This window comes from Kitasatospora sp. NPDC093806, from assembly GCF_040683335.1.
GTDB lineage: Bacteria > Actinomycetota > Actinomycetes > Streptomycetales > Streptomycetaceae > Kitasatospora.
Genome location: NZ_JBFBDO010000059.1, coordinates 1 through 52359, shown reverse-complemented (window position 1 = coordinate 52359; position 52359 = coordinate 1). Strand labels below are relative to the sequence as shown.

The window sequence follows — 52359 nt, the reverse complement described above, 5'->3', positions numbered from 1 at the left end:
GCAAACGGCGGGGGGGGGCGCCCGGAGGATCCTCCGGGCCCACCCCGCCGCATTCATCGGGAAGTTCTGTCGAATTCCGCTTTCGACGCCCGAAGCCATTCGATGACCTCTTCGACCCGGGTGTTCTTCATTCCGTATCCGGCAACGGACATGAGGTCGACCTCTCCGCCGGAGGAGAGCCGCAGCCTCGGAAAGTACGCGGTCGCGGCCGGGCTGGAGGTCGTCGCGGTTTCGACTCCGACCACGTCAGCCCAGCCCGTGCGGACGGTTTTCATGATTCCCCGGTAGACCACGCCCTCGGACGTGCAATACACACCGGCCACCGGGCATCTGATCACCAACCAGAGCCCGGGAAGCCCGAAGATCAGGATGGGAATCAACTCGTCCACCCGGGAGGCCTGTGCGGCGATCGCCACCCCGGTGAAGAGCGCGATGAGTCCGATGAGGAACTGCGGAACCAACCACGGACTGATCGCTCGCTTCCTCGTTTGCGAAGACATGTCCGACCCCCAGGATTGTTCGACATACGTTCGGAACCGAATTCGGAGCCGCGAAGGCCGACGGAGGCCTGATTGCTGAAAGGCCCCCGCCGGCACGACATCACCTGATCAGAAAGTCCACAATCCTGGTCAGACTACCAGTTCAGGTCCTTCCGGCCATGGCCCAGGAAGTGCACGATGGCCGGCATCGAGACCGCCATGGTGTAGACCGGGTTGTTCCAAGAACTCATGGACCAGGGCGCCCGGCCCATGAGCAGGCTCGGGACGGTGCCCTGCTCCCGCCAACCGGACAGGCGCCCGTACCGCGAATACCGCAGGGCCGTGCCGAGGCCGAACGTCGACGCGCTGAAGATGGCATCGGCGGTGTTCTGCTTCCAGGAGTTGCGGAATCCCTGGTCCTGGATCCGCTGCTGCGCCCTGACGGCGTAGGCACCTGCTTCGAGAGCCGCACAGGCACCCCAGCCGACACCCGGAACCAGGCATCCGACAGTCGCCCCCACCGTGGCCAGTGTGCCGCGGTTGCGCACCACGAAGTTGCCGACGGCCTTCCAAGGCACCTTGCTCGCAACGCGCTTGAGGCTCCGGAGGATAGCGATCCGGCCGTCGAGGTCGTACCGGTTCAGCGGGTCGGCGTACGTGTAGTCGTACGGGTTGGCGTTACCGCCGGGGACGGGGTCCACGGAGAGGAAGCGGCCGGTGGCCGGGTTGTAGAGGCGGATGCCCATCAGGACGATGCCGTCCTGGGCTTCGGCGGAGCGCTGCTTGCCGCCGAGCCAGCCGTAGCGGGCCGCGGGGGTGCCGGCGGCCGGGTTGCCGTACTCGTCGGTGTCGAGGAGGACGGGCTTGGTGAGGGCCGGGTCGGTGACGAGCACGACCGAGCCGAACAGGTTGGTGAGCTGGAGCTTGATCTCTCCCTTGTCGGTGACGGTCGCGGCGAGGTCTCCGTCGATACCGGACGCGTTGCGGGTCCAGGCGCCGGTGCCGGTGTCCTCGACCGTCCAGCCCGGGTTGTCGCTGCTGCCGCCGTAGTGGTTCAGGCGGTTGGCGGTGGTGGCCCAGGTACCGTTGGCCTGCTTGGTGGCGGTGGTGCTGCCGTTGAGGCGGCCGGCGGGGTCGAGGGTCCAGGTCTGCCGGGTGGTCGCGGTCTCCTGGGAGGCGACCAGGTCGTTGACCCGGTAGCCGAGGACCGTGCCGGAGGGCGTCCTGGTGGTGCGGCCGAACGCGTCGTACTGGTAGCCCGCGTCGGTGATCCGGTCGGCGCTGTCGTAGGCGGACGCGGTCGTCGTGGCGCCGGCGGTGGAGCAACTGCCGTCGCCCGCAGGGCCGGAGACCGCCTTCGCGGTGCGGTTGTAGTGGGTGTCGTAGGTGTAGGTCCGAGTGGTGCAGCCGGTGGCGACCGAGCTCTGTTCGGCCTTCACCAGGCGGCCCAGCCGGTCGTAGCCGTAGGCCTTGACGCCGTTGGTGCTGGTGCTCCTGACCACCTGGCCCTGGGTCGAGACCTCCTCGGACTGCGACCAGACGACCTTGCCGTCCGAAACGCGGGTGTAGGTGCGGGAGGTGGCTTTGCCGGAGGCGTTCAGGGTGTCCTTGCGGACGATCCCGCCGGGGTAGGTCTGCTCGGTGAGCTGGCCGTCCGGGCTGTACTTGGCGGTGAACTCGCCGGCCTTGCTGTCGTTCACCGAGGTGACCAGGCCGCGGGGCTCCTTGGCGCGGTCATAGGTGAACGTGATGACGCCGGTGGTGTCGCTGACCTTGACCGGCTTGCCGAACTTGTCGTACTCGGTGGAGGTGGTCGCGCCGTCGGCATCGGTGTAGGAGACGGTCCGGCCGAGGACGTCCTTGACGGTGGCGACCGACTTGCCGGCCGCCGTGGTCTTGACCGCCTCGCCCGTCGCCGGGTCGTACTCGACGGTGGTCTTCGGCACGGCCTGGCCCTCGTCACCGGTGACCTCGGTGGAGACGGTCCGGTCGGCGGCGTCGTAGACGGTCACCGTCCGGCGGGTCTTGCCGGCGTTGGTCTCGGTGGCCTCCTCGGGCTTGCCGGTGCGCGAGTACCGGATGGCCTGCTTGACCGGCAGGGTGGTCGGCATCCGCGCCGCGTCCGCACCGGTGATGTCCGCCCCCGGGGCGGTGACACACGGCTGTCCGGCCCACTCGGGACGGTTGGCGCACGCGGTGTTGGCGGCGTTGGCACCGGCCGTGTAGTAGACGGTCTTGACCGTGGAGGCGTCGGCCGCGTCGGTGCTGCCGGGGACCCGGAGCTCCTCGGTGCGGCCCTGGGCGTCGAAGCGGGTGTTGGTGGTGAGCTTGGCGCCGAGCGCGTCGGTGGTCACCGAGGTGGGCTTCTTCAGCGTCCAGCCGGCGGTGCCGCCGAGCGGGGTGCCGTAGCCGTTCTTGGTGACGCGCAGTTCGACGTCGTCGGCGTAGCCGTCGATGCGGGCGCCGTCGGTCGCGGTGGTGACCAGGTGGTAGGCCTGGCCGTCGGGCTTGTTCTCGTCGTAGGTGTTGGCGTTGTGGTCCCGAACGACGACCGAAGTCCCGGCAGCGAGCGTCGGGTTGACGGTGGTCTTGGTCAGGGTGACCGTGTCCAGACCGGTGTGGTAGCGCTCGCCGGAGCTGGCGCTGTTGGTGCCGGTGATGGTGACCTTGAGCTCGTGGTCACCGCGCGCCAGCCGGACCGTCTGGCTGGTCGCGTACGGGGCGACGACCGGGTCGGCGGAGTAGGTGTCGATCGGCTGGCCGAGGTTCTGGTTGTCGATCGCGAACTGCACGATGCCGTGGTCGCTGTTCTTGGTCAGCTGACCGGAGAGCTGGTAGTCGCCCTCCTCCGGCACGCTGACGCGCATGACGTCGTAGCCGCCGGCGGCGGTCGCACGCACGCCCAGGTGGGCGCCGCCCGACCAGGTCAGGCCGCAGCAGTTGCGGTCGATCTGGACCGGCGCGGTGGCGCCGAGCTGCGGCAGCTTCTCGGCCTCCCAGGTCACCGTGACCGGGGTGCTCTGGCCGTTGACCTGCTCGGTGAGCAAGGCGCGGTACACCGGGCCGAGCGTCTCCGCCACGTCCTGGCCGTCCGCCGTGTAGGTGGTGCGCGAGTCCAGGAGCCGGGCCCGGGACTTGGTGATCTCGGCCTTGCGGGCCTTCTGCTCGTCGGTCAGGTTCGCGGCGAGCAGCTCGGCCGGGATCTGCGGCAGGCCCAGCTCGGCCGTGAACCGCTCCCACTCGGGGTGGGTGCCCAGCGCGATCGCACGGTTGGTCGCCTCCAGGGAACGGACGGCGTGGCCGTAGCGGTCGTACTCCTTGGTGTCGATGTCACCGCCCGGAGTGACGGACGGCGTCGCGGTGTCGACCTCCTGGCCGTTGGCGTTCAGGTAGTGCACGGTGGCCGGCTTGTAGCCGTCCTTGCCGGGCTTCACTGCCGTGGCGGTGTTGGCACCCGGGTCGTCCTCCGGGTCGAAGACGGCGGTGGCGTCGGTGGGGGCGTCCAGCTGCGCCCACGTGGCCACGTCCGCACCGGCCAGGTCGTACGGACCACCGGCGCCGCGGGTGAGCGGCACGTCGTAGACCACGTTGGTCGCGGTCTCGCCGCTGACCTGGTCCTTGGAACCGGCCGCGAGTGCGGCACGGCGGACCTTCAGCAGTCGGCCCGGGTCCTGGTCGGCGGCGGCCTTGCCGAAGTCGAGGCTCCACGGCAGCTGACCGGCCGGCGTGATCCGGGTGACCCGGCCGTCCGCGTCGTAGCCGTAGGTGGTCTTCAGCGGCTGGGTGAGGCGCGGGTTCCAGGCTTCGGCCAGGCGGCCCTTGTCGTCGTACGCGTAGTGCGCGACCTCGACGGCCTCCTCCTTGGAAGTCGCCGGGTTCCACGACCACAGCTTGACGGCCTTCACCCGGTCGATGAAGTCACCGGGCGCGGCCGCAGTGGCCGTGGTCACCTTGCCGTACTCGTACTCCAGGGCCGTGCAGCCGCGCGGCAGCGGGTCGACCGAGCAGCGGTTGGCGTCGTCCACGCCCGCCGCGACCGGCGGGATGACCCGCTTGACCAGCGAGCGGCCGTCGGTGGTGTCGTACTGGTAGCGGGTCGCCGAGGCGGCGCCCGGACCGGTCTCGCTGACCACCTGGTAGCTGTTCGAGCCGGCCTGCTGGGCGAAGACGGTCTTGGTGCCGTCCTGCTCGGTCAGCTCGTAGGTGGTGGCGTTGGTCTGGACGTTCCAGACCTGGTTCGGGCCGGCCCAGCAGCGCCAGATGGTGGCGCCGTTGTAGGCGTCCAGGCACTTGGCGGACTGCTGGTTCAGCAGCTGGCCGTCGGTGCGGACGTCCCACTTCTGGTTGGGGCCGGCGTTGCAGTCCCAGAGGACCACCGGGGTGTTGTCGTCGACCGCGCCCCACGGGTTGTCGAGGCACTTGCCCAGGATCTGGACGCGCTGCTGGTCGTCACGGGTCCACTGCTGGTTGGCGGCACCGGTGCACGGGGCCGTCTGCAGGTTGGTGCCGTTGCCGGCCGCGCCGTTCGGGACCTCCAGGCACAGGCCGGTGGCCGAGAGCTGGATCGCGCCCGCCGTGGCCGGGACCGCCTTCAGCGTCATCGTCTCCGCGCCCGGCTCCGGGAAGAAGGTGCCGTCGGTGCCCTTCGCGAAGGTCAGCGAGCCGTCGTTGTTGCCCTTGATCTCGACCAGGTCGGACTGCGGGAACGACAGCGAGCGGAAATCGGAGCCACTGCCCGCGTTCGGGCCGCCGGACCACTGCGGGCCGAACGGCGCGACGATCTCCTTCATCGACAGGTCGTCGAAGAAGACCTGCTTGTCCGCCGCGGTGAAGCCGTTGTAGAGGCGGAAGAACGCCTCGGTGGCGTCCGCGGGGACGGCCAGGTCCACGCTCAGCTGCTGCCAGCCGTCGGTGAAGCCCGCCTTGGCGGAGGTGGTCTTGGTGTAGCCGGCCGGAGTCTTGACGAAGCCGACCAGCCGCAGGCCGCGGTCGCCGAAGTCCGGGTTGAGGCCGGTCGAGCCGGGGACGTAGATCCAGCCGGTCAGGCGGTACGTCTTGCCCGGCTTCATGCCGAGCGCCATGGTGTTGTCCGGACCGACGCCCGCGTAGGAGTCGATCTGGCCGCTCTGGCTGGTCGGCGTGATCAGCAGCGAGTCGGTCGAGCTGTCGTGGCCGCGCACGGTGGAACGGGAGAGCGACGCCAGGCCGGCCGAGAAGCCGTTGGTGTCGGTGCCCACCTGACGCTGGTTGGTGGTCAGCCGCTCGCCCTGCGGCTGCCAGCCGCGGTCCGTCCCTCGCGAGGACGAGGTACGGGCGACCGACATGCCGAACTCGGTGGTGTCGGTGGTGCTGGTGGTGAAGTCACCGGTCAGCAGGTTGACCGAGCCCGGGCCCGCCTCGGCGCCCGCGGCACCGTCGGCGTTCCGGTCGACGGTGAGGGTGTTCCAGACGGTGGTGTAGCCGTTGCCGGAGCCGTCCTCGGGGAACAGCTTGGCCCGGACCTGGACGACGCCGCCGACGTTGCCGAGCGTGTCGAGCACGTTCCAGTTGGCGTGCGGGCCGAGGTCCGCCAGTCGCGGCCGGTCCTCGGTGACCGGGGTGTTGTCCGCCTTGGTCAGGTTGACCCGGGGCACCGCGTACTCGGTGGCACCGGGACCACGGCGGTACTCGTAGACGACCCGCTTGAACTGGGCCTGCGCGTCCACCGACAGCTTGACCCGCTTTGCTGCCTGGGTGCCGTTGACTGGCGAGCTCATGCCCGCCTGGCCGACCTGGAAGACGTACTCGGCCGGCGGGGACAGGTTGCCCGCGCGGTCCTTGGACTGCACGCTGAGCACGCGCCGGCCCTCGGTGGTCGGGGTGATCGACGTGGTCAGCGCGGCGGTGGCGTTGACAGTGACCGGCGTGCCGCCGTCCAGCGTGTAGACGTACGCCGTCAGGTCGTCGGTGCCGGCGGGCACCGAGAAGGTGAACGAGCCGGCCTGGTTGGCCGCGCCGTGCCACAGCCCGTCCGACGGGTAGTCGGCCGAGGTGACGAACGGCGCGCCCGGACTCGTGGTGTCGACCACGAACTGCGTGGTCACCCAGTTCGAGCGGAGCTTGCCGTCGTCCAGCACCGTGGAGATCGCGTACTGCACGCCCTCGTCGAGCTTGTTGAGGCCGAAGTCGGACGCGCGGACGGAGGCCCACGAGCCGTTCGGCGTGTCCTTCGGGATGGAGCCGAGGAACGTGTTGCCACGCCACAGGTCGAAGTAGACCTTCACCGTGTCACCGTCGACGTCCGCCGCCTGCGCCAGGAAGCGCGGGTTGGCGTCCGAGGTGTACTTCGGGTTGCCCGGCTGGGACGGCTGCACCTCGACCGAGGCCGGAGTGGTCGGCGCGGTGTTGTAGGTGATCGACAGGAACGGCGGGTGGTCGCCCTCGGAGGACTCGAACCGCTTCCAGGTGTAGGAGTCGTTCTCGTCCGCCGCCTTCAGGCCCAGCGCGTACGTGCCCACGCCCATGCCGGACCAGTCCCGCACCAGGGTGGTGACGTCGGCCTGCACCCAGTAGGAGTTGCCAGGGCCCAGGCAGTCATGGTTGTCGCCGTCGTTCGGCACGTCACGGGTCTCGTCGGAGACCGCGTAGCGGTCGATCAGACCCGGCTGGTTGCCCCAGCGGTTGCCCGTGTCCGAGTACTGGGCGGACCAGACCTCCCACTGCTTCGGCAGGCAGTAGGAGGAGTGGAAGTTCGCCAGGTACAGCTTGGCGTCCAGGACCTGCTTGCCGTTGAAGTCGCCACCGGGGAAGTGGATGAACGAACGGGCCTTGACGGCGCCGCCGTTGTACGTCCCCAGCTTCAACTCCGGGGAGGAGGAGTTGTCGTTGTACTCATTGGTCTGCACGTACGTGTCGAAGTTCGCCTCGACGTTGACCACCGGGTCGACCGTCACGGGGAACTGCGTCTTCGCGTCGGCCAGGAAGGCCGCGTCCGGGGTGAACACCAGCTCGGTGCCCGCGCCCTGGCCACGCACCTGCATGGTCACCGGCGCCCGGTGCAGGTGCTCGCCCGAGGCCGGGTCGACCGCCGCGTCCCACATCACCGGGGTGGGGATCTTCACGGCCGTCTTGCCGGTGCCCTTGTCGACCAGCAGCAGAGAACCGTCCTGCTGCGGGACGACGTTGAGGCCGGTGGTGTCCAGCGGAACGGTCAGAGTACCCGCCTGCGCGACGGCGGAGCGGTCCTTCACGATCAGGAACTGCTCGAAGCCGGTCCGGGTGGCCTCGACGACGAGGTCCACGCCCGGGCGGGCGTCGACGTAGGTCGCCTTCTTGCCCTCCAGCTTCGGCTTCGGCAGCTTGCCCAGCCAGCCGAAGGAGACCTGCTGGTCGCCGGAGCCGAACTTCGCCAGCCCGCGTGAGGGAAGCGGGGCGGCGGCGGCCTCGGGCGAATCCGCCTTGGCCGACGGGGACTTGGTGCCCGGCAGGCTGTCGCCCACCGTCACGCCCGCGTCGCCGCCTTCGAGGACCAGCCCGCCCGGGTGGGCCTTCGGCGCCACCTTGCCGTCCGGCGTCTGGACCAGGGTGGTGTCGACCGGGACCCAGTCCTTGCCGTCCTTACCGGACTTCATCCGGATCTGGCCGGTCGACCGCTCGACAGTGAGCGTCCCCTCGGGGTTCGCCCACAGGGTGGTGAACTCGGTACGGGCGCCGGTGACTTCGACCCGCTTGCCGTTCAACTTGGCCGCCAGCAAGGCCGAAGCCTCGTCCGGCGCCTCGGTGCTCGGAGTGGCGGGAGGCGCGGGCGGGCTGGTCGGCTTGGGCGTCGGCTGGGCCGCGGAGGCCGAGGACGCGGTCAGCGCGTCGGCGGCGATGCCGGCCGGGACGAGCAGACTGAGCGTCAGAGCCGCTGATATCGGGCGTTTCCAACGCATGGATACAGAAAGAGTCCCGTCCGCGGCGGCCGCGGACGGGACTTTGGAGCGTCGTGACATCAATGCCTCTTCGAGAGAGTGCCAGGACGGTGCAAGCCGGATGGCTCGCCTGAGAACCTCTCATCTCTCGCAGGCGCCACAGCAGCTCCAGGAGTATCGATTCGATAACAAAGCATCGCGCACGACCTAAATTTCCGTGACTTCTGATGCCTTGTCACATCGCTTGCCCTTTGGGTGATTCAGCGCCCTTGCGCCGCGTCGCCCGAATGGCCCACGGTCACCACGATCTTGCCGATCTGTGCACCCGCCTCCAGGTAGCGGTGCGCGTCGGCGATCTCCTCGAACGGGAAGACCCGGTCCACCATCGGCTGGAACGCCCCGGTGCGCAGGCCCGAGGCGACGAATGCCTCGGCGCGGCGCAGGCCTTCGGGGTCGGTGGTGGTCTCGAAGAGGGTGTAGCTGCGCATCGCCTTGCCGCGCATCACCGTCATCGGCGGGAACGGGGTATCCTGACCACTGAGGGCGCCGTAGACGAAGAGGGTGCCGCCCGGGGCGAGCGCCCGGGCCAGGTCGACCACGCCGGGGCCGGCGACGGCGTCGAAGACGAGGGTCGCGCCCCGGCCGCCGGTCAGTTCGAGGACGCGCTCGGCGACGTCCTGCTCCTCGGTCACGATCACCTCCGCCGCGCCCGCCTTGAGCAGGGCGTCGCGCTTGGCCGTCGTGCGGGTGGTGGCGATCGGGACGGCACCGATCCGGTTGGCGATCTGGATCGCCGCCAGGCCCACGCTGCTGGACGCGGCCGTGATCAGCACGGTGTCGCCGGCCCCCATGCCGCCGATCTCGACCAGGGCGCCGTACGCGGTCACGTACGGCATCCAGACGGCCGCGCCGCCGACCGGGCCCAGCCCCTCGGGCCGGTGCAGGACGGCGGCCGCGGGGACGATCGCCCGCTCCGCGTAGACGGCGTGGTCGTTCATCGAGAAGGCGGGGACCACGCTGATCGGGTCGCCGACCGCGAAGCCGGTCACGTCCGGTCCGACCGCCTCGACGACGCCGGCCGCCTCGGTGCCGAGCCGGCCGGGGAACTCCCGGACCTCCTCGATGTACTGCCCGCCGCGGTAGAGCACCTCGGCCCGGTTGAGGCCGATCGCGTCAACGCGGATCAGCAGCTCACCGGGGCCCGGCTCGCCGAGCGGCAGGTCCTCCAACCGCAGCACCTCGGGTCCGCCCACCTCGTGGAACGTCACGGTCCTGACCATGGCTCAACTCCCTGTCCCCGTCGGCCTCAGCCGACCTTCTGTCTGCCGTGCTCCACACTCGACCCAAAGTACGGCCGCTGTCAAACTTCGATGCCAGTCGTACTTTGACGGGTGTCGTACGATGAGCCGGAAGGAGGTCGATCACCGATGGCAGCAAGCACGCGACGCGGCACCCCCGCCGCCACCGCCCGGGACCGCGTCCCCCCGCACCCCGAGCTGCGGATGATCACGCTCCAGCAGGTGCTGGAGGCGCTGGTCGACCCGGTCCGGCGGCAGATCGTCCGCGAGCTGGACGCGGCCGGGCAGGACCTCGCCTGCGGGGTGATCGAGCTGCCGGTCAGCAAGTCGACGGCCACCCACCACTTCCACGTGCTGCGCGAGGCCGGCCTGATCCGCCAGCACTACGTGGGCACGTCGCGGCTGAACGCGCTGCGGCGGGAGGAGTTCGAGGAGTCCTTCCCGGGGCTGCTCGACGCGCTGATCGCGGCACCCGAGCAGCGCTGAGGACGCCGCCGGGACCGGGGAGCGGAGCGAACCCGGCCGATAGGGTGCGGACATGACACGTCATCTGACCTTCGAAGGCCCGCACAACTTCCGCGACCTGGGCGGCTATCCGGCCGCCGACGGACGCTCGGTCCGCTGGGGACGGCTCTACCGCTCGGCCTCGCTAGGCACGCTCACCTCACCCGCCGACCTCGAACGGTTCCGGGCGCTGGACATCGGCACCGTGATCGACCTGCGCTACCCGTGGGAGATCGCCCGCAAGGGGCGGATACCGGAGCTGGACGGCGTGGCGTACCACAACCTCTCGATCGAGCACCGGCCGTACGACCAGGCCGAGATCGACCCGGAGGTCGACCCGTGGCGCCACCTCGCGGACCGGTTCGCCGAGGTGGCCGAGGACGGGGTCGCGGAGATCCGCCAGGTCCTGGAGCTGATCGCGCGCGCCGACCGGCCGGTGGTGTTCCACTGCGCCTCCGGCAAGGACCGCACCGGGCTGATCGCCGCCCTGGCGCTCACCCTGCTCGGCGTCGGCGAGGACGACGTGGCCGCCGACTTCGCGCTCACCGAACTGGTCACCGCCCGGCTGGTGGCGGACTGGCGGGCCGGCAACCCGGGGCGCGCGCTGCGCTGGCCGGCCTTCGGACGCGCGCCGGAGAAGGTGATCCGGCTCGTGCTCGCGGACCTGACCGCCGCCCACGGCTCGGTGCACGCCTATGCCACCGGCAAGGTCGGGTTCGACGAGGCCCTGGTCGGCGAACTGCGGGCGCGGCTGCTCACCGCGTAGCTCACCGCGCAGCCGGGCGGCGGTGAGAACCGGCCAGCGCCGCACCGGGCCGACAATCAGATGGAAAAGGAATCGATCGGCAAGCCAATCAAAAATCGACAGAATGGGTCGATAGGCGCTGAATCTCCTTCGGTATGAGGAATTTTCGGCGAATACCGATCACGCCCTTGCCAGTCCTCCATCCTTCGGCCTCACCCCTTCGATTGGCCGAAAAAAATGGTGCTGAGCACCTGTTCGTGCACGCTAAGGTCATTTCCGCGGCGGCTCGTCCGATCGGGTGACCCTGACCGTTCCGGTCGAACCTCCGCTCGTTTCTTTTCGCCCGCATGGCGCCGCCGGGCACGACGGCGTCACCGAGGAGATCGGACGGAATATGCGCGCAAAGAACCGCACACTGATCCGCGGCGTTCTGGTGGCCGCCGCGCTGCTCGGCTTCGCCGGCGCCACCCCCGCCCTCGCCGAGGGCTCCTGGACGTCCCACATCAGCAACTGGGGCCCCGGCTCGGAGTCCCGCCGCTGGGCGGACGGCGACCGCGACGACGCCGTCACCAGCGTCACCTTCAAGGGCTGCAACACCGACACCAACGAGTTCAAGAACGCCGACCTGGAGCTCTACAAGGACGTCTTCGGGCCGGACAAGACGTACGGCTACCGGCTCAACCGCTGCGACACCTCCACCTGGGGCGACCAGAGCTCCGGCGACTACTACTTCACGCTGGAGGGCGTGCGCGGCGGCGGAAAGCTCTGGGTGGACACCGTGACCACCCGGTACTGAACCCGCCGCCCGTGCCTTCCGGGCCCGGTGCCGGCGGACGCCCCCATCCGCCGGCACCTCCGCACCGTCTCCCGAGCGAAATGCGTCGACCCCGCCATGGCCCTTGAATTCCACCGCATCGACTTCCAGTACAGCCGAAAAACGAGCCTGTTCACCGGGCTCGAATTGAGGATCGACAACCCGGCCACCGTCCTGCTCGGCCCCAACGGCGCCGGGAAGTCCACCCTCATGGCCCTCGCCGCCTCCCAACTGACCCCGCGCCGGGGATTCATCACCTGGCGCGGCGTCAACCCGGGCGGCGGCTCCGGGGAACGGGCCGCCTTCCGGCGCGCGGTGGCCTGGCTTCCGCAGCAGGTCACCCCGGTCCCCGGGCTCAGCGTCCGCGAGCAGGTCGCGTACTGCGGCTGGCTGAAAGGCATGTCCCGCACCGCCGCGTGGCAGGCCTCGGCCGGCGCGCTCGCCCGGGTCGGCCTCGGCGGGCTCGCCGACCGGGCCGGTCACCAGCTCTCCGGCGGCCAGCTGCGCCGGATGGGCATCGCGGGCTGCCTCGCCCACCACAGCGAGCTGATCCTGATGGACGAGCCGACCGCCGGGCTCGACCCCACCCAGCGCGCGGTGTTCCGTTCCCTGGTCGAGGAGTTGACGAGCGAGGTCAACGTCCTCGTCTCCACCCACCAGACCGAGGACCTCGCCGAGACCTACCGGCAGGTGGTGGTGCTGGACGGCGGCCGGGTCCGCTTCCAGGGCGCCACCGAGGAGTTCCACGCCCTGGCGGTTGGTGGGAACGCCGGGAGCGGCCGGGGCGCCGGGAGCGGCGGGCCCGGCGGGCCCGACCGTCCGCCCGTGGCCGATGGCGGTACCGGCGGTACCGGCGGTGGCAACGGCAGTGGCAGCAGCGGCGGCAGCGGTGTGCCGACCGCCGAGGCCGCGTACGCGCGCCTGATCGAGCGGGAGACGTGACATGTTGCTGCGCACCGTCCTCCGGGTCTCGGCCGGCACCCGCGCGCTGCCGTTCCTGCTCGGCTTCGTCCTGCTCGCGCTCGGCGACGAGCTGACGGCCTGGGTCACCCCCGCCTACGGGCTCGCCGCCGCCGGACACGCCAGCCTCGCCCTGCCGTTCGCCGGTGCGGCCTGTGCCGCCGCCGGCGCCTGGGAGGGCGGCCGACTGCACCGCGGGCGGGTGTTCAACCGCTCGCCGGTCCGGTCCCCGCTGGCCATCACCACGCCGGTGCTGGTGCCGGTCGCGGTGATGGGCGGGCTCGGCATGGCCGCCGCGCTCGCCGCCGCCGCGCTGGCCGGCGGCACGGCCGCCGGGGTGCCGCAGCCCGGGGTCCTCGCCGTCTGGGCCGGACTGCTGCTCGCGAACACCCTGGTCGGCTCGGTCGTCGGCCGCGTCCTCGCGCCGGTGGTCGCGGTGCCGCTCGCCCTGGTCAGCAGCTTCGTCCTGAACGCCTACCCGGCCGCGTTCGACACCTTCTGGCTGCGGCACCTGGTCGGCGGCGGCCTCTCCGACTGCTGCGCGGTGGACCAGGTCCTGGACGGGCGGGCGGTGGCGGCCTCGCTGGCGTTCTCCGGCGCGGTCTGCCTGGCGGCCGCCCTGGTGATCCGACGGCGCGGCACCCCACTCGTCCTCGCCGCCGCGCTCGCGCTGACGGCCGGCGGGATCGTCCTGGGCGGCTGGCTCGCCCGCGACCTCGGGCCCGAGCCGGTCCGCGTCCGGTCCGCCGACGCACTGGTCTGCGACCGCGGACGGCCGCAGGTCTGCCTCTGGCCGGAGCTGGGCGGCGCGCGTTCGGGACTGGTCCGCGCCGAGGTCCGCCGGGTCGCCGACGCCCTGACGGCACACGGCGTCCCGGTGCCGGCGACGTTCACCATGGCCGCCCGGCCCGGTCCCGGCGAGGCCAAGCTCGGCGTCCCGACCGACGCCCGGGCCTGGGAGGTCCCACCGGCGGTGGTCGGCGGCCTGCTCCCCCGCACCCCGGACTGCGCCCGCCGGGGCGACCCGTACCCGGCCGCGGCGGCCGCCGGAACCGCGACCGCCTGGCTCACCGCCCGAGCGAGCCCGGACGGCACCACCCTCCCGGCCACCGGCACCGGCGGCCGCTTCACCGAGGCCGACACCACCCGCGCACAGCAGTTGCTCCGACTGCCGGCTGAGCGCCAACTCGACTGGTACCGGGGCACGGTGGCGGCCCTCGCACGATGCGACACCCCACCGCCGCCCTTCCCGGCTCCTGCGGCAGGGGCGGAGGTCGCGGGGGCGGTGACCCCGGGGACAACAGTTTCGGCGGCGGCGGCAGGTCCAGGGACGGTGGCTCCGGGCGCAGCGGCGCCTGGGGCAGCGGCTCCGGGGACGGTGGCTCCGGGCGCAGCGGCGCCTGGGGCAGCGGCTCCGGGGACGGCAGCTCTAGGGACAGCGGCTCTGCGGACGACCGCAGCGGCGACAGCCCGGCCCGGAGCGGCGGCTTCGCATCCGGATATGCCCGGCGCCCCACCATCGCCACCGGGCTCGCCGGGGACGGCGGCGACGGCCCGGGCCGCGTTGTCGCCTCCCAGGCTGCTCGCCACCTCCGACTCGGCGGCGATCGGGGGTGGGCGGTGATCTGGTGGTGCAAGGCTCGCGGGGTGCCGGTGCTCGTGGGGGTGCTGGTCGGGACGTTCGTCGTCGGGCTGCTGTTCGGGGACGGCGAGCTGCCGGTTCCCGCCCTGCGCGGTCAGGCGGGCCACTTCCTGATCGCGCACGTGATCACCCTGCTCCCGGCGGTGGTCCTGCTGCACGGGCTGGGCCGGGGCGACCTGCGGACGGAGACGGTCGCCGGGCGGTGGCTGCGCGGGCTGGACGTCGGTCTCGCGCTCACGCTCGCGACCGCCGGGGCGACCTGCGGCAGCCTCGCGTACGCGGTCGGGCAAGGGGTCCTCGGCCTGTTGCTGGCCCGCAACATCGCCGGCTACCTCGGGCTCGCGCTGCTGTTCCACCCGCTGGTCGGCCACCGCCCGGCCGCCGCCGCACTCGCGGTCGTCCCGTTGCTCTGCTCGGCGGCCGGCTGGCATCCGGACGGCCGTCCCGAGCCGTGGGCGTGGCCGCTCCACCCGGCCGAATCCCCGACCGGGCTCGCCGCCGTCGCCCTCACCCTGCTCGCCGGCACCGCCTGTGCGCTGCTCCGCCGACATCCGGTGACCGAGCTGCGGATCCTGGCCGGCTGAGCGGAGCCGACCAGGCGCGGCGGACTCGTTCGGGCGCACGCGCTGGCCGTCCGCACACGCACGACCTCACACTGTGACCGGGTGCCCTGCCCCGCCATCCCCCCATCCCGGAGGTTATCGATCATGCGACGTCTCGCCACCGTCCTCGGCGCCCTGGCCACGGCCGGCGCCCTCGCCCTGACCGTCCCCGCCTCGGCCGTCGCCGCTTCGGGCGTCCTCACCGTCGGCGGCCACCGCTACCAGAACCCGAGCGGCTGCTACAACGGAGACTTCTTCCCGCTCGGTGTGAGCAACCACACCGACGCGATCGTCTTCGTCCACACCGAGCAGAACTGCACGGGAACGGTGATCGCCGTCCTCGCACCGGGCAGCGAGGGCCTGTACGAGTTCGGCGCGAGCGTCCGCGTCCGCTGATCCGCCCCGGGTACGCCGCGCCGCGTCAGCCGCACCGACTCAGCGGCGGCGCGGCTTGCCCGGTCGGCCGCCGCCGGAGCGCCCGCCGCCCTGCGGCTTCCGAGCGGCACCCCGGCGGTCGGCGCTGCCGGACGCCGTCACCGTCGCCGTCTCCGGCCAGTGACCCGGGCGTTTCAGGGCGGCCGGGAGGCGGGTGGAGGCGTCGCCGCGCGCCGCGTTGAGCTGGGCCTGGGTGAGGAAGAGCGCTTCGGTCAGGTCGGCGCCGGCCAGGTTCGCGTCCCGGAGGTCCGCGCCGACCAGGTCCGCGAGGCGCAGGTCCGCCCCGGCCAGGTCGGCGGCGACCAGCAGCGCGCCGCGCAGGTTGGCGCCGCGCAGGTCGGCCCCGCGCAGGCGGGCGCCGAACAGGTCCGCGCCCCGGTGCTCGCGGCGGCGCGGGACGGCCGCCCGGACCAGTTCGCTCGCCTTGAGCAGCAGCTCCGCCACCGCCTGCCGGTGCGCGGGCACGTCGACCGCCAGGATCTCCTCCGGCGTGCCGCCGACCAGCCGCTCGGTCTCCTCCAGCGCCCGGCGCAGCTCGTCGTGGACCGGGCGGGCCGGGGCGAAGGTCAGCGCCTCGTTGAGGTACCAGAGCAGCTCGTGCAGCTGCCGCACCACCGGGAACACCTCGAACATCAACCCTGCGCTCTCCGGTTCCTCGCGCCAGCTGCGCCCGCCGAAGGTGACCTGCGACACCTGCTGACCGGCCCCGAAGCAGTCGTACACCGTGCAGCCGGGGAAGCCGGTGTCCCGCAGCCGGGCGTGGATGCCGCAGGTGAAGTCGGTCTGAAGGTTGCGGCAGGGGCTACCGGCGGCCTTGTTGACGGCGAAGTCGGTGCCGGCCGCGAACGGCAGGGCGACACAGCACAGCCCGAAGCAGCTCGTGCAGTCGGAGACGAGGTCGATACTCGGGACGGTCACGGTGCTGCTGTTCCTCCGGGTGTGGCGCAGTGGTGCTCCTAGAGCGTACCGACCGGCTCGAACGGCCGTCGGTTAGTGTGGTCGGCCGAGCGGAAACGGCTCGGGCAACCCAGCACAAGCAACACAGCACGAGCAACACAGCACGAGCAGCACAGCACGAGCAGCACAGCACCAGCGGAGGAACCAAGGCATGTCCCGGCACGACGTGGCGCCGTACCCGGACACCGAGGAGCCCGCGACGGCAGCGGCCCACCCGCCGCTCCGCTTCTCCCCGCGCGCCCGCACCCTCGCCTTCACCCTGCTCTGCTTCGCGGTGTGCCTCGCGATCGGCGCCCAGCAGTGGACCACCGCCCAGCTGGGCGGCTTCGACCTCGGCATCTTCGACCAGGGCGTGCGCGGCTACGCGAACCTCGGTCTGCCGGTGTCGTCGCTGAAGAGCTTCCACCACGAGTTCCCGCCCGGCTTCTCGCTCCTCGGCGACCACTTCTCCCCCGTGATCGCGCTGATGGCGCCGCTGTACTGGCTCTGGGACGACCCGCGGTCGCTGCTCATCGGCCAGGCGCTCTGCTTCGCGGCCGGGGTGCCGCTGATCCGCCGGATCGCCGACCGCTGCTTCGCGGACGCCGACCCGCGCACCGCCCGCCGTGCCGCCGACCTGGCCGCGCTCGCCTACGGGCTCGGCTGGCCGCTGCTGGTGGCCTCGCGCGGCGGGTTCCACGAGGTGGCGTTCGCGGTGCCGCTCACCCTGCTGATGCTGGAGCGGGGGATGGCCCGCCGGTACGCCCTGAGCGCCGTCGCCGGCCTGCTGCTCTGCTGCACCAAGGAGGACATGGGGCTGGCCGTCGGCGCGTACGGCCTGGTGCTGCTGCTGCGGGCGCGCCGGGAAACCGACCTCGCCCGGCGCCGGCAGACCGCCCGCTGGGGGCTCGGCCTGCTGCTCGGCGGGCCGCTCGCCTCGGCGGTCGCGATCGCCGAGCTGGTGCCGGCGATGGGCGGGGTGCCCGGGTACTACTGGAACTACCAGGCGCTCGGCACCGACGGCGGCTCGGCCGTCCGCAACGTGCTCGCCGACCCGACCCTGCTCGTCTCGGCCTTCTTCGACGCCCCGTTGAAGCCGCTCCTGCTGCTCTGGGTGTTCGGCACCCTCTTCCTTCTGCCGCTCCGCTCCGCGACGATCCTCTGCGCCGTCCCGCTGCTCGCCGAGCGGGTGCTGTCCAGCAACCCGAACCACTGGTCGATCGCCCGGCACTACGACGCGTTCCTCTGGCCGATCCTGCTGGTCGCCGCGCTGGAGGTGCTGGGCCGCCGGCACGAGCACGCACGCACGCTGCGGCTGGGCGTGGCGGCGGCGGCCGTCACCGTCGCGGCCGCGCTGCCGCTCGGCGTGGCGAACCTGTTCGTGCCCGCCTACTGGCAGCCGAAGGCGAGCGAGGTCGCGCTGCTGCGCGGTGCGGCGCTGGTCCCGGACGGCGCCTCGGTCGAGGCCGACAACCAGGCGGCGCCCCGGCTGACCGCCCGGGCGGACGTGGTGCTGGTGGACGAGAAGCCGCGCGGGCGCGAGTACGTGCTGATCCGCGCGGACAAGCGGTCCTTCCCGTTCCGGACCGACCGGGAGCAGGCGGCCCGGATCGACCTGCTGCTGGCGCACGGGTACCGGACGGTCTGGTCGGAGGACGGCGTCTTCCTGCTGCACCGGGAGTCCGCCGAGCCGGTGCCGGGCGAGCACGTGCCCGGGCCGGACGCCACCCCGTACCAGGACGAGGTGCCGTCGGACGTCGGGCACAACCTCTTCCGGGGCTGATTCCGGGGCTGAGCCCCCCTACGCCTCGCGTGCCTCGGGTTCCCGGGAACGCGCCTCGTACGGCAGGAGCTCGGCGCGCTTGGGCGGGCGGCCGTCGCCCGACGAGCGGCCGGTGAGCCGGCGGCCGAGCCACGGGCCGAGGTGGTTGCGGGCCCAGCGGGCGTCGGCGGCGAGCTTCGCGCCCCGGCTCGGCGGGTCGGCGGGCGGCAGCGGGGCGCGCCAGTCGAAGGCGGCGGGGCGGCCGAGCGACTCCAGGACGGCCTCGGCGACCCGGCGGTGGCCCTCGGGCGAGAGGTGGAGCCGGTCCTCTGCCCAGAGCCGGCGGTCGTCGAAGCAGGGGGCGGAGAAGAGGTCGACGACGGCGATGCCCGGGTCCTGGGCGAGCTCGTGGACGAAGGCCTTCATCCGCAGGATGGCCGGGAGCAGCCGGGCCGAGCCGGCCATCCGCCGGGTGGGGTCGGTGCTGGTGAACATGACCACGGTGGCGCCGGTGGCGCGCAGCCGGGTGGCGGCGTCGCCGAGCAGTTCCTCGACCCGGGCGATGTCGCAGCGCGGCCGCAGCACGTCGTTGAGCCCGCCGGCCAGGGTGACCAGGTCGGCGCCCAGGGCGGTGGCGGTGGCGAGCTGTTCGTCGTGGATCTGGCCGATGAGCTTGCCGCGGACGGCGAGGTTGGCGTACCGGAAGTCCCCGGTCGGACGGTCGGCGGCGAGCCGGTCGGCGAGGCGGTCGGCCCAGCCCCGGTAGTGGCCGTCGGGCAGCAGGTCGTCGCACATGCCCTCGGTGAAGGAGTCCCCGACGGCGACGTAGCTCGCGTAACCGCTGATGGTGGTGGGCGCGTTCTGCGTGTTCTCCATGGCCCGACGATCGTACGCGCGGCCGTCCGCCGACCGCCGGGCGGAGTCCGAACCGACGCCCGAACCGGCGCCCGGCCCTCGTCCGAAACCGTCGTCCGAGCCGGCGCCCGGCCCGCGTCGGACCGGAATCAACGCCCCCGACAACCGGTTGTCGATGCACCGTTTATCGGTGCCGGGCACAGTGGTGAACGTCGGGAGGGACGGCCGCGAGCAGTGCAGGCCGTCGATGCGGACCGGCGACCGGCATCGGGGGAGCCGGGCGCCGGACCGCTCCCGCCACCGGGCCGCGGGTACGGCGCCTCCCACACGGGCGCCCCCGCGGCCGGGCTGTTCCCCGGGCCGGGCCAACGCGTGCCCGGCCGGGACCGAGCACGGCCCGGGCGGCGCGTCAGACCGCGACCGTCTCCCCCGAGGCCGCGACCGCCTCCCCCAGGACCTCGACCGGCTCCCCCAACACCGGCTTCCCCTCGATCGGCTCCCCCGTGACCCAGTGCGTCCGCACGGCGTCGGTCGGCCGCTGCTCCCCCAGCGCGTCGAGCCCCCAGGAGCCGAGCGCCGCGACGACCGGGCGCAGCGCGACCCCCCGCTCGGTCAGCTCGTAGACGGTGGCGTTGGCGGGCCGTTCGAGGCGCCGCCGTTCGATCACGCCCTCGCCCTCCAGCTGCTTGAGGCGCGCGGCGAGGATGTCGGTGGAGACGCCGGGCAGGTCGGCGTGCAGGTCGGTGTAGCGGCGCGGGCCGGCCAGGAGTTCACGGACGATCAGGAGGCTCCAGCGTTCCCCCACCGCGTCCAGGGCGCGGGCGACGGCGCAGTACTGGTCGTAGCTTCGGCGTGACATGTGGATCAGCATAGCCAAGAGGTTGGACTTTCCAAGTGCATGCTTGGTAGAACAAAGCGAGCAGGATCGGCGCGGGGTGACGGTCGGGAGGCCGCAGATGGAGTTTCGGCAGTCCAGCAAGCTGAGTGACGTGTGCTACGAGATCCGCGGCCCGGTGGTCGACCAGGCCAACGCGCTGGAGGAGGCCGGGCACAGCGTGCTCCGGCTGAACACCGGCAACCCGGCCACGTTCGGCTTCGAGGCGCCGGAGGAGATCATCCAGGACATCATCCGCAACCTCCCCCGTGCTCACGGCTACAGCGACTCGCGCGGCATCCTGCCCGCCCGCCGCGCCGTCGTGCAGTACTACCAGCAGCGCGGCGTCAGCGGAGTGACCGTCAACGACGTCTACCTCGGCAACGGCGTCTCCGAGCTGATCCAGATGGCCGTCACCGCGCTCGTCGACGACGGCGACGAGGTGCTCGTCCCGATGCCCGACTACCCGCTCTGGACGGCGGTGGTCCGGCTGGCCGGCGGCAAGGCCGTGCACTACGTGTGCGACGAGGAGGCGGACTGGTTCCCCGACCTGGACGACATCGCCTCGAAGATCACCGCCCGCACCAAGGCGATCGTGGTCATCAACCCGAACAACCCCACCGGCGCGGTGTACCCGAAGGAGCTGCTGGAGGGCATCCTCGACCTCGCCCGCCGGCACCAGCTGATGGTCCTCGCCGACGAGATCTACGACAAGATCCTCTACGACGGCACCGAGCACCACTGCCTGGCCGCGCTCGCCGACGACGTCCTCACCCTCACCTTCAACGGCCTCTCCAAGTCCTACCGGGTGGCCGGCTTCCGCAGCGGCTGGCTGGTCGTCTCCGGGCCGAAGCAGCACGCGACCGACTACCTGGAGGGCCTCACCATGCTCTCCGGCATGCGGCTGTGCCCCAACGTCCCCGCCCAGTACGCCGTCCAGGCCGCGCTCGGCGGCCACCAGTCCATCAACGACCTGGTCCTGCCCAGCGGGCGGCTGGCCGAGCAGCGCGACGTCGCGTACCGGGCGCTCAACGAGATCCCGGGCGTCAGCTGCGTCAAGCCCAAGGGCGCGCTGTACGCCTTCGCCCGCCTCGACCCGGCCGTCCACCGGATCGTCGACGACGAGCGCTTCGTCCTGGACCTGCTGCTGCGCGAGAAGATCCACGTCGTCCAGGGCACCGGCTTCAACTGGCCCCGCCCGGACCACTTCCGCTTCGTCACCCTCCCCCGCGCCGACGACCTGGAGACGGCCATCAACCGCATCGGCCGCTTCCTCGCCACCTACCGCCAGGTCTGAGCCGGGGCAGTACGACGGGCCCCCGCGGATGCGATTCCGCAGGGGCCCGCTGCCGTCTTCACGGCGCCGCGGATTCGGACATTTCGGCTTGTCGGCGCTCGGCCCCGCCCGTTAATGTGGATGATGTGGATCGATTTGCCACACCATCAACGGAGGCGGAACGATGAGCATGACCAACGTCGACGTCGACGACGCGATCCTCGCGGAGGCAATGCGCTTGATGGGAACCAGCACGAAGAAGGACACGATCAACGGAGCCCTCGCCGACTACGTCAACCGGCTGAAGCGGTTGGAGGCCCTGGAGAGGCTGTCCGCACGTGCGGCCCGCGGCGAGTTCGACCCGACGGAGCGGCTCCACCGGGCCCGAAAGGCCGGCGGCGAAGACTGACGCACGGGCGAGGAACGACGTATGAGCGACATGGGCTTCCTGATCGACACCTCGGGCTTCGTCCACCTGATGCGCGACCCAGCCGCGCTGAACCGGTGGCGGGCCCCACTGGAGTCCGGGCTCATCCGCATCGCCAAGGTGACCAAGGCCGAAATCCTCTACTCGGCCACCGGTCCGGCTCACCGCGATGAGCTGGAGGAGGAGCTGAACGACCTCTTCGGCCCGGCGCTCGGCCTCCCCAAGGGAGCGGAGGACTGGGCGCTCAACGCGCAGTACAAACTCACGCAGAAGGGCCAGCACCGCTCGGCCGGGACGGTGGATCTGCTGCTCTGCGCCATCGCCGCGCACCACGGCTACCCGGTGCTGCACGTGGACAACGACTTCGTCGCCGTCTCCCGGGTGATCGTCGAACTGAGGGAGCGTGACGTCCGCACCTCGTGATCCGGGGACGCGCTCGTGATCCGGGGACGCGCTCGTGATCCGGGGACGCGCTCGTGATCCGGGGACGCGCTCGTGATCCGGGGTCGCGCTCGTGGAGTGCCGGCGCAACCGGAGCGGAGTCGCGGTCAGCGCCGGGGGCCGTACATGATCACGGCGACACCGGCCAGGCACACCAGCGCCCCGATCACGTCGTAGCGGGTCGGCCGGAAGCCGTCCGCCGCCATTCCCCACAGCAGCGAGCCCGCCACGAACACCCCGCCGTACGCGGCCAGCACCCGGCCGAAGTGGCTGTCGGACTGAAGGGTCGCCACGAAGCCGTAGGCACCGAGCGCGACGACGCCCGCACCGATCCACGCCCACCCGCGGTGCTCGCGCACGCCCTGCCAGACCATCCAGGCGCCACCGATCTCCAGGAGGGCAGCAAGAGCGAAGAGGACGGCGGATCGCAGGACGGTCATGACCGTCGAGCCTACGGCGTGATCCGACCGCCCGCCGAACGTGCCCCGGCCGGACCGGGGCACGCTCGACCGGTCGTGGTCACCAGCCCCAGCCGCCGCCCTCGCCGTCGTCGTCGCGGCCGGAGTCCCAGCCCTCGCCGACCTTGCGCTGGATCGAGTAGTTGTCGATCTGCTTGCCGTCCTCGGTCAGCGCGGTGACCTTCATGACGGACTTCTGCCCCAGGTGCGCCGGGGTGACGTCGACCTTGATGAACGAGTAGCCGGTGTAGCGCACCCGCGACCACTGGATGGTCTCGGGGGTCTTCACCCGGCCCTTGCTCCAGTAGTAGGTCGTGACCTCGTCCTGGTGGTTCTCGTGGCCCTCGTAGGTGTCGGGCGCGTCGAACTTGTACAGGCTGCGGCCGGCGGCGCCCGCGGTCACGTAGACCACGCCGTCCTTCTCGGGCTCGATGGTGGCGCCACTGGGCACCTGCTTCGAGACCTTGTTGCCGAGGATCGCGTCGGTGCGCTCGTACACGTGGTTGTGGCCGTTGATGACCAGGTCCACGCGGTACTTCTCGAACAGCGGCACCCACGCCTCGCGGACGCCGCCCTCGGAGGCGTGCGCCACCGTGGTGGAGAAGGCGCAGTGGTGGAAGAAGACCACGATGAAGTCGACGGTCTCGTCGTCGCGCAGGTCCTTGAGGGTGCGGTCCAGCCAGCGGGTCTGCTTGCCCGCCGAGACGCCCAGGTTGGCCGGGATCTCGTAGGAGATGTCGTTGGCGTCCAGCGAGATGACGCCGACGTTCTTGTAGCGGAAGGAGTAGACGCCGGGGACGGCGCGCGGGTCCGGGCCGTTGTCCGGGAGGTGGAAGCGGGCGTTCTCGCCGCCGTAGCCGTTCGGCGAGTACCAGGCCTCCATGTCGTGGTTGCCGTAGGAGACCATCCACGGCACCTTCGAGGCGACCGTCTCGGTCTGCACCAGGAAGGCGTCCCAGGTGGCGGCGTTGTACACCGACTTGTCGGAGTCCTGGCCGGAGCCGGCCGGGTCGGCGTAGCAGATGTCGCCGGCGTGCAGGTGGAACGCCGGGTTCTGGGCCAGGATGACGTGGTCGTTGCCCTTGGCGTGGTCGCTGACGCCCTGGTCGCCGAAGGCGGTGAAGGTGAACGGCTCGTACACCTTGCCCCAGCGGTGGTCGCGCGAGGGCGCGGTGCGGAAGCTGGAGAGGGTGGAGATCGCCTGCTGGGAGGCGGGGTCGAAGCCCTGGTGGCCGACGCCGTAGTAGTACGTGGTGTCGGGGTGCAGGTCCTCCAGCGCGACGTGCAGGTAGTACTGGTCGACCGGCTGGCCGGTCGGGGTGAGCGCCGGGGTGTGCAGGGCGCGCACCTCCGCCTCGACCTTGTGGCTCAGGTCCCACGGGTGCTTGCCGTAGCGCAGGAACGGCCGCTTCACGGGGGCCGGCACCTGCCAGGAGACCCGGAACTGGGTGTCCGGCTCGGGGCCGAAGGCGAGGTGACGCCCGATCGGGGCGACCAGCGAGCCGTCGATGCCCTCGGCGGTGCCGCCGGCCAGCAGCAGCGGCGAGCCGGGGGCGGCCGGCGCGGCCGCGGCGGTGCCGCTGCCCAGGGCACCGCCCACCGCCAGGGCGCCGACCGAGACGGCGCCGGCGCGCAGCATCCGGCGGCGGGAGAACCGAGCCCGCAGGTACTCGTGCTGCTCGGCCATGCTCATGCGTTCGGCGAGCTTCACCGGCACGCCCATGTTCGGAGTTTCCATGGCCGGGACTCTGCCAGCGGCGCGTTGACCGGACACGGACGGACGGTGAACGAGCCCGGGCGTACCGGTCAGTCGAACGCCAATGTTCGACCATGGCTCGGCAAAGCCGCAGGCCGGAGCCGGACGGGCGAGGCGACGGAGGCGGAGGACGGACGGGACGGACCCCGGCGGGCGGGTGGGACGGCGGGGGCTGGCAGGATCGTCCACCATGGCCAGGATCCTGATCTACCGTCGCAACCTCCGCTTCCCGCACGCCTCGGTCCTGGACGGCACCCGCGCGCTCGGCGAGCTCGGCGAACGGCACGGCTTCACCGTCGACGCCACCGAGGACCCGGCGGTCTTCCGGCCCGCGGTGCTGCGCCGGTACGCGGCGGTGGTCTTCCTCTCCACCGGCGGCCCGGTGCTCGACGAGGCCGGGCAGGACGCGCTGCGTGACCACCTGAGCGCCGGTCACGGCTGGCTGGGCGTGCACGCGGCGTCCAGCACCGCGTACGAGTGGCCGTGGTTCGAGGGGCTGGTCGGCGCCCGGTTCGACCGGCATCCGCCGATCCAGACCGCGCCGGTGCGGGTCGCCGACCCGGACCACCCGGCCACCGCGCACCTGCCGGCCCGCTGGGAGTGGACCGACGAGTGGTACGACTTCCGCTCCGATCCGCGCGAGCGGGACGTCCGGGTGCTGCTCACCGTCGACGAGGCCGACTACGAGGGGGCCGCGATGGGGCTGGCCGACCGTCATCCGCTCGCCTGGTGCGGGGAGCACGACGGCGCCCCCACCTTCTACACGGCGCTCGGGCACGCGCCCGAGGCGTACGCGGACCCGGCCTTCCGCGCCCACCTGCTGGGCGGGGTGCGGCACGTCCTGGGGTGACGCAGCGGTGACCGCCCGGGGCTCCGGGCTCCGGGCGGTCCCGCGTCCAGTACGTCAGCAGGTCAGCAGGTCAGCAGGTCAGCGCATCAGCGCGTCACGGGCAGTCGTCCTCCTGCTTGTTGGTGAGCGCGACGGTGACGCAGTCGTCGGCGTTCACCCGGTAGGGCCCGCTGACCGGGTCCGGCGGGAGCTGGTAGCCGCTGGGCGCGGCGGTCTCCCGCAGGTAGTACTGCCCGGTCGGCAGGTGGGTGAAGTCGCAGCCGCCGTCGGCCGCGGTGGTGCAGTCGGTGCCGGTGCGGGTGTCCGGGTTGGCCCCGGTGGTCTGCAGGCCGGGCACGCCGTTGGTCTCACGCCACAGCTGGAACACCGCGCCGCCGAGCGGGTGGCCCGACCAGGCGTCCTTCTTGGTCAGGTGGATCGAGCCGGTGGCCGGCGGCCGCGGCGACGGGCAGTCGCGGGCGGTGATCTGGACGCCGGCCGTGGCGTTGGCCGGGGTCAGCAGCAGCGGCCCGAACACCGGCTCGGCGGGCAGGTCGTACCCGGGGGGTGCGGTGGTCTCCCGCCAGTAGTAGGTCCCGGTCTCCACCGTCCGGCGGCAGAAGCCGTCCGCGCCGGTGACGCAGGGCGTACCCACCTGGGTGTCCGGGTTGGCGCCGGTGGTCTGCAGACCGGGCACGCCGTTGGTCTCCGACCAGAGCTCGAAGCCGGCGCCGGCCAGCGGCGCGCTCGTCTCGGCGTCGGTCTTCAGCACCCGCACCTCACCGGTCACCGGGGGCTGCGGCGCGTCGGGGGCGGTGATCTGGGCACCGGCCGCGGCGTTCTCGGGGGTCAGCAGCAGCGGGCCGAACACCGGCTGGGCCGGCAGCAGGTAGCCCGGGGGTGGCGCGGTCTCCCGCCAGTAGTAGGCGCCCACGGGCACCGTCCGACGGCAGAGACCGTCCGCACCGGTGACGCAGGCCGCACCCACCTGGGTGTCGGGGAGGGGACCGGTGGTCTGCAGGCCGGGGATGGCGTTGGTCTCCGACCAGAGCTCGAAGGTGGCGCCAGCGAGCGGCACGGCCGTCACCGCGTCGGTCTTCAGCACCCGCACCTCACCCGTCAGCGGGGGCTGCGGAATGTCGGGGGCCGTCACCTGGACGCCCGCCGGGGCGTTCTCGGGGATCAGCAGCAGCGGACCGAACACCGGCTGGACCGGCAGCACATAGCCCGGGGGTGGCGCGGTCTCCCGCCAGTAGTAGGTACCCACGGGCACCGTCCGGCGGCAGAGACCATCCGCACCGGTGACGCAGGCCGCACCCACCTGGGTGTCCGGGTTGGCGCCGGTGGTCTGCAGGCCCGGGACGCCGTTGGTCTCCGACCAGAGCTCGAAGGTGGCGCCCGCGAGCGGCACGGCCGTCACCGCGTCCGTCTTCAGCACCCGCACCTCACCCGTCACCGGGTTGCTGCCGCAGGTGGGCAGGTCGCCGTTGAAGGGGTAGGCGTGGAACTCCTGGCCGCCGCCCCCGGTGGCGAGGCTGGTGTGGGTGAGCGAGCCGGTGGTGAAGAAGCGGCCGTTGACGCCGGCCAGGGTGACCGTGGTCTGCGAGGTCGGTTCGCCGATCAGGAAGCTGCCCTGGAACTGGCCGGTGCCGCCCAGCGTGAGCGTGGTGGCGTCCGGGAAGTTCCACAGCAGGTGGTCGCGGTAGGAGTTGAGCGGGTCGTCGGTGTCGTTGATGCCGCCGCTGTAGGTGTTCAGGGCGCGGGTGGCACCGGTGACGTTGACCAGGATGGTGGCGCCCGCCGGGATGTTCGCGAAGACGATGCCCTGCTGGGCGCCGGCCGGTCCGGTGAGGTCGAAGCCGACGTTGAAGACCTGGAGCGCCGAGGCGCCGTCGCCGGTGAACAGGGTCTGCCCGCCCTGGTTCACCGCGACCCCGGTCGGGGTCCGGGGCAGGCCGTTGACCTGGGCGTAGCAGTCGGACGCGGCGCTCAGCTGCTCGCGCAGGCCGGTGAACGGCTGGACGGCGTTGGCGTCGGTGACCGTCGTGCCGGTCACCGTGCCGCTGAGCGCCCCGGCGTGCCGGACCACCCCGCCGTCGGCGGCCAGGGTCTGTCCGCCGGCCACGGTGACGCTGCCGCCGGTGGTGAGGAAGTCGGCGCCGTCTGGCGGGGGCACCCGGGAGCCGACGCCGGCGATGCCGACGTTGTAGAGGGAGCTGGCCCCGGCCTCCTTGGCCTGGTCGAAGTTGTTGAGGACGACGACGCGCCCCTCGGCCTCGGCGGCCCGGGCGCGGACCAGGAAGTCGCCGCCGACGAAGACGTTGACGCCGTTGTCCCGGCCGGCGAACGGGCCGTTGCTGATCGAGGTGGGGTACGGGTTCGGGCAGCTGCCCGGTACGCACGGCCCCAGGCCGCCGGGCAGCGGCGCGGCCGTCGCGGTGACCGCGCCGGGGCCGAGGGCCAGCACGGGGACGAGCGCCGAGACTATGGTGCACGGCAGCGCCAGCGCGCCCGCCCTTCGGCGGACGCGGGCGAGCAGTCGGTTGAAGGAAGCCATGTCTGAAGCGTCCGACAGCTTGTGCGAACCGGGGCACCGCTGGGCCGATCGACTGCGCTGATCGGTGCGCGGGCACACCCGCACAGACCAACCGTCACCTGGCGGAGGCCCTAGGAGGCCTCGTCCCAGGGGGAGGCGGCGCGGTTGCCGGTGCCGTCGCAGGTGCGGCAGATCTCGTCGCGGTAGGCGTGCTTGGCGCCGGTCGCGTCGACCCGGTAGCGGACGTAGACGCCGGTGCCGTCGCAGAGGAAGCAGTTCCCGCCGCCGCCGCCGACCTCGGTGGTGCCGGTGCCCTGACAGGTCCGGCAGCTGAGGCCGGCGGTGCGGCCGGTGCCCGCGCAGATGCGGCAGACCGTGGTCATCGTCTTCCTCCCGGGTCGGAACCTAGGTCATGGTAGGCGCTGCCCGCCGTCCACCGGGCGGCCCGGTGCGGCCCGGGGCCGCTGCGCCGGACCGCCCCGGGGCCGGTGCGCTCAGTTCGGCAGGCCCTCGCCGACCCGGCGGGAGACCGAGATCTGCTGGAGGTCCAGCATCCCCGGCGGGTCCGCGAGGCCGGGGCCGCCGGCCTGCACCCACTGCGCGATCTCCTCGATCATGTCGTCGGCCAGCACCCAGCCCAGCCAGACCGGCCGGCCGCCGGCCGCGCGGCCCTCGCTGGACGGGCCGACCACCACGACGTTGGAGTGCGCGCAGGTGTCCAGGCACTTGACGGCCCGGACCCGGCCCGCCGCGCCGACCGCCGTGCGCAGCCGCTCGTACTGGCCGGCGTGATCCACGCCCGGGTGCTTCTCCTGGGTGCCGCAGCAGCAGCCCCGGCAGACGGTGACGGTCACCGGGGCGGCCTGGCCCTGCCCCGACCGGCCCGGCCGGCCCTGCTGACCCACCCGCTCACGTTCCCGACGGCTCATCGCCTCATCGCCCCTCAGCTCTCCTCGTTCCCCAGGGCCCGCCGCCACGCACGTTCGCGCAGCAGCCGCAGGCCGTTGAGGCCGACGATGACGGTGGAGCCCTCGTGCCCGGCGACGCCGAGCGGCAGTGGCAGCGTACCTGCCAGGTCCCAGACCACCAGGACGGTGATGAACGTCCCGGCCAGCACCAGGTTCTGCGCCACCAGGCGGCGGGCCCGCCGGGAGAGCGCCACCACGGCCGGGACGGCGGCCAGCTCGTCCCGGACCACGACGGCGTCGGCGGTCTCCAGGGCGAGGTCCGAACCGGCCCGGCCCATCGCCACCCCGGCGTGGGCGGCGGCCAGCGCCGGGGCGTCGTTGACGCCGTCACCGACCATCAGCACCTTCCGTCCGGAGTCCGCCAGGGCGCGGACGGCGGCGGCCTTCTCCTGCGGCAGCAGCCCGCCCCGGGCGTCGGTCAGCCCGACCTCGCCCGCCAGCCGGGCGGCGGCGCGCGGGTTGTCGCCGGTGAGCAGCACCGGCGGGCGGCCGGTGAGCGCGGTCAGCGCCCGGACGGCGCCGGCCGCCTGCTCGCGCGGCCGGTCGGCGAGGCCGAGCACGCCGACCGGTTCGCCGTCGCGCAGCACCAGGACGGTGGTACTGCCGGCCGCCTCCAGCGCGGTGACCGCCGGGTGGTCGCGGAACGGACCGGGGGCGCCGACGGCGACCACCGCGCCGTCCACCACCGCCCGCACCCCGACGCCCGGGGTGGCGGTGAAGTCGCCGGCGGGCGGGACGGTGAGGCCCCGCTCCCGGGCGGCGGCGACCACGGCGCGGGCCAGCGGGTGCTCGCTGGGGTGCTCGGCGGCGGCGGCCAGCGCCAGCAGGCCGTCCTCGGTGAGGTCCGGGTCGAGGTCCGGGTCGAGGTCAGGGTCAAGGTCCGGGTCGCCGTCGAGCACGGCGATCGCGGTGACCCGGGGGGTGCCCTCGGTGAGGGTGCCGGTCTTGTCGAGGGCGACGGCGTCGATCTGCCCGAGCCGTTCCATCGCCACCGCGGACTTCACCAGGACGCCGTGCCGGCCGGCGTTGGCGATCGCGGAGAGCAGCGGCGGCATGGTGGCCAGCACCACGGCGCACGGCGAGGCGACGATCATGAAGGTCATGGCGCGCAGCAGGGCGCCGGCCAGCTCGGCGCCGAACGCCAGCGGGACGGCGAACAGCAGCAGGGTGGCGGCCACCAGGCCGGCCGCGTAGCGCTGCTCGACCTTCTCGATGAAGAGCTGGGTGGGGGCCTTGGTCTCGGAGGCCTCGGCGACCAGGGCGACGATCCGGGCGATCACGCTGTCGGCGGCGTCCCGTTCGACCCGTACGCGCAGCGCGCCGGCGCCGTTCAGGGTGCCCGCGTACACCTCGTCGCCGGGGCGCTTGGCGACGGGCAGCGGTTCGCCGGTGATGGTGGCCTGGTCGACGTCGCTCGCGCCGTCGAGGACGCGGCCGTCGGCGCCGATCCGCTCGCCGGGGCGGACCAGCACGGTGTCGCCGACGGCGAGTTCGGCGGTGGGGACGGTTTCCTCCACCATCGTGGTGCCGTCGGTCCGCAGCCGGGTCGCGGTGGCGGGGGCGAGGTCGAGCAGGCCGCGCACCGAGTCGGCGGTGCGGGCGGTGGCCAGTGCCTCCAGGGCGCCGCTGGTCGCGAAGATCACGACCAGCAGGGCGCCGTCCGGCACCTGGCCGATGGCGGCGGCACCGAGCGCGGCGACCACCATCAGCAGGTCGACGTCGAGGGTCCGTTCGCGCAGCGCCCGCAGGCCGGCCAGGGCCGGCTCCCAGCCCCCGGCGGCGTAGGCGACGGCGTACAGCGCGCCCGAGGCCCAGCCGGGGCCGCCGGACAGCTGGACGGCGAGCGCGAGCAGGAAGGCGGCCAGGCTCCCGGCCGCCCAGCGCGCCTCGGGCAGCGCGAGCACCCGGGTGCGGCGCGGCCGCGGCACGGCGGACGGCGCGGGGGCGGGAGCGGGCGGTCGGGTGAGCACGGTGGCGGGCATGGGCGTCACCATACAGGAATACATGAACACACCTTCATGCGTTCATATGAATGCTCCGCTCGCCCCCACCCCCCTGGACGTGCCCCGTAGGATTCCCCCATGGGACACGCAGCCGCCGACAGCACCGTGCCGCGGATGCGCCTGGACGCCTCCAACGCGGCCAAGGTGGCGAGCACGCTCCAGGCCCTCGCCACCCCCTCCCGCCTGCTGATACTCGCCCAGCTCCGCGAGGGCCCGCGGGCCGCCACCGAACTCGCCGACGCGGTCGGCATGGAGCAGTCCGCCTGCTCCCACCAGCTCCGCCTGCTGCGCAACCTCGGCCTGGTCATCGGCGAACGCCGCGGCCGCTCGGTCGTCTACTCGCTCCACGACGACCACGTCGCCGCCCTGCTCGACCAGGCCGTCTACCACGTCGACCACCTCCGCCTCGGCCTCGGCGACGGAGGCTGAAGCGACGGAGGCTGAAGCGACGGCGACCGAACCGGGCCCCGACTGGCGCTACGGGATCCGCCACTGCTGGTACTTGTTGCCCGGGGTGCAGGTGGTCATGGTGGCCTGCTTGCCCGGTCCGTTGTCGGTCATGCAGGTCGAGCCCGAGTAGTCCTTGAGGTAGTAGGTGCCCGAGGCGCCCGCCCCGACCACCGACCAGCTCGACCCGAGACTGAAGCCCGACGAGAGCATCACCTTGGTGTCCCGGCCCGTCCAGTCACTGCTCTCCTGGACGAGGGGCGGACCGCTCAGGCTGCAGGGGTGGAACTTGTACCAGCCGCCCGGGTCCGGCGCGGAGCGGACCCAGCCGTAGGCGGTCGTCCCGCCCATGACGGCCGCGGCGCCCGCCGACGGGCTGTCGGTGGCCAGGCCGAGCTGCTGGCCGTCGGCCACATTGACGATGGCCCCCCAGTTCGCGCCGCCGCACCCGGCCGGCACGGTCGGCGTCTGCGGCTTGGCCGTGGTCGGGTCGGGCGCCGGCTGGCTGGGCGCGGGCGCCGACGGCGCGGGCTGGTTGGGGGCCGGGGTCGGGTTGGGCGCGGGCTGGTTCGGGGCCGGCGGGTTGGCCGGCGCGCTGGGGGCCGGCGGGTTGGGCGCCGGCTGGTTGGGAGCGGGCGCGGCACCGCCGCTCACACCCCCGGTGCTCGTACTGCCGCCACCGGGCTTCGGCGGGGTGCCGCCCGACCCGCCGGACGCCCCACCGGCGGCGCCTCCCGACGCCCCGGCCCCGCCCGACCCGCCGGCCCCGCCGGCCCCGCCCGACGCCTTGCCCCCGCCCGGATTCGGCGCCGGGGCCGGCGGCTGACCGCCGTTCGGCGCGGGGAGCTCGGACTGGGCGGCCGGCGGGGTGCCCGGCGTGGTCTCCCCGCCCGGTGGTGTGCTCGGGGGCTGATCGGTCGGCGACGCAGCGGCCGTCGGTGCGTCGGCCGACGGTGTGCCGGCCGTCGGCGCACCGGCCGTCGGCCCGTCGGTGACGGTGGAGGCCGAAACGGAGACGGCGGGCTGCACGCCGGGAGTCTGCGCCTGCGACTGGAACGGGAGCCGGTCGACCAGCACGACCGTGGCGGCACCGGTGGTGATGATCACCGGGACGATGACGGGCACCAGGAGGCGGCGCCACGACCGCCCCCTGGGGGGCTCGGCGGCGGTCCGGGACGCGACCCGGGCCACCTCGGCGGACTCGCCCCCGGCCGCCCCGGCCGCCGCGATGGCGGGCGGAACGGGCCGCGACACCGCGGCGACCGGCACCGACCGGTCGCCGACCGCGGCCCGCGCCGCGGCCGCCATCGCGGCGGCGTCGGCGAACCGTTCCTCCGGCTTCTTGGCCAACGCCCGCGCGACGAACTCCCGCACCGCCGGCGGGAACCGCTCCGGCAGCTCCGGCGCCGGCTGCTGGACGTGCTTGAGCGCGACCTCGATCACGTTCTCGCCGGTGAACGGCGGTGTGCCGGTGAGCAGTTCGTAGCAGACCACGCCCAGCGAGTAGAGATCCGAGGCCGGCGTGACGCCGCTGCCGCCGGCCTGCTCCGGGGCCATGTACAGCGCGGTGCCGATCACCACGTTGGTCGCCGTGAGCGTGGTGCTCACCAGCGCCCGCGCGATACCGAAGTCCGTCACCGTCACCCGGCCGTCGGCCCCGAGCATCAGGTTGGACGGCTTGACGTCCCGGTGCACGATCTCCTGCCGGTGCGCGGCGTGCAGCGCGTCGAGCGCCGTGGCCAGCAGGCTCAGCGCCCGCTCGGGCGGCATCGGGCCGTCCTGGGCGAGGACCTTGTCCAGCGGCCGCCCGTCGACCAGCTCCATCACGATGAACGCGATCCGCTCGCCCTCGGCGCCGCCCTCCCCCGCGCCACCACCCTCCCCGTAGTCGTAGACCTCCACGATGCCCGGGTGGCTGATCGCGGCGAGCAACTGGGCCTCGCGCCGGAAGCGCCGGGCGAACGACCCCTCCTCCAGCAGCCCCGCGTGCAGCACCTTCACCGCCACCTGCCGCTCCAGCACCCGGTCGTCGGCGCGCCAGACGGCACCCATGCCGCCGCCCCCGATCCACTCGGTCAGCGTGTAGCGACCCCCGAGTACGGCCCCCCGTGCAGTCATGCCCCGCCCCTTCGTGAAACCCCGCCCCGACGGGGTCCTCAGTGATCCGGCCGGTGATCCGGCCGGCAGTCGTCTCCACCGCCCGCCCCGGCGGCACCGGTCATGCCGGTCGCGCCGGACGGCTCGGGCCGCAGCGACCGCCAGATGCTCTCCGGCAGGATCCGGGCGGCCTCGGCCAGGTCCAGCTCGTAGGTGTCGGACAGCCAGCGACGGGCCGCCTCCGCGACCGGCCCCATCACCAGCACCTCGACCAACGGGCCGGGCACGGGCAGGATCTCGCCCCGCTCCATCCGGGGGAGCATCCACCCCCCGATCACCGCCAGCTTGGCCGCCTTGGCGGCCTTGATCTGCTCGGCCTGGGCCACCAGGTAGCCGGAGTAGGCGGAGGCGTGCAGGAAGAGGGCGGCGTCCCGGTGCTCCTCGGTGAAGCGCAGATAGGCCCGGACCAGCGCCCGCACCCCGGTGCGCGCGGTACGGCTGCGCTGCAGCGCGGCGATCATCTCGTCGAACAGCCGCTCCATGCAGCGAATGTAGAGCGCGACGGCCAGGCCGTCGAGGCTCCCGAAGTGGTGGTAGAGGCTGCCCAGGCTGACCTTGCTCGCCGTGGTGACGGCACTGACGGTGAACCCCTGCTGGCCCCCCTCCGCGTACACCCGCAGCGCGGTGGTCAACAGCAACTCCACGGTGGCCTCGCCCCGTTGCTGCTTGGGGGGCATCCGCGCGCCTCCGCTCGACCGTCGCGCCACGGCCTCGGCCGCCAACTCGGCCAGCATAGAGCAGAACTGGAGGAGTTCTCTAGAACGAAGCTCTACTTCCGACGCCGCTTCGGGTGGGCCTCGCGGCCTCCTGGGCGCGGTCCTCGGCGCGGTCCTGGGCGGCGAGGACGGCGTCTCCGTGGTCGAAACCCCACTCGCCCAGGGCCTCCAGGGCGGGGAGCAGGGTGCGGCCGAGGGGCGTGAGGGCGTACTCGACGCGGGGCGGCGAACCGGGGTGACCGCGGCGCTCCACCAGGCCGTTGTACTCCAGGCGGCGGAGGGTCTCGGTGAGCACCTTGGCGCTGATCCCGCCGATCCGGGCGCGCAGCGCGCCGGGGCGCACGGGGGCGTCGCGCAGGGCCCAGAGCACCACCGAGTTCCAGGTGTTGGCGAGCAGGTCGAAGGCCACCCGGGCCCGGCAGTCGGCGAGGTAGGTCTCGCCCGGGATCTCGTCCACGCTTCCTCCCTACCGCACCGGGTACGCACCGATCGGTAACCGGCGGCCTGCCTAGATTCATCCCGAACCGGCGTGGAGCGGAAGGGGATCGAGCATGCGGATCGGCATCATCGGGGCGGGGAACATGGCGCGGGCGCTCGGCGGGCAGTGGGCCCGGGCCGGGCACGAGGTGGTGTTCGGGGCGCGGGACGCGGCGCGGGCCGAGGAGGCGGCGGCGCTGGCCGGGCACGGCGCGCGGGCGGTGCAGGACCCCGCGCGGGCGGCGGAGTTCGGGGCGGCGGCGCTGCTCGCGGTGCCGGCCGGGGTGGTGGAGGAGGTGGCCGCGGCGGCGGGGGTGGCGGCCGGGCGGGTGCTCGTCGACTGCACCAACCCGCTCGCCATGGGGGCGCTCGGCGTGCCCGAACCCACCACGGCGGGCGGGCCGTCGATGGCCGAGCGGATCGCCGCGGCGGCGCCGGGGGCGCGGGTGGTGAAGGCGTTCAACGTGTGCCACGAGAGCGTCTGGCGGCTCACCCCGCCGGTCTTCGACGGCCGCCCGCTCGCGGTGCCGCTCTGCGGCGACGACCCGGCGGCGGTCTCCCTGGTCGCCGGCCTGGCCACCGACCTCGGCGCCACCCCCGTCCCCGCCGGCCCCCTCCCCCGCGCCCGCCTCCTGGAGGCGGCCACGGCCTTCGCCATCGGCCTCTGGTTCACCGGCCACGACCCCCAGGCCGTCTTCCCCCCACCCCACCACGCCGGCGGCCCGGCCTGAGGCAGGGCAGCACGAACCACCCCCGCTCCGGCCCACTCGGCACACATCCGGCCCGGGCACCCCCGCCCACCCGGCATCCGAGTGGCCGGCGGGCAAGCGGACGGACGGGCGGACGGGCGGGCGGACGGGCCAGGCCACCGGCGGGCGGCGGGCCGGCAAGCGGCGAGCGGGCGGCGAGCAAGCCGCCGGGGAGCCGGCCGAGCGGGGTGCGGCCGGAGGCGTGGACGGGTGGGGCGTAGGAGCTCAGGGCCCCGTGCCCAAGCGCGGGCGCGGGACCCCGCCGAACCGGTGGGCCGTTACGCCGTCCCCTGGGCAGCCGGGCGGACGGCCAAGCCGCCGGCGGCCGGCGGGCCGGCAAGCGGCGAGCGGGCGGCGAGCAAGCCGCCGGGAAGCTGGGCGAGCGGGGTGCGGCCGGAGGCGTGGGCGGATGGGGGGCGTAGGAGCTCAGGGGCCCGTGCCCAAGCGCGGGCGCGGGCGCCGCCGAGCCGGTGCGCCGTCACCTCGTACCCGGCGGCCGCCGAACCGGCGGGCCGTTACGCCGTCGCCTCCGCTGCCGCGCGGCCGGCGGTGCGGCCGGAGAAGAGGCAGCCGCCGAGGAAGGTGCCCTCCAGGGAGCGGTAGCCGTGGACGCCGCCGCCGCCGAAGCCGGCCGCCTCGCCGGCGGCGTAGACGCCGTCGAGCGGCGTGCCGTCGGGGCGCAGGACGCGGGCCGCGAGGTCGGTCTCCAGGCCGCCGAGGGACTTGCGGGTGAGGATGCTCAGCCGGACGGCGATCAGCGGGGCGGCGGCCGGGTCGAGGATGCGGTGCGGGGCGGCGGTGCGGATCAGCCGGTCGCCGAGGTAGCGGCGGGCGCCGTGGATGGCGGTGACCTGGAGGTCCTTGGCGAAGGGGTTGGCGAGTTCGCGGTCGCGGGCCTCGACGACGCGGCGCAGTTCGGCGGTGTCGATCAGCTGGGCGCGGGCCTTGGCGTTCATCCCCCGGGCGAGGTCGCGCAGGTTGCCGGCGACCACGAAGTCCGGCCCGTGGTCGAGATGGCTGCGGACGGGTCCGGGGGCGCCGGGCAGCGCGCGGGCGAGGACGCCGCGCAGCGAGCGGCCGGTGAGGTCGGGGTTCTGCTCGGAGCCGGAGAGGGTGAACTCCTTCTCGATGATCCGCTGGTTGAGCACGAACCAGGTGTGGTCGTGGCCGGTGGTGCGGAGGTGTTCGAGGGTGCCGAGGGTGTCGAAGCCGGGGAACAGCGGGACGGGCAGCCGGCGGCCGCGGGCGTCGAGCCAGAGCGAGGAGGGGCCGGGCAGGATCCGGATGCCGTGCCGGGCCCAGACCGGGTCCCAGTTGGCGATGCCCTCGGTGTAGTGCCACATCCGGTCGCCGTTGACGAGGTGGCCGCCGGCGTCGGCGGTGATGCCGAGCATCAGCCCGTCGACGTGCGCGGGGACGCCGGAGAGCATCCGCTCGGGCGGGGTGCCGAGTCGGGCGGGCCAGGCCTTGCGGACCAGGTCGTGGTTGCCGCCGATGCCGCCGGAGGTGACGATCACGGCCTGGGCGCGCAGCTCGAAGTGGCCGGCCGCCTCGCGGGAGCTGGCCTCGCCGCGGGCGGCGGCGCTGGGGACGAGCACCTCGCCGGTCACCGTGTCGACGGCGCCGGCGGAGGCGGTGAGCCCGGTGACCCGGTGCCGGAAGCGCAGGTCGACCAGGCCGCGGGCGGCGGCCGCGCGGACCCGGCGGAGGAAGGGTTCGAGCAGGCCGGGGCCGGTGCCCCAGGTGATGTGGAAGCGGGGGACGGAGTTGCCGGGGCCGTCGGCGTGCAGTCCGCCGCGTTCGGCCCAGCCGACGACCGGGAAGAACCGCACGCCCTGCGCGTGCAGCCAGGCCCGCTTCTCCCCGGCGGCGAAGTCGACGTAGGCCTCGGCCCAGCGGCGCGGCCAGGCGTCCTCGGGGCGGTCGAAGCCGGCGGTGCCGAGCCAGTCCTGCCAGGCGAGCGCGGGCGAGTCGCGGATCCGCATCCGGCGCTGTTCGGGCGAGTCGACCAGGAAGAGGCCGCCGAAGGACCAGTGCGCCTGGCCGCCGAGGGAGGCCGCGGGTTCCTGGTCGAGCAGGATCACCTTCCGTCCGGCGTCGGTGAGTTCGGCGGTCGCGGCAAGGCCCGCGAGTCCGGCTCCGATGACGATGACGTCGGCGTCCAGGGCCATGCGGGCAGCTCCTCCACCAGTGGTCCGGCAGTGCGGGGTGGGCCCGATACTGCGGCCTGCGCCACCGCCCGTCAACCGGTCCGTCAACCGGCCCACCTCGGCGGGAATTCCGCTCCACCCCGTTTCGGAATTACCTTCGATACTCGGTGGAGCGTAATTCGAAATGTTTCCGATGAATTTCGGGAATTTGTGCGCGCAGCATGGACGGAAGCGAAACCTGACAGTAACTTACTTGTCAGTAAAGCTGTGGCCCGGCTCGCACGACCCCCACCCACCCGTTTCTCTCCCCCAGGAGGAACCGTGCTCCGCCGTGCCCGAAATCTCCGCGCGCCCCGGAATTCCGCACTGCTCGGCGCCGCCGCGCTGGGCGCCGTCCTGGCCCTGACCGCGACCAGCGCGCAGGCCGCCACCCCCGCGCCCCGCCACTACGTGGCCCTCGGCGACTCCTACGCCGCCGGGGCGGGCGTCCCGAACCAGTCGGCCGGCCTCTGCCTGCGTTCCGACCGCAACTACGGCCACCTGGTCGCCGCCGCCCTGAACGCGGCCGCGTACACCGACGTCACCTGCGCCGCCGCGAAGGTCAAGTCGCTCACCCAGGCCCAGTACGACGCCTTCATCCGGGTCAACGACCCGCAGCTGGACGCGGTGACCGGCGACGCCGACCTGATCACCCTCGGGATCGGCGGCAACGACCTCGGCCTCAGCGACATCGGGATCGGCGATGTGATCGCCACCTGCATCGCGGGCGCGGTGGTCAACCCGCTCGGCACCCCGTGCAAGGACGTCTACCACCACGGCTACTGGGACTGGTCGAGCTGGTCCTGGCAGTACGGCAACGACGACCTGGCCGACCGGATCGACGCCACCGCGCCGCGCCTCGCGGACGCCCTGCAGCGCATCCGGGCGAAGGCCCCGAAGGCCCGGATCCTGCTGGTCGGCTACCCCTCGGTGCTGCCCTCCGACGGCGCGTCCTGCGTGTTCCGCCAGCCCATCGCCCCGCGCGACATCCCGTACCTGTACGGCGTGCTGGGCGAGTTGAACGCGATGCTGAAGTCCACCGCCGCGGCCAACGGCGCCACCTACGTGGACACCGCCACGCCGACCGCCGGGCACGACGCCTGCTCGGACGACCGCTGGATCGAGGGCGCGCTGCCCGGCTCCCCGGCCGTCCCGTTCCACCCGAACGCGACCGGCGAGCGGGCCATGGCCGACGCCGTCCTCAAGGCACTGAAGTAGGCGCGCGAACCCCGAGGGGCGGTGACCGGGGTTCCGGTCACCGCCCCTCGGTCGTGCCGTCACCCGGAGGCGTCACGGCTTGATGCGGACCACCTGCGGGTCGTGGTCGCTCGCCTGCTGGGCGAACTCGGCGTTGATGTGCACCACGTCGTACTTGGCGTAGCCGACCTCGGGGCTGACCAGGATGTGGTCCAGCACCTGCGAGTTGCCCTGGTAGACGTACGAGTACTGCTCCTTCTCGGGCAGCTCGTTCACCAGGTCGCGCAGCACGCCGTCCTTGGTGAGCGCGGCCAGCGCGGGCGAGAACTGGTAGTCGTTGAAGTCGCCGAGCGAGACCACCTTGGCCTCCTTGTCGGCGGTCAGCAGCTTGGCGACGAAGGCCTGCTCGATGGTGGCCTGCTTGATCCGCTGGACCTCGGAGGAGCGGGTCGGCGCCTGGAAGCGGCTGTCGATGCCCTGGTCGCCGCCCTTGCTGTTGAAGTGGTTGGCGATGACGAAGACCTTCTTGCCGCGGAAGGCGAACTGGCCGACCAGCGGCTTGCGGCTGTTGGTCCAGGCCTCGTCGGCGGGGGCGATCCGGCCGGGCGAGGCGGTCAGCGCGGTGGCGGCGCCGGTGCCGGCCACGTCCACGGCGGTGGTGGCGGTGCCGCCGGGGATGTCGGTGAAGGAGACCCGCTGCGGGTTGAACAGGAAGCCCTGGCGGATGTTGCCGCCGGGCTCGCCGCCGTCCTTGCCGTTCTCCGGGTCGATCGAGCGCCACTCGTACGCGGGGCCGCCGGCCGCCTTGATCGCGGCGGTGAACTTGGCGACGGTCGCGGTCGCGTCCACCGTGCCGTCGTTCTTGGCGCCGTTGTTGTCCTGGATCTCCTCCAGGGCGAGGATGTCGGGCGAGCGCAGGTTGGTGACGACGGCCTGGGCCAGCTCGGTGAACTTGGCGTCCGGGTTGGTGGCGGCCAGGTTCTCCACGTTGTAGGTGGCGATGGTGAGCTCGCGCTCGCCGGCCTGGGCGGTGACCTCGCGCTGGAGGTGGTTGTCCTGGAGCGCGCCGAGGGTGCCGGCGACCAGGGTGTAGCCGCCGAACTGGTTGTAGTCCAGCGGGCCGGTGGTGTCACCGGTCAGCACGTCGCCGACGTTGGCGACCGGGAACGGCTGCTGGGCGACCGGCGCCTGCTGCTGGACCATCAGGCGGCCGACGTTCGGCTCGGCGTAGGACTCGTAGAGCACGCCGCCGCGCTTGCTGCGCTGGTCCTGCTTGTCGGCCGCGACCCACAGCTCGTTGTACTTGTCGGTGGCCTGGATCACCCGGACGTCGCGGACCTGGACGAGCATGCCCTCCAGCGACTCGTAGAAGTCGAGGGTGTACTTCTCCGGGTTCAGGGCGACGCCGTTGAGAGTGCCGTCGGCGCCGGCCTGCGGGCTGTAGGTGCCGGGGATGTTGCGGGTGTCGACGACCACCGGGGCCGGCAGCGGGTTGCCGGAGGAGAGCACGGTGACGGTCGGGGCGGAGATCTGGGTCAGCGACTGCGAGCCGCCGTTGAAGTTCGGGTAGTACTCCGTCACCTTGCCGCCGACCAGCACCGAGTCGCCGACCTTGACGGTGGGGGCGGCACTGCCGGTGTAGACGAAGACGCCCTCGCTGGTGGCCGGGTCGGCGTCCGGGTTCGGGTCCTGGATCCAGAAGCCCTTGGAGCCGTAGCCGCGCACGCCGGTGACGATGCCGGGCACGCCGGTGACGGTCTTGCCGGTCTGCGCGGATATCCGGGTGGCGCCCTGGATGTCGTGGATCCGCAGCGGGCCGGCCTCGGCCGGGGCGTCGGCGGCGACGGCGGACGGCAGCGGGGCGAGCACCAGCGAGGCGGCCAGACCGGCCGGGAGGATCGCGGCGCGCAGCAGGGCGCGACGGGAACGCGGGCGGGGGGCGGTGGGCGTGGTCACCGGGACTCCTGGTGATGAGTGAGGGAGGGTCAGCCGGGGCGCACGGCGCGCGCCGCCCCCGCTACCCGCGTAGAAAGCCGTGCGGAAGCCGTTGACCGCCCCCCGCAGCGCCCAAAGATACGCGCGTAGAAAATGGCCGGACAAGACCCCGGAGGTGAACTTCTCCGTTACAGCCGAAGGTTGTTACCTCGAAGCTGTGACCACCGCTACAGCCCCCCTCCGCGGCGCCCTCCGCAGACCCCTCCGCAGACCCCTCCGCGGACTCCTTCGCGGCGGGCCTACAGCCAGCCGCGCTGAGCGGCCTTCAGACCGGCCTCGAAACGGCTCGCCGCCTCCAGCCGCTCCATCAGCGCGGCCATCTGCCGGCGCACCGTCCGCACCGAGACGCCCAGCCGCTTGGCCGCCGCGTCGTCGGTGATCCCGGTGGAGAGCAGCCGCAGCAGCTCGCGCTCCCCCGCGCTCAGGCCGGTGCCGGTGTCCTCGGGGCGGTCGTCGCCGAGTGGGAGGGCGGTCTCCCAGGTCTGCTCGAAGAGCGCGACCAGCGAGGCGACGATCCCGGGCTCCTCGGTGCACAGCGCGCCGGCCCGGGTGTTCGCCGGGTCGATCGGGACGACGGCGGTGGTCCCGTCGAAGACCAGCATCCGGGGCGGCAGCACCGGCGCGGTGCGCACCCGGCCGCCCAGGCCGGTCATCCACTGGGTGTAGGCGAAGGTCTCCGGGTCGTTGCGGACGCTGTCCTGGTAGATGGTGCGCAGGCTGATGCCGCGCCGCAGGGCGTCCTCGTCGAGTGGGCGGGAGGCGGCCAGGCTGGCGGCGGACTGCGCGCCGCCGGGCATCACGCCCAGGCACTCGGTGGTCAGCCGGGCGGTCAGCACCTCCAGCTTGGCCTGGATGGCGTCCAGGCCGACCAGCCGCTCGCCGCCGTCCACCAGGGTGGCCGAGCGCAGCGTGGCGTACTCGGCGACGGCGCGGGCGACGGCGGCCTTGGAGACCGCCAGCTCCTGCTGACGGCGGGCCAGTTCCTCCTCCTGCCGGCGGAGCAGCAGCTCCAGTCCGCGTTCCGGACTGACCGGCCAGAGCGCGCCCGGGCGGTCCCGGGAGGCGCGCAGCAGGGTGAGGTCGGCGAGCCGGTCGAGGGCGGCCCGGACGGTGGGCTCGGCGAGTTCCAGCCGCGCGCAGAGTTCGGCGACCCCGCCCTCCGGATCCGCGAGCATTCCGCGGTACACGGCTTCCGCGGTGGTGTCCAGGCCAAGCAGTTCCAGCACGTCAACGACCCCTGATCATCACTTCATCGCATCACACGAATGGATATCCGACGGCCCGCCGGTCCCTGATCCTTCCGCCGGTCACCCGGCCCCACAAGGCATGATCCGGTCACCCGACCCGAACCGGACCATCCGGTCTGTTCCACATGGGTTCCGGCTCGGCTCCGCGCCGGTTGCCGCCGGAGGGTTGCAGCATGCTGCCTGTCCTGTTGCTGCCCGCCGGTCCCCCTCCCCCCGGGGGCCGGTCGGCGGAAGGATTCTGCTTGCGCGCACCGCACCACCCACCAGCCCTGAACCGCCCTGCCCAGAACAGGAACCACCGTGCCGAAGACCGCCCGGCTGATCGCCGTCACCGCTCTCGCCCTCACCCTCGCCACCGCCGTCGCACCCGCCCTCGCCGCGCCGGCCCCCGCGGTCACCACGGTCACCGCGGTCGCCGGCGCCGCCGACGGGCCCGGCATCGGCTGGGACGCCCCGGCCGCCGCCGGGTCCGCCCCGGGCGTGATCGGCATCGGCTGGGACACCGCCCGGGCCGACGGCCCGGGCATCGGCTGGGACTGACCGTTCCGTGTTCGCCGTTCAATTGACCCTCCTGGACGTCTCCGCCGCGCCCCCGGGCGAGGCCGGACCCTCCGACGTCCAGGACGCACTGTGGGCGAGCGCGGGCCCGGGCGACGGCCTGGAGCACGTGCGCGCCCGTACCGTCCCGGGGGGCGTCGGCCTGGTGCTGTACGTCCGCGCGTCCGACCGGGAGGCGGCCGAGCTGAGGGCGCACGCCCTGCTCGACCGGGCGCTGGCGGACGGTCCCGTCGGCCGTTTCGCGGTGGCGGCTCCACCGTAGGCCGCAGGGGCCGTCCGCCGGCCGCTCATCGATCATTCGTTTCCGGAGCGTTCGCTTCCTGACCGTCCGTCCACTTTTCGGACGGTTGCCCACGCTCGCAAATTTGGCCGATTCATGCCCACGGCCTTGACCGGCCCATTACTGACATGCCCATGCCATTCATGCGCCACCCACTGCCCTAGACCGTCGAGGAGCTCCATGTCCCGCCCACCCGGACGCCGCCGCAACGGCGTCCTGCGCAACACCGCGGTAGCGCTGACCGTGGTGCTGGCCGCCGAGGCCGCCGTCGTCATCATGACGACCGGTCAGGCCGTCGCCGTCACCCCGGACAAGCCGGCCGCCCCCAAGCCCGCCAAGGCACTCGGTCCCGCCGAGGCCAAGGACATCGCCACCGCCCACCTCAAGGCCCGGCTGGAGAACCGCCGGATCGAGGTGGTCGACGAGCGCACCGAGTCCACCACCACCTGGATCAACCCGGACGGCACCACCACCCTGGACATGGCCTCCGGCCCGGTCCGGTTCAAGGACAAGGCCGGGAAGCTCCAGCCGATCGACGTGACCCTGTCCCGGCAGGCCGACGGCAGCGTCAAGGCCAACGGCCACCCGCTCGGGCTCTCCCTCGCGGGCGCCACCCCGGCCGCCGCCTCCACGTTCAAGGCGGCCGGCGCCCCGGCCGGCGACCGGCAGGCCCCGGCCACCCCGCTGGTGTCGCTGGACAACGGCAGCGGCACCACCATGTCGCTGTCCTGGCGCGGCACCCTGCCCGCCCCGAAGGTGGACGGCACCAAGGCCCGGTACGAGAACGCGCTCACCGCCACCGACCTGGTCATCGAGTCCACCCGGACCGGCTTCGAGCAGTTCCTGGAGCTCAAGGACCGCTCGGCGGTCGGCGCCAACGGCAGCGTCACGATGACGCTGGACGCGGCCGGCCTGCGGGCCCGACAGAACGCCGACAACTCGGTCTCCTTCCTCGACCCGAAGACCGGCGAGGAGAAGGGCCAGCTGCCCGCCCCGGTGATGTGGGACGCCCAGGTCGACGAGCGCAGCGGCGAGCACACCCACACCGCGCCGGTCGCTCTGAAGGTCACCCAGAACGGCGACGCCGTCGACCTCACCCTCACCCCCGACGCCGCGTTCCTCAACGACCCGGCCACCAAGTACCCGGTCACCGTCGACCCGGCGGTCAACATCGGCGTCGGCTTCGACACCTTCGTCCAGCAGGGCTACGGCACCGACGTCTCCTCGCAGACCGAGCTGAAGCTGGGCAACAACGGCTCCGGCCAGGTGGCCCGCTCCTTCCTGCAGTTCCCGATGGCCAAGATCAGCGGGAAGCAGATCACCAGCGGCAAGCTCAACCTGTGGAACTTCCACAGCTGGTCCTGCACGGCGAAGGGCTGGGAGGTCTGGGACACCGGCACCGCCACCACCGCCACCCGCTGGACCGCGCAGCCCGGCTGGAACCGCAAGTGGGCCACCTCCACCTCGACCAAGGGCTACTCCAGCTCCTGCAACGACGGCTGGGTCAACCAGGACATCACCTCGCTCGTCCAGGCCTGGGCCGGCAACGGCAACGCCAACAACACCCTGGGCATCCGGGCCACCGACGAGAGCGACCCGTACGGCTGGAAGAAGTTCAACTCCGGCAACGCGTCCGCCAACACGCCGTACCTGTCGGTGACCTACAACACCCCGCCGGCCGTCTCCAGCCTGCTCGCCCCGGCCGACGGCGCGCTCACCGGCGACGCCACCCCGACCCTGTCCGCCAAGGCGACCGACCCCGACGGCGGCAACGTCCTGCTGGACTTCGAGGTCTGGGCGGCCAACGGCACCGCCGCCCTGCAGTCCGGCCACACCTCCTACGCGGCCTCCGGCTCCACCTTCACCTGGACCCCGGGCACCGCGCTGCCGGCCGGCAGCTACAAGTGGCGCTCCCGCTCCTGGGACGGCACCGCCAACAGCGCCTGGTCCGCCTTCCGCTCGTTCACCGTCGACACCACCGCGCCGGGCGCCACCACGATCGCCTCCGGGGACTTCCCGGCCGGCCAGTGGGCGGGCAGCGCGGACGCCAACGGCGACTACAGCGGCACCTTCACCTTCACCCCGCCGAGCAGCGACGTGAAGGACGTCCAGTACAAGCTGGACGGCGGCGCCTGGGTCACCGCGGCCACCACCGGCGCGGCGGTCTCCGCCAAGCTCACCTTCAAGGCGGGCGCGCACACCGTCGCCGCGCACACCCGGGACGCCGCGGGCAACGTCTCCGCCGACCGGACGTACACCTTCTACGCCGGCAAGGGCTCCGCCCTGGTCTCCCCCGGAGCCGGCGAGCGCCCGGCCCGCCGCACCTCGCTGGCGGCCGAGGGCAACAGCACCTACACCGGCGTGCGCTACCAGTACCGCCGCGGCGAGACCGACACCTGGAAGGACGTGCCGGTCGCCAACGTCAGCACCACCGGCGGCCAGCCGGTGACCGCCTGGCCGTACGCCACCCCCGGCGGCAAGCCGGCCGCGCTGACCTGGAACATCACCGACACGCTGGCCGAGAACGGCCCGGTCGACGTCCGCGCGGTCTTCACCGACGGCACCGCCACCGACGCCACCGAGCCGAACACCGTCACGGTGGACCGCAACGCGGGCACCGCCCCGCAGACCAAGGTCGGCCCGGGCGAGGTGAACACCCTCACCGGCGACCTCACCCTCTCCGCCACCGACGCCGAGGGCTTCGGCCTGCACGCCGAGCGCTCCTTCTCCTCCCGCCGGCCGGCCAACGGCTCGGCCCAGGAGGGCCAGGCCGCGATCTTCGGCCCGCAGTGGAGCTCCGGCACCACCGCCGAGATCACCGACACCGACTACTCCTACGTCCGGCAGACCTCGGCGACCTCGCTCTCGGTGGTCGCCGCGGACGGCTCCGAGACCGGCTTCACGGCCACCGCGGCCGGCGGCTGGAAGCCCGAGCCCGGCGCCGAGGACCTCACCCTGACCGGCGCGCTGACCGGCGCCTTCACCCTGAAGGACACCGCCGGCACCACGGTCACCTTCGCCAAGGTCGACCCGGCCGCCACCACCTGGCAGGCCTCCGGCTCCTCGCTGCCCAGCGACAACTCCACCACCTCGGTGGTCTCGGAGAAGGTCGTCGCCGGCGGCAAGACCCTGGCCCGCCCGAAGTACGTGGTCGCGCCCACCTCGGCCACCGCCTCCGCCAACTGCGCCGCCGTGCCGTCCACGGCCGGCTGCCGGGTGCTGGAGTACGTCTACGCCGACGCCACCACCGCCACCGCGTCCGCCCCGGGCGACGTCACCGGCCAGGTGAAGCAGATCCGCCTCTGGTCCACCGACCCGGGCGCCCCCGCCGCCACCCCCGTCGTCGTCTCCCAGTACGCCTACGACGACCAGGGCCGGCTGCGCGAGGTCTGGGACCCGCGGATCAGCCCGGCGCTGAAGACCGCGTACGGCTATGACGCGGTCGGCCGGGTGGCCACCGTCACCGAGCCCGGCGAGCTGCCGTGGACCCTGGAGTACGGCAAGGCCGGCAACGCCGCCACCGCCGGCGACGGCATGCTGCTCGCCGCCTCCCGGCCCACCCTCAAGCAGGGCAGCAAGGACGTCACCGACGGCACCGCGACCACCTCGGTGGTCTACGACGTCCCGCTGAGCGGCGCCAACGCGCCGTACCCGCTGGCGCCGTCCGACGTCGCGGCCTGGGGCCAGACCGACGCCCCGACCGACGCCACCGCCGTCCTGCCGCCCGACGCCGTCCCGGCGAGCCACGACGGCAAGGCGCTCGGCACCGCCGCGTACGCCCGCGCCTCGCTGACCTACACCAACGCCTCCGGGCGCGAGGTCAACACCGCCACCCCCGGCGGCGGCATCACCACCACCGAGTACAACGCCTTCGGCAGCCCGGTGCGGACCCTCTCCGCGGAGAACCGCATCCTCGCCCTGGCCACCACCGGTGAGGGCCTCGCCAAGCTCCAGGCGCTGGGCATCTCCGGCCGCTCCACCGCCGACCGCGCCCAGCTGCTCTCCGCCGCCTCGGTCTACTCGGCCGACGGCAAGCGCCTGGTCGAGCAGTACGACCCGCTGCAACTGGTCACCCTGGAGCACGACCTGGCCGCCTCCGGCTCCTCCCCGGCGCTCACCGCCGGCGCCGAGGCCCCGGCCCGCGCCCACACCGTGACCGGCTACGACCAGGGCCGCCCGGCCACCGCCGCGGTCAGCGACCGCGCCACCTCGGTCACCATCGGCGCCCGGATCGACGGCTACGCCGCCGACGCCGACGCCCGCACCACCTCGACCGGCTACGACTGGGCCCAGGGCCTGCCCACCCAGTCCGTCCAGGACCCGGCCGGCCTGAAGATCACCACCGCCACCGGCTACGACGCCGCCGGCCGGGTGACCGCGCAGAGCCGTCCGAACTCCACCGGCTCCGACGCGGCCACCACGGTCACCACGTACTACGGCCCGAACGGCACCGGCGCCTGCGCCGGCCACCCCGAGTGGGCCGACCTGGTCTGCACGATCGCCCCGGCCGCGCAGATCGCCGGCGGCGGCGCCAACCCGCTCCAGCTGCCGACCAAGACCTTCCAGTACGACCGCTGGGGCAACGTCTCCGTCCTCACCGAGACCGCCAACGGCGTCACCCGCACCACCACCCGCAGCTACGACGCCGCGGGCCGGCCGGTGAAGATCTCGGTCGGCGGCGGCACCGGCACCGCGGTCGCCGACACCGTGCTCGGCTACGACCCGGCCACCGGTGAACTGGCCACCGTCGGCAACGGCAAGGCCACCATCACCCAGGGCTACGACAAGCTCGGCCGCCAGGTCTCCTACGACGACGGCGCCGGCAACGTCACCACCACCGAGTACGACAAGCTGGACCGGGTGGTGAAGAAGTCGGACTCCGTGCCGTCCACCACCACCTACGGCTACGACACCGCCAAGGACCCGCGCGGCCTGCCCACCACGCTGACCGACTCGGTCGCGGGCACCTTCACCGCGTCCTACGACGTCGAGGGCCGGCTGGTCTCCCAGACCCTGCCGGGCGGCAACACCCTGGCCAACACCTACGACAGCCGGGGCATCCAGACCGGCAAGACCTACACCAACCAGTCGGGCACCGTCCTGCTCGCCGACACCGCGGACTACACCGTCCACGGCCAGCAGGCCGGCCGCACCCAGAGCGACGGCGTCAGCACCACCAGCGCCTACACCTACGACGCCACCGGCCGCCTCACCAAGGCCGCCGACAGCACCGGCCTGGCCTGCGCGACCCGCTCCTACGCGTTCGACAAGAGCAGCAACCGGACCAACCGCACCACCGTCACCGACGACTGCAACCCGGCCACCGCCGACGCCGTCACCAAGGCCGAGAACCACGGCTACGACACCGCCGACCGCCTCACCGACGCCGGCTACGTCTACGACGCCTACGGCCGCACCACCGCCCTGCCCAAGGGCAGCCAGCTGGGCTACTACGTCAACGACCTGGTGCGCAGCGAGACCCTCGGCGACACCCGCAAGACCTGGGACCTGGACGCCTCCGGCCGCCTCGCGGTGAACACCACCGAGACCAAGGGCGCCGACGGCACCTGGACCGTCACCGGCCAGGAGACCAAGCACTTCGACGCCGGCGTCGACAGCCCGGCCTGGACCAAGGACGCGGCCGGCAAGCTCACCCGCCACGTCCAGGACCTGACCGGCCAGCTCACGGCCGCCACCGGCACCGACGGCGGCGCGATCCTGCTGCTGACCAACCTGCACGGCGACGTCTCGGTCCAGATGTCCCCGGACGGCACCCAGGACCTCGCCGTCTACCACTACGACGAGTACGGCAACATCGTCGACGCCACCGGCTCGACCGAGTTCGGCTGGCTCGGCGGGGCGCAGCGCGAGGCCGACAGCCTCTCCGGCCTCCTCCTGATGGGCGTGCGCCTGTACGACCCGACCACCGGCCGGTTCCTGCAGACCGACCCGGTGCTGGAGGGCTCGTCGAACGCCTACGGCTACCCGGTCGACCCGATCACCATGGACGACCTGACCGGGATGTCCTGGCGGAAGAAGTGGGTCGCCTACTTCAGCCGGACCGAGGGCAACGTCATCGGCACCCTGCTCTACGTCTCCGGCAAGATCAGCCAGGGCATCTCCAAGATCCTGCGGAAGCTCCCGCACTGGGCCGCCCGGGCCGCCGGCTACGTCCTGTGGGCGCTGTCGTACCTGATGAAGCGGGTCGGCAAGCAGTTCCTCAAGGCCGCCAACAAGCGGGGCAGCCACGGGGTGCGGTTCACCTTCGGGATCTGGAAGTCCAGCCACTGGTGGGTGCCGGACCGCCCGATCTACCGGGTGGACCCGCGGTACTGAGCCGCTGATCGACCAAATGTCAGACAGGTGAGGCCGGGCCCCGGGGGAGCATCCCCCGGGGCCCGGCCCCTTCCGTGCCCGTCCCTACTCCTTGTCGGCCGCCGCCGCGGCCAGCCCGGCCGACCACTTCTCCTCGACGTTGCCGAACTTCCAGTACGCGATCGCCGCCGCCCAGGTGAGCACGAAGAGGCCGACGATGGCGTAGCCGACGAAGTTGAGGTCCAGCCCGCCGATCCAGGCGACCGGCCCGCTGGTGATGTCCAGCTTCTCGCCGAGCAGCCCGATCAGCTCGATCGAGCCGATGACCAGGGCGACCAGCACCGACAGCCCGGTGACGGTCAGGTTGTAGTAGATCTTCCGGACCGGCTTGGAGAACGCCCACTCGTAGGCGAAGTTCATGAACGAGCCGTCGATGGTGTCCAGCAGGCTCATGCCCGCCGCGAACAGCACCGGCAGCACCAGCAGCGCGTACCAGGGCAGCTGGAACGCCGCCGCGCCGCCGGCCAGCACCAGCAGCGACACCTCGGTCGCGGTGTCGAAGCCCAGGCCGAACAGCAGGCCCACCGGGTACATGTGCCAGGGCTTGGTGACGGCCCTGGTCACCCGGCCGAGGATGCGGTTCATCAGCCCGCGCTTCTCCAGCTGCTCCTCCAGCTCGGCCTCGTCGAACTCGCCCTCGCGCATCTTGCGGAACACCTTGAGGATGCCGTTGAACGCGCCCAGGTTGATCAGGCCGAGCAGGAGCAGAAACGTCCCGGAGACGGTGACCCCGATCAGGCCGGTCGTCTCGTGCAGAGTCGAGTCGTCCGACTCGACCTGGCCGGCCAGCGACTTGATGCCGAAGGCGAGCAGCGCGCAGAGGCCGAAGACGATCGAGGAGTGGCCCAGCGAGAACCAGAAGCCGACCGAGAGCGGCCGCTTGCCCTGGCCCATCAGCTTGCGGGTGGTGTTGTCGATGGCCGCGATGTGGTCGGCGTCGAAGGCGTGCCGCATGCCGAGGGTGTACGCGGTGAGACCCATGCCGGCGCCGAACACCTGGCCGCCGACGTCGTAGTGCTCGGGCGCGATGATGGCGAGCAGGGTGAACCAGCCGATCACGTGCAGCCCGAGGATGAAGCCGCCCATGCCTGCGAGGCGGATCCACTCCTCACGGGTCAGCCGGTCGCGCCAGCGGGGGCCGGTCATCGGGTCGTCCTTTCGTGGGGGTGTGCGGAGCTCATGGCGGTGTGCGGAGCTCGTGGGGGTGTGCAGAGCTCGTGGGGGTGTGCAGAGCTCGTGGGGGTATGCGGAGCCGGGCCATCTTTCCCCCTGCCCGTTCTCAGTTGCAAGTCATGCGCAATTACGAACCGGTCACCAAGTGGCAGTCGAACGGAGGGGCCGACGGAGGGATGATGGGAGAAACGGCCTCACCTCCCCCACCTGCACCGTCCGAGGGAGGAACCGCTCATGTCCCGCCTGCGCACCGCCGCCGCGCTGGCCGCGGCCGCCTTGATCACCGCCACCGCCGGCCTCACCACCGCTGCCCCCGCCGGCAGCGCCGTCCCGCACCGGGTGCTGTTCGACAACACCAAGGCCGAGACCGCCGGCAAGGCCGACTGGGTCATCTCCTCGTCCCAGCCCGACCCGCTCGCCCAGAACGCCCACCCGACCAAGGAGGGGGACTGGACCGGCTCCTTCTCCTCCTGGGGCGTCGCCCTGCAGAAGACCGGCCAGTACAGCCTGAAGACCCTGCCGCCCGGCTCCACCATCACCTTCGGCACCGGCGCGCCGCTCGACCTCGCCAACTTCGACACCTTCGTGATCCCCGAGCCCAACGTCCGGTTCAGCCCCGACGAGAAGGCCGCGATCATGCACTTCGTGCAGAACGGCGGCGGGCTCTTCCTGATCGCCGACCACAAGGGCAGCGACCGCGACCACAACGGCATCGACTCCACCGGGGTGCTCAACGACCTGCTGAGCAACAACGGCGTCGACGACGACGACCCGTTCGGCTTCAGCGTCGACCTCCAGAACATCGTCAAGGAGGACCCGCGCGCCGTGAACGACCCGACCGACCCCGTGCTGCACGGCCCGTTCGGCACCGTCACCAAGTCGATCATCCGCAACGGCACCACCATGACGATCAAGCCCGCCCACAACCCGACCGTGAAGGGCCTGCTCTACCGGGTCGGCTTCGGCGGCAGCACCGGCGCCTTCTTCGTCACCAGCACCTTCGGCCAGGGCCGGGTCGCCATCTGGGGCGACACCTCCCCCGCCGAGGACATCACCGGACAGAACAGCGGCCTGCACGACGGCTGGAACGACCCGGCCGGCACCGACGCCGCCCTCGCCCTCAACGCCACCGCCTGGCTGAGCAAGGCCTGAACCGCGCGCCTTCCGTCATCGCCCGGCCGCCGACGGAGATCGTCATGAGCCGTACAAGCGGCCGTAACCCGCTGTGCCCGGAAGACGCCGTTCTACGCGCGGATACTCATCTGCCGCAACCCCCAACCCCAGCTGGAGGTACGGCACATGAAGCACGTGACGCACACCCGGACGGCCGCCGCGCTCGCCGCGGCCGCCCTGCTCGCCACCGGTCTGACCGCCTTCACCGCCCCGGCCCCGGCCGCCGCCGCGACCACCGCGCTCCCGCACCGCGTCCTGTTCGACAACAGCAAGGGCGAGACCGCCGGCAACGCCGACTGGATCATCTCCACCGCCCAGCCCGATCCGCTGGTCCAGAACGCCAACCCCAGCACCGAGAAGAGCTGGACGGGCGCTCTCTCCGCCTGGGGCGTCGCCCTCCAGAAGACCGGCCAGTACAGCCTCAAGACCCTCCCGGCCGGCTCCACCATCAGCTACGGCACCGGCGCCGCGCTCGACCTGTCCAAGTTCGACACCTTCGTGATCCCCGAGCCGAACATCCGGTTCAGCGCCGCCGAGAAGGCCGCGATCATCCGCTTCGTGCAGAACGGCGGCGGACTCTTCCTGATCTCCGACCACGACCGGAGCGACCGCAACAACGACGGCTGGGACTCCCCGGCGATCATCAACGACCTGTTCACCAACAACGGCGTCAACAACAACGACCCGTTCGGGTTCAGCGTCGACATCAAGAACATCTCCACCGACAACCCGCGCGCCGTCAACGACGCGGCCGACCCGGTGCTGCACGGCCCGTTCGGCACCGTCACCGGCTCCATCCTGCGCTCCGGCACCACCTTCACCCTCAAGCCGGCCGACAACCCGGCGGTCAAGGGCATCGTCTACCGCACCGGCTCCGCCGGGAACACCGGCGCCTTCTTCGTCACCAGCACCTTCGGTGCCGGCCGGGTCGCCGCCTGGGGCGACAGCTCCCCCGCCGACGACGGCACCGGGCAGTCGGGCAACAACCTGTTCGACGGCTGGAACGACCCGGCGGGCACCAACGCCGCGCTCGCCCTCAACGCCACCGCCTGGCTCAGCAAGGCCTGACGCTCGCTGCTCCCCGCTGCCTGCTCCTCGCTCCGCTTTCGCGCGCCCGGCGAGTGGGACCGCCGG

General features: G+C 72.8%; 37 protein-coding genes and 2 pseudogenes. 20 read left to right on the top strand and 19 right to left on the bottom strand.

The window, feature by feature from the left end:
• Window positions 1-53 precede the first annotated feature (53 nt).
• The 3 genes from AB0N76_RS25150 to AB0N76_RS25140 form a co-directional block, all read right to left on the bottom strand.
• The gene (locus tag AB0N76_RS25150; RefSeq protein WP_363560544.1) at window positions 54-461 is read right to left on the bottom strand and encodes a hypothetical protein; all 408 of its coding nucleotides are present in this window, start codon (window positions 459-461) and stop codon (window positions 54-56) included.
• Between the two features lie 173 nt (window positions 462-634).
• The gene (locus AB0N76_RS25145) at window positions 635-8392 is read right to left on the bottom strand and encodes a ricin-type beta-trefoil lectin domain protein (RefSeq protein ID WP_363560542.1); all 7758 of its coding nucleotides are present in this window, start codon (window positions 8390-8392) and stop codon (window positions 635-637) included.
• 239 nt (window positions 8393-8631) lie between these two features.
• Entirely contained in the window at window positions 8632-9651 is a 1020-nt protein-coding gene (locus AB0N76_RS25140) for a zinc-dependent alcohol dehydrogenase family protein (RefSeq protein WP_363560540.1), read from the bottom strand.
• A 147-nt stretch (window positions 9652-9798) separates the two neighbouring features.
• Between AB0N76_RS25140 and AB0N76_RS25135 the strand changes: the two genes are divergently transcribed.
• From AB0N76_RS25135 to AB0N76_RS25105, 7 genes are all read left to right on the top strand, one after another.
• Window positions 9799-10155, top strand: coding sequence for a helix-turn-helix transcriptional regulator (locus AB0N76_RS25135; RefSeq protein WP_363560538.1), 357 nt, complete (start codon window positions 9799-9801; stop codon window positions 10153-10155).
• A 52-nt stretch (window positions 10156-10207) separates the two neighbouring features.
• Entirely contained in the window at window positions 10208-10939 is a 732-nt protein-coding gene (locus tag AB0N76_RS25130) for a tyrosine-protein phosphatase (RefSeq protein ID WP_363560536.1), read from the top strand.
• A gap of 373 nt (window positions 10940-11312) precedes the next feature.
• Complete coding sequence (locus AB0N76_RS25125; RefSeq protein WP_363560534.1) at window positions 11313-11714, top strand: hypothetical protein; 402 nt, start codon at window positions 11313-11315, stop codon at window positions 11712-11714.
• 96 nt (window positions 11715-11810) lie between these two features.
• Entirely contained in the window at window positions 11811-12674 is an 864-nt protein-coding gene (locus AB0N76_RS25120; protein WP_363560532.1) for an ATP-binding cassette domain-containing protein, read from the top strand.
• 1 nt (window position 12675) lies between these two features.
• Window positions 12676-14316 carry a hypothetical protein gene (locus tag AB0N76_RS25115; protein ID WP_363560530.1) on the top strand — a complete coding sequence of 547 codons (1641 nt, stop codon included), beginning with the start codon at window positions 12676-12678 and terminating at the stop codon, window positions 14314-14316.
• A 23-nt stretch (window positions 14317-14339) separates the two neighbouring features.
• Window positions 14340-14918, top strand: coding sequence for a hypothetical protein (locus tag AB0N76_RS25110; protein WP_363560528.1), 579 nt, complete (start codon window positions 14340-14342; stop codon window positions 14916-14918).
• 123 nt (window positions 14919-15041) lie between these two features.
• Window positions 15042-15332, top strand: coding sequence for a hypothetical protein (locus AB0N76_RS25105; protein WP_363560526.1), 291 nt, complete (start codon window positions 15042-15044; stop codon window positions 15330-15332).
• A gap of 39 nt (window positions 15333-15371) precedes the next feature.
• On the opposite strand, the gene AB0N76_RS25100 is transcribed toward AB0N76_RS25105, so the two are convergent.
• The gene (locus AB0N76_RS25100; RefSeq protein ID WP_363560524.1) at window positions 15372-16289 is read right to left on the bottom strand and encodes a pentapeptide repeat-containing protein; all 918 of its coding nucleotides are present in this window, start codon (window positions 16287-16289) and stop codon (window positions 15372-15374) included.
• 190 nt (window positions 16290-16479) lie between these two features.
• Here AB0N76_RS25100 and AB0N76_RS25095 point away from each other — a divergent pair, with 190 nt between their 5' ends.
• Complete coding sequence (locus AB0N76_RS25095) at window positions 16480-18090, top strand: DUF2079 domain-containing protein (protein WP_363560522.1); 1611 nt, start codon at window positions 16480-16482, stop codon at window positions 18088-18090.
• Between the two features lie 18 nt (window positions 18091-18108).
• Here AB0N76_RS25095 and AB0N76_RS25090 read toward each other — a convergent pair whose 3' ends face one another.
• On the bottom strand, window positions 18109-18945 hold the full coding sequence (locus tag AB0N76_RS25090; protein ID WP_363560520.1) for an SGNH/GDSL hydrolase family protein: 837 nt from the start codon (window positions 18943-18945) through the stop codon (window positions 18109-18111).
• A gap of 487 nt (window positions 18946-19432) precedes the next feature.
• Window positions 19433-19783, bottom strand: a pseudogene (locus AB0N76_RS25085) (helix-turn-helix domain-containing protein); the annotation flags it as partial.
• A 97-nt stretch (window positions 19784-19880) separates the two neighbouring features.
• Between AB0N76_RS25085 and AB0N76_RS25080 the strand changes: the two are divergent.
• The 3 genes from AB0N76_RS25080 to AB0N76_RS25070 all read left to right on the top strand — a co-directional run bounded on the left by AB0N76_RS25080 (window position 19881) and on the right by AB0N76_RS25070 (window position 21924).
• Entirely contained in the window at window positions 19881-21095 is a 1215-nt protein-coding gene (locus AB0N76_RS25080; RefSeq protein WP_363560518.1) for a pyridoxal phosphate-dependent aminotransferase, read from the top strand.
• Between the two features lie 163 nt (window positions 21096-21258).
• Entirely contained in the window at window positions 21259-21483 is a 225-nt protein-coding gene (locus AB0N76_RS25075; protein ID WP_363560516.1) for a type II toxin-antitoxin system VapB family antitoxin, read from the top strand.
• Between the two features lie 21 nt (window positions 21484-21504).
• Window positions 21505-21924, top strand: coding sequence for a PIN domain-containing protein (locus tag AB0N76_RS25070; protein ID WP_363560514.1), 420 nt, complete (start codon window positions 21505-21507; stop codon window positions 21922-21924).
• 125 nt (window positions 21925-22049) lie between these two features.
• Here AB0N76_RS25070 and AB0N76_RS25065 read toward each other — a convergent pair whose 3' ends face one another.
• On the bottom strand, window positions 22050-22382 hold the full coding sequence (locus AB0N76_RS25065; protein WP_363560512.1) for a YnfA family protein: 333 nt from the start codon (window positions 22380-22382) through the stop codon (window positions 22050-22052).
• Between the two features lie 79 nt (window positions 22383-22461).
• Window positions 22462-24138, bottom strand: a complete 1677-nt coding sequence (locus AB0N76_RS25060; protein ID WP_363560510.1) for a metallophosphoesterase family protein — start codon at window positions 24136-24138, stop codon at window positions 22462-22464.
• 208 nt (window positions 24139-24346) lie between these two features.
• On the opposite strand from AB0N76_RS25060, the gene AB0N76_RS25055 reads away from it, so the two are divergent.
• Window positions 24347-25006 carry a ThuA domain-containing protein gene (locus AB0N76_RS25055; RefSeq protein ID WP_363560508.1) on the top strand — a complete coding sequence of 220 codons (660 nt, stop codon included), beginning with the start codon at window positions 24347-24349 and terminating at the stop codon, window positions 25004-25006.
• Between the two features lie 94 nt (window positions 25007-25100).
• Here the strand turns inward: AB0N76_RS25055 and AB0N76_RS25050 are convergent, their stop codons facing one another.
• The 4 genes from AB0N76_RS25050 to AB0N76_RS25035 form a co-directional block, all read right to left on the bottom strand.
• A complete protein-coding gene (locus tag AB0N76_RS25050) occupies window positions 25101-27542 on the bottom strand; it encodes a SpaA isopeptide-forming pilin-related protein (RefSeq protein ID WP_363560506.1) in 2442 nt (813 codons plus the stop codon).
• A gap of 110 nt (window positions 27543-27652) precedes the next feature.
• Window positions 27653-27904 carry a hypothetical protein gene (locus AB0N76_RS25045; protein WP_030302164.1) on the bottom strand — a complete coding sequence of 84 codons (252 nt, stop codon included), beginning with the start codon at window positions 27902-27904 and terminating at the stop codon, window positions 27653-27655.
• Window positions 27905-28015: 111 nt separating this feature from the next.
• Window positions 28016-28450 (bottom strand): (2Fe-2S) ferredoxin domain-containing protein, encoded by a 435-nt coding sequence (locus tag AB0N76_RS25040; RefSeq protein WP_363560504.1) that lies wholly within the window; start codon window positions 28448-28450, stop codon window positions 28016-28018.
• A 14-nt stretch (window positions 28451-28464) separates the two neighbouring features.
• Window positions 28465-30471 carry a heavy metal translocating P-type ATPase gene (locus AB0N76_RS25035; RefSeq protein WP_363560502.1) on the bottom strand — a complete coding sequence of 669 codons (2007 nt, stop codon included), beginning with the start codon at window positions 30469-30471 and terminating at the stop codon, window positions 28465-28467.
• Window positions 30472-30570: 99 nt separating this feature from the next.
• Between AB0N76_RS25035 and AB0N76_RS25030 the strand changes: the two genes are divergently transcribed.
• Window positions 30571-30921, top strand: coding sequence for a metalloregulator ArsR/SmtB family transcription factor (locus AB0N76_RS25030; protein WP_363560500.1), 351 nt, complete (start codon window positions 30571-30573; stop codon window positions 30919-30921).
• A gap of 48 nt (window positions 30922-30969) precedes the next feature.
• Here AB0N76_RS25030 and AB0N76_RS25025 read toward each other — a convergent pair whose 3' ends face one another.
• The 3 genes from AB0N76_RS25025 to AB0N76_RS25015 form a co-directional block, all read right to left on the bottom strand.
• A complete protein-coding gene (locus tag AB0N76_RS25025) occupies window positions 30970-33057 on the bottom strand; it encodes a protein kinase (protein ID WP_363560498.1) in 2088 nt (695 codons plus the stop codon).
• A gap of 38 nt (window positions 33058-33095) precedes the next feature.
• Window positions 33096-33773: a TetR/AcrR family transcriptional regulator gene (locus tag AB0N76_RS25020; RefSeq protein WP_363560496.1), complete on the bottom strand. Its 678-nt coding sequence runs from the start codon at window positions 33771-33773 to the stop codon at window positions 33096-33098.
• Window positions 33774-33852: 79 nt separating this feature from the next.
• A complete protein-coding gene (locus AB0N76_RS25015; protein WP_363560546.1) occupies window positions 33853-34260 on the bottom strand; it encodes a helix-turn-helix domain-containing protein in 408 nt (135 codons plus the stop codon).
• Between the two features lie 103 nt (window positions 34261-34363).
• On the opposite strand from AB0N76_RS25015, the gene AB0N76_RS25010 reads away from it, so the two are divergent.
• Window positions 34364-35020, top strand: coding sequence for an NAD(P)-binding domain-containing protein (locus tag AB0N76_RS25010; protein ID WP_363560494.1), 657 nt, complete (start codon window positions 34364-34366; stop codon window positions 35018-35020).
• Window positions 35021-35553: 533 nt separating this feature from the next.
• Here the strand turns inward: AB0N76_RS25010 and AB0N76_RS25005 are convergent.
• Complete coding sequence (locus tag AB0N76_RS25005; RefSeq protein ID WP_363560492.1) at window positions 35554-37209, bottom strand: FAD-binding dehydrogenase; 1656 nt, start codon at window positions 37207-37209, stop codon at window positions 35554-35556.
• 300 nt (window positions 37210-37509) lie between these two features.
• On the opposite strand from AB0N76_RS25005, the gene AB0N76_RS25000 reads away from it, so the two are divergent.
• Window positions 37510-38445, top strand: coding sequence for an SGNH/GDSL hydrolase family protein (locus AB0N76_RS25000; protein ID WP_363560490.1), 936 nt, complete (start codon window positions 37510-37512; stop codon window positions 38443-38445).
• Window positions 38446-38517: 72 nt separating this feature from the next.
• On the opposite strand, the gene AB0N76_RS24995 is transcribed toward AB0N76_RS25000, so the two are convergent.
• Window positions 38518-40380: an endonuclease/exonuclease/phosphatase family protein gene (locus AB0N76_RS24995; RefSeq protein ID WP_363560488.1), complete on the bottom strand. Its 1863-nt coding sequence runs from the start codon at window positions 40378-40380 to the stop codon at window positions 38518-38520.
• A gap of 278 nt (window positions 40381-40658) precedes the next feature.
• Window positions 40659-41645 carry a LuxR C-terminal-related transcriptional regulator gene (locus AB0N76_RS24990; RefSeq protein ID WP_363560486.1) on the bottom strand — a complete coding sequence of 329 codons (987 nt, stop codon included), beginning with the start codon at window positions 41643-41645 and terminating at the stop codon, window positions 40659-40661.
• A gap of 321 nt (window positions 41646-41966) precedes the next feature.
• On the opposite strand from AB0N76_RS24990, the gene AB0N76_RS24985 reads away from it, so the two are divergent.
• From AB0N76_RS24985 to AB0N76_RS24975, 3 genes are all read left to right on the top strand, one after another.
• Entirely contained in the window at window positions 41967-42206 is a 240-nt protein-coding gene (locus AB0N76_RS24985; RefSeq protein WP_363560484.1) for a hypothetical protein, read from the top strand.
• Window positions 42207-42213: 7 nt separating this feature from the next.
• A complete protein-coding gene (locus tag AB0N76_RS24980) occupies window positions 42214-42486 on the top strand; it encodes a hypothetical protein (RefSeq protein ID WP_363560482.1) in 273 nt (90 codons plus the stop codon).
• Between the two features lie 198 nt (window positions 42487-42684).
• Window positions 42685-48840, top strand: a complete 6156-nt coding sequence (locus AB0N76_RS24975; RefSeq protein ID WP_363560480.1) for a DNRLRE domain-containing protein — start codon at window positions 42685-42687, stop codon at window positions 48838-48840.
• A gap of 84 nt (window positions 48841-48924) precedes the next feature.
• Here the strand turns inward: AB0N76_RS24975 and AB0N76_RS24970 are convergent, their stop codons facing one another.
• Complete coding sequence (locus AB0N76_RS24970; RefSeq protein ID WP_363560478.1) at window positions 48925-50025, bottom strand: HoxN/HupN/NixA family nickel/cobalt transporter; 1101 nt, start codon at window positions 50023-50025, stop codon at window positions 48925-48927.
• A 261-nt stretch (window positions 50026-50286) separates the two neighbouring features.
• Between AB0N76_RS24970 and AB0N76_RS24965 the strand changes: the two genes are divergently transcribed.
• Window positions 50287-51204, top strand: coding sequence for a hydrolase (locus tag AB0N76_RS24965; protein ID WP_363560476.1), 918 nt, complete (start codon window positions 50287-50289; stop codon window positions 51202-51204).
• 147 nt (window positions 51205-51351) lie between these two features.
• Window positions 51352-52290 (top strand): annotated as a pseudogene (locus AB0N76_RS24960) (hydrolase); the annotation flags it as partial.
• Between the last annotated feature and the right edge of the window lie 69 nt (window positions 52291-52359).

Bases quoted from the DNA above. Each gene is read 5' to 3' on its own strand.
- AB0N76_RS25050 (WP_363560506.1), bottom strand. From the start codon at position 27,542: ATGGCTTCCTTCAACCGACTGCTCGCCCGCGTCCGCCGAAGGGCGGGC.
- AB0N76_RS25125 (WP_363560534.1), top strand. From the start codon at position 11,313: ATGCGCGCAAAGAACCGCACACTGATCCGCGGCGTTCTGGTGGCCGCC.
- AB0N76_RS25040 (WP_363560504.1), bottom strand. From the start codon at position 28,450: ATGAGCCGTCGGGAACGTGAGCGGGTGGGTCAGCAGGGCCGGCCGGGC.
- AB0N76_RS25095 (WP_363560522.1), top strand. From the start codon at position 16,480: ATGTCCCGGCACGACGTGGCGCCGTACCCGGACACCGAGGAGCCCGCG.
- AB0N76_RS25030 (WP_363560500.1), top strand. From the start codon at position 30,571: ATGGGACACGCAGCCGCCGACAGCACCGTGCCGCGGATGCGCCTGGAC.
- AB0N76_RS24975 (WP_363560480.1), top strand. From the start codon at position 42,685: ATGTCCCGCCCACCCGGACGCCGCCGCAACGGCGTCCTGCGCAACACC.
- AB0N76_RS25025 (WP_363560498.1), bottom strand. From the start codon at position 33,057: ATGACTGCACGGGGGGCCGTACTCGGGGGTCGCTACACGCTGACCGAG.
- AB0N76_RS25135 (WP_363560538.1), top strand. From the start codon at position 9,799: ATGGCAGCAAGCACGCGACGCGGCACCCCCGCCGCCACCGCCCGGGAC.
- AB0N76_RS25035 (WP_363560502.1), bottom strand. From the start codon at position 30,471: ATGCCCGCCACCGTGCTCACCCGACCGCCCGCTCCCGCCCCCGCGCCG.
- AB0N76_RS25090 (WP_363560520.1), bottom strand. From the start codon at position 18,945: ATGGAGAACACGCAGAACGCGCCCACCACCATCAGCGGTTACGCGAGC.
- AB0N76_RS24965 (WP_363560476.1), top strand. From the start codon at position 50,287: ATGTCCCGCCTGCGCACCGCCGCCGCGCTGGCCGCGGCCGCCTTGATC.
- AB0N76_RS25020 (WP_363560496.1), bottom strand. From the start codon at position 33,773: ATGCCCCCCAAGCAGCAACGGGGCGAGGCCACCGTGGAGTTGCTGTTG.
- AB0N76_RS25005 (WP_363560492.1), bottom strand. From the start codon at position 37,209: ATGGCCCTGGACGCCGACGTCATCGTCATCGGAGCCGGACTCGCGGGC.
- AB0N76_RS25055 (WP_363560508.1), top strand. From the start codon at position 24,347: ATGGCCAGGATCCTGATCTACCGTCGCAACCTCCGCTTCCCGCACGCC.
- AB0N76_RS24970 (WP_363560478.1), bottom strand. From the start codon at position 50,025: ATGACCGGCCCCCGCTGGCGCGACCGGCTGACCCGTGAGGAGTGGATC.
- AB0N76_RS25045 (WP_030302164.1), bottom strand. From the start codon at position 27,904: ATGACCACGGTCTGCCGCATCTGCGCGGGCACCGGCCGCACCGCCGGC.
- AB0N76_RS25070 (WP_363560514.1), top strand. From the start codon at position 21,505: ATGAGCGACATGGGCTTCCTGATCGACACCTCGGGCTTCGTCCACCTG.
- AB0N76_RS25060 (WP_363560510.1), bottom strand. From the start codon at position 24,138: ATGGAAACTCCGAACATGGGCGTGCCGGTGAAGCTCGCCGAACGCATG.
- AB0N76_RS25140 (WP_363560540.1), bottom strand. From the start codon at position 9,651: ATGGTCAGGACCGTGACGTTCCACGAGGTGGGCGGACCCGAGGTGCTG.
- AB0N76_RS25130 (WP_363560536.1), top strand. From the start codon at position 10,208: ATGACACGTCATCTGACCTTCGAAGGCCCGCACAACTTCCGCGACCTG.
- AB0N76_RS25115 (WP_363560530.1), top strand. From the start codon at position 12,676: ATGTTGCTGCGCACCGTCCTCCGGGTCTCGGCCGGCACCCGCGCGCTG.
- AB0N76_RS25010 (WP_363560494.1), top strand. From the start codon at position 34,364: ATGCGGATCGGCATCATCGGGGCGGGGAACATGGCGCGGGCGCTCGGC.
- AB0N76_RS25145 (WP_363560542.1), bottom strand. From the start codon at position 8,392: ATGCGTTGGAAACGCCCGATATCAGCGGCTCTGACGCTCAGTCTGCTC.
- AB0N76_RS25105 (WP_363560526.1), top strand. From the start codon at position 15,042: ATGCGACGTCTCGCCACCGTCCTCGGCGCCCTGGCCACGGCCGGCGCC.
- AB0N76_RS25120 (WP_363560532.1), top strand. From the start codon at position 11,811: ATGGCCCTTGAATTCCACCGCATCGACTTCCAGTACAGCCGAAAAACG.
- AB0N76_RS25075 (WP_363560516.1), top strand. From the start codon at position 21,259: ATGAGCATGACCAACGTCGACGTCGACGACGCGATCCTCGCGGAGGCA.
- AB0N76_RS25080 (WP_363560518.1), top strand. From the start codon at position 19,881: ATGGAGTTTCGGCAGTCCAGCAAGCTGAGTGACGTGTGCTACGAGATC.
- AB0N76_RS25065 (WP_363560512.1), bottom strand. From the start codon at position 22,382: ATGACCGTCCTGCGATCCGCCGTCCTCTTCGCTCTTGCTGCCCTCCTG.